At 29.1% G+C, this 57,671-nt stretch carries 43 protein-coding genes, 1 tRNA gene and 2 pseudogenes (2 of these 46 running past the window's edge); 4 read left to right on the top strand and 42 right to left on the bottom strand.

Annotated elements, in window-relative coordinates; all coding sequences use genetic code 11:
* From DIC82_17735 to DIC82_17745, 3 genes are all read right to left on the bottom strand, one after another.
* Nucleotides 1-948: the 5' portion of a hypothetical protein gene (locus DIC82_17735; GenBank protein ID AWK52724.1), read on the bottom strand. It extends 54 nt beyond the left edge of the window; 948 of the gene's 1,002 nt are visible here — the first part of the coding sequence; the start codon lies at nt 946-948; the stop codon falls past the left edge of the window.
* Nucleotides 949-1,256: 308 nt separating this feature from the next.
* Nucleotides 1,257-2,243 carry an AmmeMemoRadiSam system radical SAM enzyme gene (gene amrS, locus DIC82_17740; GenBank protein AWK53125.1) on the bottom strand — a complete coding sequence of 329 codons (987 nt, stop codon included), beginning with the start codon at nt 2,241-2,243 and terminating at the stop codon, nt 1,257-1,259.
* A gap of 87 nt (nt 2,244-2,330) precedes the next feature.
* Nucleotides 2,331-3,728 carry an AMMECR1 domain-containing protein gene (locus tag DIC82_17745; protein ID AWK52725.1) on the bottom strand — a complete coding sequence of 466 codons (1,398 nt, stop codon included), beginning with the start codon at nt 3,726-3,728 and terminating at the stop codon, nt 2,331-2,333.
* A gap of 631 nt (nt 3,729-4,359) precedes the next feature.
* Here DIC82_17745 and DIC82_17750 point away from each other — a divergent pair.
* Nucleotides 4,360-6,363: a potassium transporter Kup gene (locus DIC82_17750; GenBank protein AWK52726.1), complete on the top strand. Its 2,004-nt coding sequence runs from the start codon at nt 4,360-4,362 to the stop codon at nt 6,361-6,363.
* Between the two features lie 170 nt (nt 6,364-6,533).
* Here the strand turns inward: DIC82_17750 and DIC82_17755 are convergent, their stop codons facing one another.
* The 6 genes from DIC82_17755 to lacA form a co-directional block, all read right to left on the bottom strand.
* Entirely contained in the window at nt 6,534-7,073 is a 540-nt protein-coding gene (locus DIC82_17755) for a nitroreductase (protein ID AWK52727.1), read from the bottom strand.
* Between the two features lie 166 nt (nt 7,074-7,239).
* The gene (locus DIC82_17760; protein ID AWK52728.1) at nt 7,240-9,765 is read right to left on the bottom strand and encodes a pyridine nucleotide-disulfide oxidoreductase; all 2,526 of its coding nucleotides are present in this window, start codon (nt 9,763-9,765) and stop codon (nt 7,240-7,242) included.
* A gap of 93 nt (nt 9,766-9,858) precedes the next feature.
* Nucleotides 9,859-11,145, bottom strand: coding sequence for a glycoside hydrolase (locus DIC82_17765; GenBank protein ID AWK52729.1), 1,287 nt, complete (start codon nt 11,143-11,145; stop codon nt 9,859-9,861).
* A 339-nt stretch (nt 11,146-11,484) separates the two neighbouring features.
* The gene (locus DIC82_17770) at nt 11,485-12,216 is read right to left on the bottom strand and encodes a sulfite exporter TauE/SafE family protein (GenBank protein ID AWK52730.1); all 732 of its coding nucleotides are present in this window, start codon (nt 12,214-12,216) and stop codon (nt 11,485-11,487) included.
* Between the two features lie 609 nt (nt 12,217-12,825).
* A complete protein-coding gene (locus DIC82_17775; protein AWK52731.1) occupies nt 12,826-15,888 on the bottom strand; it encodes a beta-galactosidase in 3,063 nt (1,020 codons plus the stop codon).
* Between the two features lie 64 nt (nt 15,889-15,952).
* Complete coding sequence (lacA, locus tag DIC82_17780) at nt 15,953-16,549, bottom strand: galactoside O-acetyltransferase (GenBank protein AWK52732.1); 597 nt, start codon at nt 16,547-16,549, stop codon at nt 15,953-15,955.
* A gap of 372 nt (nt 16,550-16,921) precedes the next feature.
* Here lacA and DIC82_17785 point away from each other — a divergent pair.
* A pseudogene (locus DIC82_17785) lies at nt 16,922-17,404 on the top strand (DNA-binding response regulator).
* Here the strand turns inward: DIC82_17785 and DIC82_17790 are convergent.
* The 16 genes and pseudogenes from DIC82_17790 to DIC82_17865 all read right to left on the bottom strand — a co-directional run bounded on the left by DIC82_17790 (nt 17,401) and on the right by DIC82_17865 (nt 32,493).
* Nucleotides 17,401-18,240: pseudogene (locus tag DIC82_17790) on the bottom strand (ABC transporter substrate-binding protein). The pseudogenes DIC82_17785 and DIC82_17790 overlap by 4 nt on opposite strands.
* Nucleotides 18,241-18,602: 362 nt before the next feature.
* Nucleotides 18,603-19,634 (bottom strand): LacI family transcriptional regulator, encoded by a 1,032-nt coding sequence (locus DIC82_17795; GenBank protein ID AWK52733.1) that lies wholly within the window; start codon nt 19,632-19,634, stop codon nt 18,603-18,605.
* Nucleotides 19,635-19,696: 62 nt separating this feature from the next.
* Complete coding sequence (locus DIC82_17800) at nt 19,697-20,332, bottom strand: hypothetical protein (GenBank protein ID AWK52734.1); 636 nt, start codon at nt 20,330-20,332, stop codon at nt 19,697-19,699.
* 265 nt (nt 20,333-20,597) lie between these two features.
* Nucleotides 20,598-21,197, bottom strand: a complete 600-nt coding sequence (locus tag DIC82_17805; protein AWK52735.1) for a maltose O-acetyltransferase — start codon at nt 21,195-21,197, stop codon at nt 20,598-20,600.
* 117 nt (nt 21,198-21,314) lie between these two features.
* The gene (gene cbiG / locus DIC82_17810; protein ID AWK52736.1) at nt 21,315-22,574 is read right to left on the bottom strand and encodes a cobalt-precorrin 5A hydrolase; all 1,260 of its coding nucleotides are present in this window, start codon (nt 22,572-22,574) and stop codon (nt 21,315-21,317) included.
* On the bottom strand, nt 22,574-23,332 hold the full coding sequence (gene cobM, locus DIC82_17815; protein ID AWK52737.1) for a precorrin-4 C(11)-methyltransferase: 759 nt from the start codon (nt 23,330-23,332) through the stop codon (nt 22,574-22,576). Before cobM ends, cbiG begins: the two co-directional genes overlap by 1 nt.
* 152 nt (nt 23,333-23,484) lie before the next feature.
* Nucleotides 23,485-24,150, bottom strand: coding sequence for a cobalt-factor II C(20)-methyltransferase (locus DIC82_17820; GenBank protein ID AWK52738.1), 666 nt, complete (start codon nt 24,148-24,150; stop codon nt 23,485-23,487).
* 50 nt (nt 24,151-24,200) lie between these two features.
* Nucleotides 24,201-24,773 (bottom strand): precorrin-6Y C5,15-methyltransferase (decarboxylating) subunit CbiT, encoded by a 573-nt coding sequence (gene cbiT, locus DIC82_17825; protein AWK52739.1) that lies wholly within the window; start codon nt 24,771-24,773, stop codon nt 24,201-24,203.
* A gap of 169 nt (nt 24,774-24,942) precedes the next feature.
* On the bottom strand, nt 24,943-25,551 hold the full coding sequence (gene cbiE / locus DIC82_17830; protein ID AWK52740.1) for a precorrin-6y C5,15-methyltransferase (decarboxylating) subunit CbiE: 609 nt from the start codon (nt 25,549-25,551) through the stop codon (nt 24,943-24,945).
* 89 nt (nt 25,552-25,640) lie between these two features.
* On the bottom strand, nt 25,641-26,819 hold the full coding sequence (cbiD, locus tag DIC82_17835) for a cobalamin biosynthesis protein CbiD (GenBank protein AWK52741.1): 1,179 nt from the start codon (nt 26,817-26,819) through the stop codon (nt 25,641-25,643).
* A 33-nt stretch (nt 26,820-26,852) separates the two neighbouring features.
* Nucleotides 26,853-27,722, bottom strand: a complete 870-nt coding sequence (locus tag DIC82_17840; GenBank protein AWK52742.1) for a DUF2225 domain-containing protein — start codon at nt 27,720-27,722, stop codon at nt 26,853-26,855.
* Nucleotides 27,723-27,916: 194 nt separating this feature from the next.
* Nucleotides 27,917-28,540 carry a precorrin-8X methylmutase gene (cbiC, locus tag DIC82_17845; protein ID AWK52743.1) on the bottom strand — a complete coding sequence of 208 codons (624 nt, stop codon included), beginning with the start codon at nt 28,538-28,540 and terminating at the stop codon, nt 27,917-27,919.
* A 117-nt stretch (nt 28,541-28,657) separates the two neighbouring features.
* A complete protein-coding gene (locus tag DIC82_17850) occupies nt 28,658-30,046 on the bottom strand; it encodes a cobyrinic acid a,c-diamide synthase (GenBank protein AWK52744.1) in 1,389 nt (462 codons plus the stop codon).
* Nucleotides 30,047-30,191: 145 nt separating this feature from the next.
* Nucleotides 30,192-31,016: a sirohydrochlorin cobaltochelatase gene (locus DIC82_17855; protein AWK52745.1), complete on the bottom strand. Its 825-nt coding sequence runs from the start codon at nt 31,014-31,016 to the stop codon at nt 30,192-30,194.
* 410 nt (nt 31,017-31,426) lie between these two features.
* Nucleotides 31,427-31,678, bottom strand: coding sequence for a holin (locus DIC82_17860; GenBank protein ID AWK52746.1), 252 nt, complete (start codon nt 31,676-31,678; stop codon nt 31,427-31,429).
* Between the two features lie 20 nt (nt 31,679-31,698).
* Complete coding sequence (locus DIC82_17865) at nt 31,699-32,493, bottom strand: glycoside hydrolase (protein AWK52747.1); 795 nt, start codon at nt 32,491-32,493, stop codon at nt 31,699-31,701.
* Nucleotides 32,494-32,744: 251 nt separating this feature from the next.
* On the opposite strand from DIC82_17865, the gene DIC82_17870 reads away from it, so the two are divergent.
* Nucleotides 32,745-33,119 (top strand): hypothetical protein, encoded by a 375-nt coding sequence (locus tag DIC82_17870; GenBank protein ID AWK52748.1) that lies wholly within the window; start codon nt 32,745-32,747, stop codon nt 33,117-33,119.
* A 532-nt stretch (nt 33,120-33,651) separates the two neighbouring features.
* Nucleotides 33,652-33,726: transfer RNA gene (locus DIC82_17875), tRNA-Glu, on the top strand.
* Nucleotides 33,727-34,387: 661 nt separating this feature from the next.
* Here DIC82_17875 and DIC82_17880 read toward each other — a convergent pair.
* The 17 genes from DIC82_17880 to DIC82_17960 all read right to left on the bottom strand — a co-directional run.
* Nucleotides 34,388-34,906, bottom strand: coding sequence for a hypothetical protein (locus DIC82_17880; GenBank protein AWK52749.1), 519 nt, complete (start codon nt 34,904-34,906; stop codon nt 34,388-34,390).
* Between the two features lie 427 nt (nt 34,907-35,333).
* Complete coding sequence (locus tag DIC82_17885; GenBank protein AWK52750.1) at nt 35,334-35,777, bottom strand: hypothetical protein; 444 nt, start codon at nt 35,775-35,777, stop codon at nt 35,334-35,336.
* A 21-nt stretch (nt 35,778-35,798) separates the two neighbouring features.
* Nucleotides 35,799-36,386, bottom strand: coding sequence for a hypothetical protein (locus tag DIC82_17890; GenBank protein AWK53126.1), 588 nt, complete (start codon nt 36,384-36,386; stop codon nt 35,799-35,801).
* Between the two features lie 56 nt (nt 36,387-36,442).
* Nucleotides 36,443-38,542 carry an ATP-binding protein gene (locus DIC82_17895; GenBank protein ID AWK53127.1) on the bottom strand — a complete coding sequence of 700 codons (2,100 nt, stop codon included), beginning with the start codon at nt 38,540-38,542 and terminating at the stop codon, nt 36,443-36,445.
* 1,281 nt (nt 38,543-39,823) lie between these two features.
* Nucleotides 39,824-41,848, bottom strand: coding sequence for a hypothetical protein (locus DIC82_17900; protein AWK52751.1), 2,025 nt, complete (start codon nt 41,846-41,848; stop codon nt 39,824-39,826).
* Nucleotides 41,849-41,881: 33 nt separating this feature from the next.
* Nucleotides 41,882-42,835 (bottom strand): WYL domain-containing protein, encoded by a 954-nt coding sequence (locus tag DIC82_17905; protein ID AWK52752.1) that lies wholly within the window; start codon nt 42,833-42,835, stop codon nt 41,882-41,884.
* A 1,016-nt stretch (nt 42,836-43,851) separates the two neighbouring features.
* Nucleotides 43,852-44,688 (bottom strand): hypothetical protein, encoded by an 837-nt coding sequence (locus DIC82_17910; protein ID AWK53128.1) that lies wholly within the window; start codon nt 44,686-44,688, stop codon nt 43,852-43,854.
* A 603-nt stretch (nt 44,689-45,291) separates the two neighbouring features.
* The gene (locus tag DIC82_17915) at nt 45,292-46,191 is read right to left on the bottom strand and encodes a 5'-nucleotidase (protein ID AWK52753.1); all 900 of its coding nucleotides are present in this window, start codon (nt 46,189-46,191) and stop codon (nt 45,292-45,294) included.
* A 60-nt stretch (nt 46,192-46,251) separates the two neighbouring features.
* Nucleotides 46,252-47,538: a DUF4041 domain-containing protein gene (locus tag DIC82_17920; GenBank protein AWK52754.1), complete on the bottom strand. Its 1,287-nt coding sequence runs from the start codon at nt 47,536-47,538 to the stop codon at nt 46,252-46,254.
* A gap of 152 nt (nt 47,539-47,690) precedes the next feature.
* Nucleotides 47,691-48,089, bottom strand: a complete 399-nt coding sequence (locus DIC82_17925) for a hypothetical protein (GenBank protein ID AWK52755.1) — start codon at nt 48,087-48,089, stop codon at nt 47,691-47,693.
* Nucleotides 48,090-48,105: 16 nt separating this feature from the next.
* A complete protein-coding gene (locus DIC82_17930; GenBank protein ID AWK52756.1) occupies nt 48,106-49,941 on the bottom strand; it encodes a hypothetical protein in 1,836 nt (611 codons plus the stop codon).
* Nucleotide 49,942: 1 nt separating this feature from the next.
* Nucleotides 49,943-51,754, bottom strand: coding sequence for a hypothetical protein (locus DIC82_17935; protein AWK52757.1), 1,812 nt, complete (start codon nt 51,752-51,754; stop codon nt 49,943-49,945).
* On the bottom strand, nt 51,738-52,862 hold the full coding sequence (locus DIC82_17940) for a hypothetical protein (GenBank protein ID AWK52758.1): 1,125 nt from the start codon (nt 52,860-52,862) through the stop codon (nt 51,738-51,740). Before DIC82_17940 ends, DIC82_17935 begins: the two co-directional genes overlap by 17 nt.
* A gap of 379 nt (nt 52,863-53,241) precedes the next feature.
* A complete protein-coding gene (locus DIC82_17945) occupies nt 53,242-54,003 on the bottom strand; it encodes a hypothetical protein (GenBank protein AWK52759.1) in 762 nt (253 codons plus the stop codon).
* A 125-nt stretch (nt 54,004-54,128) separates the two neighbouring features.
* Nucleotides 54,129-55,709 carry a hypothetical protein gene (locus DIC82_17950; GenBank protein AWK52760.1) on the bottom strand — a complete coding sequence of 527 codons (1,581 nt, stop codon included), beginning with the start codon at nt 55,707-55,709 and terminating at the stop codon, nt 54,129-54,131.
* Between the two features lie 54 nt (nt 55,710-55,763).
* Nucleotides 55,764-56,618, bottom strand: a complete 855-nt coding sequence (locus DIC82_17955; protein AWK52761.1) for a hypothetical protein — start codon at nt 56,616-56,618, stop codon at nt 55,764-55,766.
* A gap of 101 nt (nt 56,619-56,719) precedes the next feature.
* A protein-coding gene (locus tag DIC82_17960; protein ID AWK52762.1) for a hypothetical protein crosses the window boundary here: on the bottom strand, nt 56,720-57,671 show its 3' portion. Its footprint extends 11 nt past the window's final position; the window shows 952 of its 963 coding nt (coding positions 12-963); its start codon lies beyond the right edge, outside the window; its stop codon occupies nt 56,720-56,722.

Raw genomic sequence — 57,671 nt, forward strand, 5'->3', positions numbered from 1 at the left:
TGTAATTCCTATAGTTAATGCCCCTATTATAAATGATTCAATTACAGAATTGTAAATCCCACTTGATTTAAAAACATATGATATCTTCGTACAAAATATTGGTTCATGTAATAAAAATATGTAGAATGAATACTTACCTAAATATTGTAACATTCTATTTTCTTTTACTCTTACAGCAAAAAAATAATATGCAATTACAGATATAGGCCATAATACAAATCTCCTTAAAGGTCCATTCAGTTCATTTACTGGATTCAATGTTATTATTAAGACCAATATTAAATATGTAACTATTATTTTAATATCCCACTTTTTAAATTTGCTTTTTATGTCATACTTGTGAAAAGTTAAACCCATATAAAAAAATAAATAATAATATATATAATCAAATGGATGACTAGCTAGTAATTCACTATACCAAGACAATGAGTATTGAGTAATTACTATTCCTGCAATAAATATTAGTTTGATTTTTTCACTTTTAATTAATCTATGTATTATCGGATATGTTAATGCTATTAAAAGATACATAGGTACATACCATAATTGATATGCTATATTATAACCTATGAATATTCTAAAAAAACTTATGGCTGAATTTCTAATATTTAAACTTTCTAGATTAAATATTATGTCTTTAATAAAAAATATCATACTTATAATTAAAAATGGCTTAATAACTTTATTGGTTCTACTTATTGCATATTCTTTGTATGGTTTATTTATATTATTTAAAGCATATTTATAACCAGCTATAAATATAAACATAGGTACTGCTCCATGAATAAGGTTATCTACTAACCTAGTTGCAAAATCCACTTCTTCAAATGACGTCTTCTTTAACACACTTAATAGATAATATGATGTAGCATGAATAAGAACTACAAATATAATAGCTAGTCCACTAAAACTTTGCAACTCTGAAATCCAATTTTTATTTTTTTTCATAAGCGCCTTAATTCTCCTTTGAATTTAATTATTAAGTATATTATAGCCTTTTTCCCATTTTAATACAATTTTTTAGAATATATAATAAAGCAGGAGTTTAATTTAATGCCTCCTGCAAACTTTAACTTATTCTATTAGTTCAGCGGAGTCTTCTTGCTTGTATTCGAAAATAAGTAGCCTCCTAATTATTCCTTTATAGGCGTAATGATATTGGTTGTGATTAATAAGTTCGTCGTTGTGTTTTGCATTTTTTATCTGCTGAAAGATTTTGGTCGTGCTTCGCGCTTTTTTTATAGGTGCTTATATTTTTAAAGGTGTATATTTATCTCTTCACCACATTTTTTACATTTGTTTTCCTTAATAAGTACTTGTGTATTATATCCATTTCTTTTAATAAGTAATTCATTACACTTTGGGCAATAGGTATTATTATCTACCCCTTCTACATTTCCTACATATACATATTTTAAATACTTCTTTGCTTCATTTTGAGCTTCAGTTATCTTTTCTATTTGGGTTGCAGCATTCTCCATCTTATATCTAGGAAAATATCTACTTAAGTGAAGAGGTATATTTACATTAATACTAGCTATAAACTTAGCTATTTCTCTTACTTCTTCTAGAGAATCATTTTCATCACTAACAAGCAGTGTTGTTAGTTCTATATGGCAATGCTTATTAGCTATTTTTATGGTTTCTAAAACTGGTTCTAATTTTGCACCACAAATTTTATTATAATATCTATTTGTATATCCCTTTAAATCAATATTCATAGCATCAACATAAGGAAGAAGCTTTAAAAGTGGTTCTTCATTAATATAACCATTAGTCACTACTACTACACTTGTATCAGGATTATTTTCTTTTATATCTTTAGCTGCATCATAAATATACTCATACCACATAAGAGGTTCATTATAAGTAAAAGCAACTCCTGCATTGTTCTCTATTGATGGGATTATTTCAATCAACTTTTCTATACTCATATATTGTGTTTCTGGTCTGCCTTGAGATATTTCATAGTTTTGACAAAAGCTACAAGTCATATTACAGCCAAAGCTGCCAATTGATAAAATGTCCTTTGATGGTTTAAAGTGATATAAGGGTTTCTTTTCTATAGGGTCAACTCCCATTGAAGTAATTTCTCCATAATTTATAGCAACAGGTAAATTAGACTTTAATGTTCTAACTCTACATATTCCAAATTTCCCTTCATCTAATATGCAATTATGAGGACATACCCAGCATCTAATATTGTCTTTTAGTTCTTCATAAAATGGTATTTTTGCATCTATAATGCTCACCTCCTTTTAATATCTAGTACATGCTCAAATACACCTATGAATATTCATAACATACTATTTTATATTGCATATAATGTATTAATCTTCCTTATATCTTATAACTTCAAATCTTTCTATGTCATAGTCTTCGTCAAAATCTATATTAGCCTTATCACAAGCAATACTTAATTGTTCCTCTACAGTATCTACGCCTTCAAGATCTGGTAACAACAATCCACGTCTTCCATTGCACAATACAATAACTCCATATTTTTTAGGATTTAGTTCTTCCTTTTTGCATTGTACTGAATCCATAAGCACATCTACAGATATATCAATATCCTCCATTTCATTTTCCATCACTGCCGGAAATCTTGGATCATGAATTGCTGCTTCTATGGAATTTCTTATTATCTCTTCTCCTACAGAATTAGTTGTAGGTATTATTGTTCCTATGCAGCCTCTAAGATGACCAAATTTTTTTAAAGATACAAAAACACCATGTCTTTCAACTAAAAGTTCACTAGGTAAATTAGATATTTCTTTTCCGTATCTAAAATAATGATTTAAATTTGCTCTAGCAAGCTTTACATATGGATTATTGCTATTTAATTTTTTCTTGAATTGGTCTTCTTTATATTTTATTAAGGAATCTAAATTACTTTTATTTTCTTCTTGTTTTTTAAGCTTCATTACTCCATAACCTACTCCAAAAGGTCCTTCATAAGATAAAAGTTCTCCCTTTACCTCATTGCCTTCCATAACTCCAAGAAGTATATAAACAGAATTTAATCCACATTGTCCTGCTTCTTCAATCATAGTTTTATTCATATTAAAAACTTTAAGAACATTGCCCTCTTCAAGATTTTTTAAAAGTTCATGGTCAAATTTTTCTCCATATGGTGAATAAGAATATGATTCTTCATCTTTAAGTTTATGAGACAAGTCTCCACTAGCTATTATTACAGCTTTTCTATTTAATTCTTCTGCTACTTTTTTTACTTGCATACCAAATTTATATAAGTTTATATCACCTATCATAGAATAAGTAATATGAACTAACTTATAGTCATTATAATATTGGTTAACAAAATATAAGGGAATCATTGTACCATGATCTAATTCATAGGTAACATTATAGTTATCTAAAAAATCTGAATTCACAAGAACTGAAGGTATTCCTTCTAAATGACAAACTGTTCCTAACTTAATATTAAACTGCCTATCTATGGGAATGTTCATCTTTATATTAGTGCATCTAAATTGGCTTAAATCCCCAGAGATTATCTCTTCGTTTGATATAGCTATAGCATCAGAAAACATTGCTGCATGTGGAGTTATAATTATTATTGTATCCGGCTTAATATCGGCTATTTCTCTTCCTATTTCATTACACGCCAAACTTGTTGCTTCTATTTTTTTCTCTTCACCTTTGCCTATGTCTGGAATAATAATTGGTGGATGTGGCATTAAATAATATCCTAATATATTTTCCATTACTACACCTCTTAATCAACTTATTCTATATCTCTAGATTTCTCATTATCTTTAACTTTTTCTAAATAATCTTTTTGATTCACTATATTTTGTTCAAAGTCTTCTATTGCATGTTTAGTAAAATTACCTACCCTCATTAGATTACGAAATTTATTTCCATTACCTTTTATACTCATCACAAAATCCTCCTCAAATTATAATATTTAATATAAATATCAAAAAAAACACCAAATCAAATATGCTTAATTATAGTATCTCAAATCAAGTTATATTTTATTAGTATTAAGAGATATTTTTAAAATAACAAATCAAATATACATTACTATCTCAAGAGAATTGCTACTTCTAATTCTCTATATTTCTTAAACATGTTGTAACTTATTAGCTTGTTTTGTAATTTATTGTTAATTGCTATTCAACTTTCAACTCTTTTTCTACATTTTTATTACTAATTAATTAGTTTTAATATATAATATACAACAGCGCTATTATGTAATATAATCATTCTATTGTTTAAAAATAATTTGATTTATTTTAAATGATATTAACATAGATATTATTTTAAGAATAAACAAATACTAATATAAACAAATACTAATATAAATATATTTAATGTAAAGGAAGACTAATTATGAAATCTATTAATAAGCAAAATGCTTGTACTAAAATGTCCTTAGGAGGAATCTTAGTGACACTAGGGATAGTTTATGGAGATATCGGAACTTCACCACTTTATGTAATGAAATCAATTATAATGGGTAATGGTGGTTTAGCAAACATATCTGAAAATTTTGTCCTTGGATCATTATCCCTAGTTTTTTGGACGATTACAATTTTAACAACAATAAAATATGTTCTTATCACTTTAAGGGCAGATAATAAAGGTGAAGGCGGAATTTTTTCTCTTTTTGCTTTAGTTCGCCGTCGTGGAAAGTGGCTTATTATTCCAGCTATGATTGGTGGATCTGCATTACTTGCTGATGGAATGTTAACACCTGCTGTAACTGTAACTTCAGCAATTGAAGGATTAGAGATAATTCCACGTTTTAATGTTATTTTGGGAAGCAATCAAAATATTATTATTACAATTGTAATATCAATAATAACTATTCTTTTTTTTATTCAACATTTTGGAACTGATTTTATTGGAAAAGTGTTTGGTCCTGTTATGCTTTTATGGTTTTGTTCATTAGCAGTCTTTGGAATTATTAATATTTCTCATGATTGGACATTACTTCGTGCACTTTCTCCACACTATGCAATTAATATTCTTTTTAGTAGTGAAAATAAATTAGGATTCTTTATTCTTGGAGGTGTATTTTTATCATCAACAGGTGCTGAAGCTCTTTACTCAGACCTTGGTCATGTTGGTAAAAAGAATATTTATGCCTCTTGGCCTTTTGTTAAGATATGTTTATTGTTAAATTATTTTGGTCAAGGAGCTTGGATATTGGCAGCTAAAAAAAATCCTATGTTTTTAAATGAAAAAGACTTAAATCCTTTTTTCCAAATGATTCCGCACAACTTTTTGATTTTTGCTATAATACTTTCAACAGCTGCTGCAATTATTGCTTCTCAAGCCTTGATTTCAGGATCATTTACACTTGTTTCTGAAGCAATTAAATTGAATTTATTTCCTAGATTGCATACTGTGTATCCATCTAGTTCCAAAGGACAGCTCTATATACCGACAGTAAATAGCATTTTATGGATTGCTTGTATTGGAATTGTTCTTTACTTCAGAAATTCTGCACATATGGAAGCAGCCTATGGACTAGCAATTACAGTTACTATGTTAATGACAACTATTCTCTTATTTAACTATTTATTGAAGAAGAAAGTTCCATTTGTTATTTCTTTAAGTATGCTTATTTTCTTTTCTATTTTTGAATTTTGCTTCTTTATTGCAAGCATTGTTAAATTTATGCATGGAGGCTTTGTAGCTGTCTTGATTGCTTTAGCAATTTTTATTATTATGTATATTTGGATCAACGGTTACTATATTAAAATGCGTTTATTGGAAAATGTTCCAATTTCAAATTATAAGGACCAACTAAATAACTTACGTCTAGATAATGATCGACCTAAATATACAACAAATCTTGTATGTTTAACCACTTGTCGAGAACCTGAACAAATTGAAAGAAAAATAATGTACTCTATCTTAGATAAAAGACCTAAGAAAGCAGATGTTTATTGGTTCGTTAATATTGTTGTTACTGATGAACCTTATCAAGCGGAATATACAATAGACACTTTGGGAACATTCTACATTGTAAAAGTTCAATTAAAGCTTGGATTCCGAGTAGATCAAAAATTAAATGTTTTTTTACGTCAAATTTCAACTGAGTTAGTTGAAAGTGGAGACATAAAAGTTCAATATAGAAGCTATACCACAATGCCTGACCGAAAAGTTGGTGATTTTCGTTTTATTTTAATTCAAGAACAACTTTCACATGAATCAGAATTAACTCTTTGGGAATCATTTATACTTAAATCTAAATTATTTATAAAAAAGTTTACTGTTTCTCCATCAAGATGGTTTGGACTTGATACTAGTGATGTTGATATTGAAAATGTCCCACTATTTCTAGGCGAAAATTGTCATACCACTTTAAAAAGAATTTCAAAATAGCTTAGTTTTTCCGTGGACTTCTCATTAAAAATCACTGTTCACTGAACTGTTGTATTTGAATTTTGATTTTGATATATTTGAATTAAAAGGGGTATTCTTCATAATGAAGAATACCCCTTTTAGTCATTGTAAAAAGCTTCTATTGCTTATTGAGTAAATTATTTATTTTTTTACCATTGTTCATAATGCACTATATCTTCAAGTTTTTTTCTTGGACGAGGCTTTGGATCTTCATCTGCATATCCTATAGTCAAAACACAAAGTACATATTTATCATTTGGTACATTTAATACTGGTCTAATTTCAGCTTGAGTAAACCACGCAACCCAGCAAGTACCTAACCCCAATTCAGTAGCTGTAAGTGACATATGTTCCACTGCAATAGCAGTATCCCTAATTACTTGTTTTATTTCTTCTTCTTTGCTATTTTCATTTATACAAATTTCTATATTTTCATCTATTCTTGAGCGTACATCTGCCACACATGCAATGTGTACAGGTGCAGTAGACATCCATTTTTGATTATGTGATACCTTTGATACCCTCTCTCTGTTTCCCTTAGATTTTATCACGATAAATTGCCATGGTTGTGTATTACTCCCTGATGGTGCAAGTCTACCACTTTCAAGTATTTGCGCTAATTTTTCTTCTTCAACTTCCTTATTAATATATTTTCTTATACTTCTTCGTTTTTCAATTGCTTTAATCATAATATTTTTCCTCCAATATATATAATTATAATTAATTTTCGTTTTTCAAAATTCTCATAAATTATTATATAAATGGGATTAGCTTTTCATATACAATTAAAAAATAAGGCTAGAAAATGATTAAAAACTTTCTAGCCTTATTTTTAATGTTTCTTATCAGTTTCTACTAAAACATTTGTTTAAATAATTTATTTTCTTTTACATCTTGTGTCACTTTAACAATATCACTAGTATCGCCAATTAATATAGCACCACATAGACGATTGTTTGCAAAATAGTATTTTGTATATGTCCTTTTAACTGGATCTTTAAATTCTACTGTTTTATATTGAACATTAGGCTTCTTTCCATTATCTCCAATTGAGTATAATGAAGTATTCATACCATTAAATGTTAAAGCGGCATCTACAGTTTCATAAATTAATGAATCCCCTGTTGCATTGGCTCCAGCTACTTTACCCATTTCTATACTTTGTGGCCAAATACCATAATTTATTCCATTATATTCTGCACAATCTCCACATGCATAAATATCTGAAATATTAGTTTCCATTTTTTCATTTACAATAATAGCTCTATTAGCATTAATTCCTGCTTCTTTTGCTATTTTAGAATTAGCAGAAATTCCACAAGATATAATAACAAGATCTGCTTTAATAACTTCGCTTTCATTAATTCTTACACCAGTAACTGAATCTGTGCCTTCTATTTCATCAATCTTAGAATTTAATCTTACATCAATTCCTTCACCTTTAATTATTTCTTCTAAGAATTTTCCGCCTTCAGTATCTAACTGACGTCCCATTAATTTATCCTCAATTTCTAATACAGTAACTTTACATTTTGCTTTGCTTAATTCCCATGCAGCTTCAAGCCCAAGAACTCCACCACCAATTACAACAGCATTTTTTACTTTTGGTAGTAATTGAATAACTTTGTCAGTATCAGAAATACGACGAATTGCTATAACTTCTTCTTTATCAACACCTAAAATCGGAGGAACAAAACATTCAGAACCTAAAGCATAAATACATTTATCATATTTAAGCTTAATTCCATCTTCGAAAATAACTTCTTTCTCTTTTACATCAATCTTAATTACTTCTCTATCAAGTACATTTGTTATATTCTTTTCTTTGTACCAAGCTTCATCATGAATTGCAATTTGATTTGAATTAAACTTAGCTATCATTGACTTTGTTAACATTGGACGATTGTATCCTAGTATACTCTCATTTGAAGCCAAAACTATAGCGCAAGTTTCATTTCTTTCTCTTATAGCTGTTGCTGCACTTATACCTGCTGCACCATTTCCAAGAATTAAATAAATTTCATTTGTATTTTTCTTATATTCATTTTCATCAACTTCAACTGTTATAAAGTTTTCTTTACCTACACCACAAACCGGACAAATTTCAAGGCTAGAATCAAATATTTCTCCACAAACTAAGCATTTAACTAATGTTCTCTTAGCTGATTTTTTCTTTGGATTTTCTTTGTTTTGTAGAATGCATCCAAAATTATAACCGTAGTCATAAGCTTCGCTTAAATCACTATCACTTGGTTTAAATTTAATACGTAACCCATCGACAACTTTCATATTAAGTTGTTTTAATCTTTCTATAATATGAGGAACTCCTTCTCCGCTCCATCCATAGCTTCCAAAAGCACTAGCAAGTTTTCCTCCATGAGTTTTTGCAAAAATTGATATAGTCAAATCCCAAATTGGTTCTAATGCTTCACCAACGATTGTAGGCGTACCAAAAAGAATCCCATCTGCATATCCTAATTCTTCTAAAACCTTACTTTTATCTACTTCTAATAAATCATAATCTCTTACATCTATATCTCCACTAGATTTAATTCCTTTAGCTATTTCACCTGCCAATTCTTTTGTATAACCATAAGCGCTTACATATGGTATAATTACTGTTTTTCTTGGATTTGGATTAACTACTTTACACCATTTAGCATTAAGTTCTTTAATTTCTTCTATTCTACAATCAATAACTGGACCATGTCCTGTACAAATCATATCAATATCTAAATCTTTAATTCTATTTAATGCTTTTACCATAAATGGCTTAAATGGTCCAATAATATTATCAAAATAATATTTCTTAGCTCTTAAATAACCTTCGTTATCTGTAACCTTACTTAATAAAACTTCATCAAAACTATAATGTGATCCAAAAGAGTCGCAAGTAAGCAAAGTTTTATCTTCTTCTATATATGTATACATTGTATCAGGCCAATGTAAATTTGGAAGAGACATAAAACGTAAAGTTTTATCACCTAAATCTAAAGTGTCATTTTCTTTTACTGCTATACTATAAAAATCATGATTTACGATATTCTTTAAAAATCCTATAGCCACTCCAGTTCCAACAATTTTAATATTGGGATTTATTTCAATAAGCTTTTCTATACTACCTGCATGATCTGGTTCTGTATGATTTACTACAATATAATCAATTTCACTTATATTAACAAGTTTATTTAATGTTTCTAAATAATCATCAAAAAATTTAGCTTTTGCTGTTTCAAATAATACTGTCTTTTCACTTGTTTTCAGTATATAAGAATTATATGAAGTCCCAAATTCCGTTTCCATAACAATATCAAATACTTTTAACTCCGGGTCTAATACTCCTGTCCAGTAAAAATTCTTTTTCAATTCCAACGCATTCATCTAATAATTCTCCTTTTCATAATATATGTAAAAATTATATCTCTTTTGCTAGAGACAAGCAAAATTCTTTTAAAAACTTATTTAAATTTAATACTACATTATTCTTCTTGCTGCATAAAAATCATATACTGGTCCTACTTTAATTACATCTCCTGTTTGTGGTGCATGAATCATTTGTCCATTTCCAACATATATACCAACATGACCTGTATGTGGAAATACTAAATCTCCTGGCTTAAGTTGATCTTGACTAACTGACTGTCCCTCATTTATTTGAGTGTATGTTGTCCTTGATATATCTATTCCTGCAGCATGTTCATACACATATTGCGTAAATCCTGAGCAATCAAAACTATCTGTGCCTGTTGCCCCCCATACATAAGGTTTTCCTAATTGTGCATATGCTTCATTTAGGATTGCTTGAGCATTTCCTGATGATGGCGCAGCTACCGATGAATTTGTTTTTTTGTTGCTTGATTTTGTATTTGCTGCTGCTACCTTTGTTTGTGCTTCTTTTTCACGTTTTATAGCTTCTTTTTCCTCTGATACTTTCTTTTGATTTGCTACTACTTTTGCTTTTTCTACTTTTTCATTAATTTCATTTGTAACAATTGGGCTCTTAATTTGATTATTTCTAATACTTATTAATTGATTAATTGCTCCTTGAATTTCTGAAGATGAACTATTAGTATTATCTATAACATCAAATTGAGTCTTTACAGCTTCTCTTTCCAATTGTGATAAATATTCTGAATCAAATTTACTTTTTTCTACCTTAGCCTGATTTGCTAAAACTACTTGATCTTTCTTCTTTTTATCTAATTCAGTTAAAGTGTCTTTTACTTCTTTATTTAGTTTATCTATTTCAGCTTTCTTATCTTGTAAAGACTTTATTTTACTATTTAATTCCCCTTTTTTATTCTCAATATTCTCTATGGATAATTTATCTTTTCCCACAATTTTAGTTACTGCTTCTACTCTGGAAAAAAGTTCACTCGTGGATTCTGCTTCAAGTACAAAATTTATATAATTGAATTCTAAATCTCCGGATGTATACATTGCTTTAACCCTTTGTCCTAATGCCAAATCTAACTCATTAATTTCTTTTTTACACTGTTCGATGTCTTTTTTAGTATTTTCAACTATCTTATTAATGTTTTCTATTTCTCTTTTATTTTTATCTACAGTTAATTGAAGTGGTTCTATTTGTGTATCCAAATCATAAATCTTTTTTTCAATATCTCTTATTTTGTTTTCAATTTCTGCATACTTCTGTCTTGAATCATTTAACTGTGTTTCATTAGGAGCCGCTAGTACTGGCATTGAAGTACATATCATTATTATAATTGCTAACATAGTAGCTAAAACTTTATTTTTCATATGTGTTTGGTTTTTTAAAACCCTGTCCCCCTTTATTATTCCCTGTTATTATATTATTATAGCATTTTTAGTAGTTACCAACAATCCGTATATATGCTGAAATATTACATTTTTCTGATTTATATCTATATATATATGACTTTTTTCACAGCATTCTTTGCCTAATCAAAAATGTCTTAAAGAAAGCCAATTTATTACTTTAGTAAAAAAACAGTAAATTTAAAGCTGCAACCTCTTAAATAGACATGGCTTAAAAATCTAGTATATTATCACTTAGTGTAGTGATTTTTTAGTTAATAAAAAGGAGCTGTTGCAAAGATAAATTTTTCAAAAAAGATGTTAGTTAAAAAAACTTTTCAACAACAAAACAGTCCCACTTATTATAAGTAAATAAATAATTACTTTTTTCACAGTCTCTTCTTTCATCTTTGAATCAACCTTAATTCCTATTATCATCCCTAAAAAAACTGCTGGTGAAAGAAATAAAGTTAAAATAAATATTTCTTTATTTAATATCCCAGTGAACAAGTACAAAAAAAATCTAAATATATTATCTACTAAAAAAACACAACAGATATTTGCACGAAATTCACTTTTATTATCAGTAGTTCTGCTAATATATGCAACTAAAAGAGCACCAATTCCATAAAGTCCTGCTAAAACACCTGAAATTACTCCTATTAGTACCATAAAAATCGGGTTATTCTTCTGGCTTTCATTTTTATTAGGCTTTCTTGTCCACATTTCCAATGCCATTCCAACTACTACTACTCCTAATATAGATTTTAATATCCTATCATTACCTACCTTTAGCAAAAATGTACCAGGGATAATTCCAGCTAGCAACATAAGCGATAAAGGAATAACAACTTTAAGAGAAATGTTTTTTCGTTCTCTCCAAACTATATAAGTATTTGTTGGAATACCAAAAATAAGGTCCACAGGTGTAGTTAGCCTATTTGACACTACAAAAGAAAATAACGAACCCATAACAAGTGTATTACCAAATCCAGTTATGCCCTTTATAAAATATGCTAACAAAGTCGAAATAAAAAGAAATATATTTTGCATTATTTACCTCCATCAAAGTCCTAGCTACTATTGCTCAATAATTTACTCTGTGCATAATTCAAAGAAACTATAACTTAATAAGTATGCTTATTATCCCAATACCACCTGACCCTGCTAAAGTTATTTCAACTGGCAACGAGGCCCTTAGTGTATCTTTATGATAATTTCTAATATCATATATTTTCTCTTTTACTGAGCTTGGTAAATCAAGAACTATATATGAATCATGTTGAAAGTCCATTTAATAATCCTCCATTTTGCACGCTTTGCTCTTATTTACTATTATACAGTAATTATAACATATATTTCTACAAAATCCCCAAGGGACTCTCCGTAATACTTATTTTCTAAACATTAGATTGAAATTCAATATTATTCCCAAGTATAATTTAATTCATCTATCGCCATACTTAGTATTTGTTTATCTTTTGATGTAACTATATTTCTTATTCTACCTTTTCTTTAACCATGATATCAACACCCTTTCTAATAAATGCTATCATAGTTATTTTTCCTATGCCTTTCCTTAATGCAAAAAATAAAGGATACAGGATTAACTCCCATACCCTTAACAAACTCATGCTATTAATATATATATTTTTTTGATATCTATATATTAGAAATCATAAAACTATATTCTAAATCCTTCCTAGAATCTATGCAGAATTCTGATAATACTGTTGCTCCCCAACTATCATTTCCACCAACGCCCATTTGTTTACCAACGATATTGACATTTGTGAAATTAATAGGTGGTAAATCTTCTTGATGAAGAGCATTTTCAAGTTCCATATTAGTATATGGTAAAACACTAAATTCAAATGGTGATTTCTCATAAGCAAACTTAAGTCCGTCTCCATTTTTATTTTGAACAGTTACCCACCTAGTTCCAGTTCTGTTACCACATTCTTGTGGCACTAAGTACTTAGATAGGTTATCTACTGGTGTACTTTTATAAACACCTAGTCTGGCACCTTCTGAGCGGTCAACATAATTTTCATCAGGTCCCATTCCATACCACTCAAAAGAATTAAATTCTGCTAAAAGCCTAAAATTCATACCTAGTACTGGTAATTCTGGCAATCCTTCTACTCCTTTATACAAAACATTAACTTTTATTATTCCGTCTTCAGTAACTTCATAAGTTACCTTAACATTCGTAGATGGAATTGTTGGTAATTCATAAGTGTATTTTAATATGATTTTATTTTCATGTTCTTTCATTGAAAAATCCATATATTTTTGGCACATTGTAGCACTAAGCCACTGAGAACATCTAAACTCATGTTTATTTCCTCTATCATTATCCGTAGTTGCTCTCCAATAGAAGGTCTTTGGAGTTCTTGTTATGAATTCTTTTTTTGCATATCTTAGAGATACAATTCCGCCTTCCGATTTAGAAAATATAACTTTAAAATCTTTTCCATGAACACCTATGTTTACATCACCATGAACAACTTTTATCTTAGAATTAGAGTTATTTTTGATAGGCTCTTTTCTTTCAAAAACCGTTTGTCCAAAAGCTACTTCGTATCCTTTATTTGCCCAAGCAGTATCTTCTGACAATATCAATGAAACTGTAAAGACAAGTTCTTCTGAGCAACTATAATCTCCAACTGGTAATTTTACATACTTTTCTTCTCCAGCCCCTACAGACACTTTTATTTTGCCTTCATCTAATAACTTTCCTTCTTTTTCAACTTTATAATATAAATCATAAACTTCCGTATTCGCAAAAAGATTTTTATTGTTAATATTAACACCATTCTTATCTGGAGTTAATTTTATATTTTGATATAAATATTTAACTTCCCTAGCTTTAGGTGATGCAATTCGATTTGCATAAACCAGACCATTTCCTGAAAAATTATAATCAGATGGGCGATCAGTAAAATCTCCTCCATAAGATAAAACCTCTTTCCCATTTGGTGTTTTTCTATAAAGAGCTTGATCTCCATAATCCCAAATAAATCCACCTTGATACATTAAATATTTATCTTCAAGTTCTGTATATTTCATCATTCCACCACAAGAATTCCCCATAGCATGCATATATTCACAACTAATATAAGGTTTCTTTGGATCATTACTTAAATATTCTTCTATGTCCACTGGTTTAGCATACATTCTGCTTTCCATATCGCTTGTTTTTTCATATTCTCTATTCCAAAATACACCTTCATAATGAACCAAGCGAGAAGAATCCTTTCTTCTAAAATATTCTGACATTTGAAATATATCTTCTCCAGCATAAGATTCATTACCACATGACCAAATAAGAACAGATGGGTGATTTTTATCACGCTCTAGCATTGAAGTTGCACGGTCTATTACTACCTCTTGCCATTCTGGAAGACTACCAGGTATATTCCATGATGGTTCACATTGTCCCATCTTTTGCCAAGACCCATGACTTTCTAAATTAGTTTCATCTATTAAATAAATACCATATTCATCACAAAGCCTATACCATAAGCTTTGGTTTGGATAATGTGAAGTTCTTACAGCATTAATATTATGTTGTTTTAAGAACTTAATATCCCAAAGCATGTCTTCTTTGGTAATTGAGCGCCCACGTCTTGCACTAAATTCGTGACGATTTACTCCTTTAAATACTATTCTTTTTCCATTAAGACACATAATTTTATCTTTCATTTCAAAGCATCTAAAACCAACCTTTTGTGATACTATCTCAATTAAAGTATCATCTTCCTTTTTTACTAAAACATAAAGAGTGTACAAATTTGGTTCTTCTGCACTCCATAACTTAACATCTTTAACATCAAAAAATAATGTTAACTCATTAGCAAATGAAATTTCACTTGTTTGCACACTTTTATTTTCACTTTCAAATCCTAAGTATGCTTTTGCAACTTTATTCCCTACTGAATCTTCTAAGTAACCTTCTATTTTTGTATTTTCATTTCCTGTCATTTTAAGATCCACCTTAAGTTCTGCATTTGTAAAATCATGTGCTAAATCTGTTTTTACAAAAAGATCGCTTACATGAGTTTCGGGGATTGCATATAAATAAACATCTCTAAATATTCCTGAAAATCTCCAAAAATCTTGATCTTCAATCCAACTTGCACTACTTCTCTTATAGACCTCTACCGCAAGTTTATTTTCTCCTTCTTTTAAATACTCTGTAATATCAAATTCTGATGGAGTAAAAGTATCCTCACTATATCCTACAAATTCTCCATTAACCCATACATAAAATGCTGTTTCAACACCTTGGAATGAAAGAAATGTTTTCTTATTTTTTAACTCGTCTTTTACACGAAAAAATGTTACATAACTTCCAACTGGATTATAAGTTTTTGAAATGTGAGGTGGTCTTAGTTCGTCATGACCTTCCCAAGGATACATAGTGTTAATATATTGACATTTATCATATTCTTGCAATTGAATGTGGCCTGGTACTTCAATATAATCAAATTCACTTACGTCAAAATCTTCTTTATAAAAATCTTTAAGTCTTAATGATGAATTTTCGCTATAAGAAAATTTCCATCTTCCATTTAAATTTTGCTTAAGAATCATTTCATCCTCTAATTTAACATGTTCCATTTTTTCATAAAACCAATGATCTGAATGTGCATCTATTCTATTTATTTTAAAAATTTCCGGATTTTCTAGCCAATCCAATGTTGGTTTAATATCTTTCATTTTCTTCCCTCACCTTCACTTATATCTCTTTAGCATAAACTAAACTGAATAATTTCAATAAAAATTATTCAATTCTTCTATTTTTATAATAATATTCTTTATCGCGTTCATTTATTTTCCTTAATACTCGGCATGGATTTCCTACAGCCACTACATTTTCAGGAATATCATGAGTAACAACACTTCCAGCACCTATAACTGAATTATCTCCTATGGTAATGCCCGGTAAAATTACTGCATTGGAACCTATCCACACATCGTTACCAATTCTTACCGGAATTGAAAACTGAGTACCTGGTCTTCGAAGATCTGAGTCAACTGGATGCCCTGTAGGGGTTATTGTCACATTAGGTGCTATCATTACATTCTCACCTATATAAACATCAATATCATCTACAATTACAAGATTAAAATTAGCATAAAAATTGTTTCCAATATGCACATTTATACCATATGCCATGTGTACTGGTGCTTCAATCCAAATATGTTCACCCATATCACCCAATAACTTTTTTAGTAAATTTTTTCTTTTTTCTTCTTCACTTGGACGTGTATTGTTATAATCATATAATAATTCTTTACACCTTTTACGTTCCTCTTCAAGCCCCTCTCCCACATCTATATACAACATGCCATTTTTCATTTTCTCTCTAATTGTCATAATAACCTCCATAATTAATAATATTTATTTCAATTCATTGTTTCACATTTTATAAATAATCTTTACTTTGCTATTTGATACAGTTGTGTACTTTATATAATTTTATTTGTGTAATCTATTACATGTTGCATTGAAGTTGCCCATAAACCTTCAATATATTTCAATTAACTTATATTTACATGCTACTAAAATTTTACTAAAAAATCAATATTCTTTAGTAATTTTTTAGTAAAGCTGCCTTCCCCTTATAATTGAAAATACTTCCTTTATGTTATATAATTAACATTAAATAATATAAATATAAATATAAATATAATTATTAGAAATTAGATAAATTTTATTATAGATAATTTAGAATTGAGGTGCTAATCATTGAGTGAATATTGTAAAATCCTGGTCGTTGATGATGAATTTATTATGCGTCAAGGAATTAAACATATGATTGATTGGGAACAAGAAGGCTTTCAAGTTATCGGACAAGCTTCAAATGGTCAAGAAGCTATTGAAATTATCAAAGATAATCCCCCAAACATTATTATTTCAGATATTGTAATGCCGCAAATGGACGGTATTGAATTAGCTAAATTCGTTCAAGAAAAATATCCTCAAATTCAAATTATCATTTTAAGCAGCTATAGCGATTTTGAATATGTAAAATCCTCATTTCAACACGGTGCTATTGATTACATTTTAAAACCTTCATTGAATCCAACAGAATTGGTTAAAACATTGAAAAAGGCTTCAAGTAAAGTACAAAACCTTACTTTACATTCTAACATTAATATCAATGCAAATAATATATTAAGTAGACTTATTCTTGGCTTTGATACTAACATTGATTTTGACTATTTAGAAGAAGAAAGCCAACAACCATTTGGTACAGTTGCAACATCACCTTTTTGGAATGCTCCTATGAATGAATCCCATCCAGATACTTGTTTTGTAATACCTGCGTCAACAAATTGTTTATATATGTTAATAGCATCTCTTAATCCTTGATTATCTGCAATACTTACTGTTTTACCGTCTTCTTTTACATACCATGAGCCAGTTGATTGCATCATAATTCTAAGTTGATTTAAATCACTTGGATCAATAGTAAGCATTGCTTTTCCAGTCTTTTCTTTTACAGCTTTGCCTATTTCTATATATTTTTCCCAAGTAAGATTTTTCATATCTTCTTTTTTATATCCAGCCGCTTCAATATAGTCTGTTCTATAAAATAATGCTGCTACACCACTATCAAATGGTACTCCGTATAATTTTTCGCCTTGCATCATTGAATTTAATTTAAAATCCATAAATTTAATTTTATCTATCTTATCAGTTAAATCTTTAATTTCACCAGGATAAGATTGTAAGTAGTTTTGAATTTTGTAATCTTCAATTAATACAACATTAGGAAGTCCATCATATGTCCCTGATGAAAGACCTGTATTCAATTTTTGTACTACATCATCTTGTGCCATACTTACAACATTAACAGTCACATCTTGGTGATCTTTTAGATATCTTTCCTTAGCCATATTTGCAGCCTTAATATTAAATGTATCATCCCAAGCCCAAATAGTAATTGTTTTGTCATCTGCTTTATTTGTTGATTTAGAAGCGTCGCCTGATGAACCACATCCTACAATTCCCAAAGTCATCATAGCAGTTACAGCAATAGAAATAATTTTTTTAAACTTCATAATACTTCCCCCTTAAAATTAATGTTTCAAATGTAATGAATTACTTTTTAATTTCTGTATATGTTTACATTTTAGCATTTCTAGTATGATAAACGTTATTATAATATTGGCTAGAATTGGTAATAATTTTATATTCAGTGAAATCTAATTTGTTATTTTTTTTGATTTTTGTACTTTTTTAATATTTTAAATCTCTTGGCTTTAAATATATTTTCCTAAAACAAAAAAGTTTACCAAAACTTTATTATTTTTAGTAAACTTCTTTATTATATTAAAGTTCTTGGTTACACTTAGTAAGTTCTTAGTTATGCTTAATAAGTTCTTAATTGTGCTTCGCACTCTTTTTAGCAGTGCGCATCTTTTCAGCAGTGCGTGCTCTTTTCATATGTGCTTATTTTTTTGCAGCTTTCTCTTTCTTTAAATTCAGTTGGTATTATAACTTTTTTATTATATTCCCTGTTTCCATTTATATTTTCAAGTAATAAATCAACAGCTGCACTTCCTAAATACTCACTTGGTATCCTTATGGTAGTTAATGATGGAATCATATATTTAGCACTCGGTTGGTCATTAAAACCAACAATACTAACATCCATTGGCACTGATAGTCCTGCCTCTGAGATTGCCTTATATGCTCCAACTGCCATCGTATCATTCCCAACAAAAAATGCTGTTATCTTATTTTTAGATTTTAATGCTTCTGCTGTAAGATCATATCCCGCTTTGAACGTAAATTTTTCTCCTTGATATATGTATTCAGGATTATATATGCCTTTTCTCTCCATAAATTCTTTATACTTAATATCTCTTTCATCAATATATATATTTTCATAAGATAAGTCTTCTAGTCTCTTGCCTCCAATAAAACCTATTTTTCTATGACCAAGTTCATATAAATAGTTTAATATTTTAGTTGTAGATTTTCCTATGTCCGCCATTACAGAATCGAATCTATTTTCATCTGGGGAAAAATCTACAAATACTATATTTTCATTTGCACTTGCTAATTTTTCTATAGTACTAGACGCAAATCTTCCAATTGCAATTATTCCATTGACATTTTTAATATCATCAACATCACTATTTTCACTTAATTTCACTAAATTAAAGTTGTTTTCATTACATTTTTTTTCAGCTGCTAATCTTATTGATAAATAATATGGATCTCCTAACTCTTCCTCATAATTATACCAATAAACAATCCCTATATCTTTGGCTCTTTTATTTTTAGATTTTTTAGTTTTTGATGATATATATTCAAGTTCATCTGCAATTTTCAATATTTTTTCTCTTGTAATATGACTAACATTTAATGTTTCATCAAAATTCAAAACTCTAGAAACTGTTGATATAGAAACTTCTGCAAGAGATGCTATTTCTTTTATAGTCGCCAACCGAAATTCCTCCTTATTTATAAGCTTTAATCTTATTGAAAATAAATAATCAGTATTATATACTATCCGATATAATTACAAAGAAATGCATATTCCTTAATCAACTGTTTTCCATACCACTCTGTTTTTATCACGCTAATATAACCATCTATCACTTTCTTTACTTGATTTTCTTTTGTTAATTGCCCTACTAAAGACATTCCAGCAAATAATATCATCCCAGCTATAGAAATATTTTTTATTATTTGGGGCATCATTGTAAATATACATAAAGATACCAAGCCAAAAATTACTAATCCCATTGAAACATACGTTATATAATCTATGTAATTCTTAGTTTTAATTATCTTCTCCATTAATTTATCAACTGTATTTACATCTTTAAAAAACAATTCTAATTTATCTTTATATAATTCCAAAAATTTAGATAATATATATTCATAAGCCCCAGCATTGTTCATTTCTGAAATCCTCATACACATTACTAACGTATATTCATATTCACCTATACTGTTATATACATATTCATTTTTCTTTTCTAGGCTAGGAATTTTGATCATTAATTCCTTGTCTAAATCAATAGTTAATTCATAATTATCATTTACAAAATTAGTAAAGTTATCTTTAATAACTTCCAATGATTTTACAATTAATTTATTATTCTCATATTTATTATTTAACATTTCTAAAATCGTCATAAGCTTTCTTCTCCTATAAACAAATATAGATAACCAGCCCAAAAGGTTTACTTATTCATTGGTATAAAGCTTGATTTTACCTACATATTTTCCGAGGAATAAGTAAAGTTTACTTCGTGGTTATCTATATTGTTTATCCAAAATGTATTTTTTACTAATATCTATATTTCTTTGTTTCTATTTTGGTACTCTATTACAATTTTTTTAAATATGAATATTTTATAATTCATTTCCTTAAGAAACAAATTATAAAATAAATTTAATCCTATGATTCAAATTCTAAATTTCTAAAATAATATTTTTTATCATCATCATTAATTTCACGAAGAACTCTACAAGGATTTCCGACTGCTATAGTATTTGCTGGAATATCCTTAGTAACTACACTTCCAGAACCTATAACACAATTATTCCCTATTGTAACTCCAGGATTTATAACAGTATCTGCTCCAACCCATACATTATTTCCTATTGTAATAGGAAAAGCATATTCATATTCTGCATTGCGCAGTTCATAGTGTATTGGATGTCCAGCCGTATAAATGCCTACATTAGGTGCAAATAGCACATTGTTTCCAATAGTTACTTTAGCACAATCTAAAATTATGCAATTATAATTTGAATAAAAATTTTCACCTATTTCGATGTTATATCCATAATCGCAACGGAATGGAGGCTCTATAAAAAAGTTCTTACTTGTTTTCCCAAATAATTCTTTTATAATATTATTTCTTTTATCTATTTTACTTGGGCGCAAAGCATTAAAATCAAAAATTAAGTCTTTTGCATATTGGCGTTCATTTAAGAGCTCATCTCCAAAAGACTTATAAGGCTTTCCATTTAACATTTTTTCTTTTTCATTCATTTTTATATCCTCCTCCTATTAGCTTATTTATATATCGAATCAAAATATAAACTAATTATTATTCTTTAAATTTTTTAGTTCAAATCTCATAACCCGTACCTATTATAACATATTTTGTCAATGTGTGTTATTTGTATTTCTTAATACTCCAATAGCCAAAGTCATACCCTCATTCTTTACCTTACTTACAATAACTTCTGCTCCTGCAAGATCTACGCAAGGTTCACAAACTCCTGTTATTCCAAGAGTTTTTAGTACAAATTCACTTTTTTCATATTTATCTTGAACACTCTTTATTTCTTCTCTTTCAAAAGTTATAAATGGACAATTAATTTTTTCTGCTAATTTAATAATTCCATCTTCATTTGCTTTTACATCCACAGAAACTATAGCTGCTACTGCTCTTATATCTAGATTATATTTTATTAAGCTAATATTAATAAAATTATACAGTTTTTCATGGGTAGTACCTCTTCTACAGCCTATTCCTAAAACTAAATCTTTTTTTATAAGTTTTAATATTTTAGAATAATTTAAATCCACCTGTGTAACACTGTCCCCTAAATCATTATTTAAATTATGAGTTATCCAAATGCAATCTTCTCTTATTTTATCTGTTTTTTCATATCCCTTGCTAATTTTAATCATATTATAATCATCTTTTATTCCAACTATTTTTCCATCTACCAAAAGTGAAGATATATACTTTGCTTTTTTTAAATCTTCAATGATTAAACCATTATCTTTTGCAATAACATCAGGTGCAATTATTCCTAAATTATCAGTTGCTGTAGTTATAATAGGCTGAACATTTAGAATTTGCGCTACCTTAAGTGTAAGTTCATTGCCCCCACCTAAATGTCCACTTAAAATATTTATTGCATATTTAGATAATAAATCAACTACTACAACTCCTGGATCTTTATTTTTGCCTTCTAAAAATGGTGCAATTGCTCTTACTGCAATTCCAGTTGAAGATATAAATATAACTCCTTTTGAAATTTTCATCACTTCTTTTGTAATGTCATTTAATTTAAAATTTTCCTCATATTTATGAGTATTAATTTTAAAATTTTCATAAGAATTTTCTCCATGCAATGCTACATTCACAACTTCACTATTCTTATAGCTTTTATTGAATTTATCATCATTTTCATTTAATCCTTTATAGCTTTCCTTTATATAAAGTTCAGCATTTAAGTGTTTTTGAAGTTTTAAAGCTATTTCTTTTCCTTTAGGTGATGGACAAACTATGCTTATGGTATTTTTAGAATATCTATAAGCTATAGCGTTATTTCTTTCATTATAAATTATTCTATCATCTATTTCTTTATTCTTATAATTAACATCTTCACTCAAAGGATTGGCTTTCTCCATTATTTTGTATCCTCAGCATCCCTAAACATGTGAGAAAAATTCTTATCATATAATAAACTCTTTTCAAAGTCACTATCAATAAAATCTCCAACTAATATTTGAGCACACTTAAGTATATTGCTCTCCTTAACTTTTTCTGCTATATCATCTAAATGTCCCATTATTATTCTTTGGTCACTCCATGTAGCTCTTTCAACTACTGCTATAGCAACATTTTTTTTGTATCCTTTTCTTAACTTTTCAACAACCTTATCAATCATAGAAATTGATAAAAATATTGCCATTGATGCTCCAATAGATGCTAAAGCTTCAAGATCTTCATTTTCTGGGACAGGAGTTCTTCCTTCAACCCTTGTTAGAATAATAGTTTGAGATACTCCTGGCAAAGTAAATTCTCTATTAATTGCTGCTGCTGCCCCTGTAAATGAGCTAACTCCAGGTACAACTTCATAAGGTATACTAACTCTATCAAGCTCCACCATTTGCTCTCTTATAGCTCCATAAATTGATGGATCTCCTGTATGTAATCTTACAACTAGTTTACCCATTTGCTCTTCCATCGTCATAATTTCCATTACATCTTCTAATGTCATATTTGCAGAATTATAAATTTGTACGTCATGTCTGCAATATTCCAAATGTTCCTTAGAAACTAAAGATCCCGCATATACTACAACATCTGCTCTTTCTAATAAATCTCTCCCTTTAACTGTTATTAAATCAACAGATCCAGGACCTGCTCCTATAAAATAAATCATATTTTACACTCCTTCTTATTCAATTAATAATTAGCAATGTACAATTAACAATTGCAGTTGAAATTGCTCTGAAATTTCTTTAAATATATTTTAATTTCAAAAATCTCGTAGAGATTTTCTCCTCAATTGTTCATTGTTAATTGTTAACTGTATTAATCTCTGCTTGCAATAATTAAAGACATATAATCTCTAAGTTTTAATATTTCTTCTCTCTCTGTTAAAACTGTTTCGCCTTCTCTTCCAACTCTGCTTGCATAAACATAATCAAAACCTTTTTCTTCTAAAACATCAAGGACTTCTTCTTCTCGTTTATATAACTTCATTACTACAATGAATTTTTCATCAGTTATTTCTTTTACCTTAGTTGCTGGCATAACTACTAATCTTTCATCTCCAACTACTAAAGTTCTATTAACTAAACTTGCAGCTGCACAAAATGATGTTATTCCTGGAATTGTTTGTACTTCAAATCCACAATCTCTAACATGCTTTAACATATGACTATATGTACTATAAACATAAGGATCACCTATTGTTAAAAATGCAACATCTTTTCCTTCTCTAAGTCTTGCTTCTATGAATTCATAAGCTTCTAATGCTTTTATAACTCTATCCTTTTTTCCCATTGGAAAATGCTTTACTATTACTTCTGTACCTGGCTTTATATATTCTCTAGCAGTCTCAAGTGCAATACTTTCTCCATCTAGAGTTGCACATGGTGTTACTATAACTTGGCATTTTTCTATTGTTCTTACCGCCTTAACTGTTAAAAGCTCTGCATCCCCAGGGCCTACCCCTATTCCGTATAATGTTGCCATTTTTTAAATTCCTCTCTTCCTATGTGATTAACAAGCTACCGACTAATATTTTAACCCCTAATACACTGAATTATATATATGGGATTATTTGCTATCATCATCAACGTATTTTCACGATTTTTACTTATATTAATTAAAGAAACTTCAAATTTATAATTTAAAGTTTTAATAACTTCAATTGCTTTACATGCATTATCTATAGTAATGAAATTCATTACTATTGTTCCATTTTCAATTATAATAGCGTTGACTTTAAGTAATATTTCTTCTAACTGACCACTACTCCCACCGATAAATACCGAATCAAATTTTAGACCTTGTGATATTAAATTATCCAATACCTTACTTGCTTCTTTTTTTATTATTTTCACATTATTACATTCAAATTTCCGAACATTACTTTCAGTAACTTCATAAGCCTCATCATCTTTTTCTATTGCTAGCACCTTGCCATGTTTTGCTATCTTAGCTGCTTGAACTGTAATACTTCCTGTTCCACTTCCCACATCCAAAACTAAAGAGTCATCTTTCAAATTCATCTTCACAATTGAAAGTGCTCTTACATCTTCCTTTGTCATAGGGCATTTTCCTCTAATAAATTCTTCGTCTTTTATAAAAACCATAAAAGTTAACCTCCTTATTTATTTCTCTATTCAAACTTACCTAACAACCAAATGCATTAGCTTCATAAAAAAAGCGATTTGTGTTACTCTCTTAATCAGCCACCGCATGTGAGTCGAGTGCCCTTTATAAATAACAAAATCTACTGGCATACTGACTTATCACTTTTTCCTACACCTTATTAACTACAAATATACTTAATGTACTACAATTTGTAGTTAGAAATTCTTCTGGACTTCCTTCACTTATAATTTCATCTTCATAGGATAAATTTTCTCCAATCATAACTTTACATTTAATTTCAGCTTCATGAAGAATTTTACATAACATAGCAGGATTATTTTCTTTATCAGTAAGCCAAATACTTAATTTATTATTATTAATCTTCTCTAAAAATTCTTCGCTTCTCCCATGAAGGCTACCTAAATATGCATTATTCCAGGGCAATTTAATCTTACAAGTTAAATATTGAAATGAGCTAATTCCAGGTATTACTTCAAGTTCTAAAGCAGTTTTACTTTTTATATAATTAGTTATTCCGTAAAAAGTTGGATCTCCAGATGCGACAATTGAAATATCATTATCTTTATTTTCCTCATAACATATAAATTGATCAATATCACTTAGCTTATTTATATAAACCTTTTTATTATCAATAAAATCTAATGAGTCTATTGCTCTTCTAAATCCTATTATAACATTTACTTTCTTCATGATTTCTAAAGCCTTAGGCATAATATAATCTTTATGTCCAGGTCCAAGCCCTACAATATAAATCATTTTGCATCCTCCTGTGAATTACCAATTATCAGTTGTTAATGTTCATTTTCCAATTTTAGCACTATTCCCTTTCAATTCTAACTACCTTTTTAAATTCCATCTGATTTCCAAAGCAGATTAGGTTTTGATGCTCCATAATACATGACTGCTTGAACTTCTAATTCCTCATAAACATATTCACTAATTCGTGCAACAATCTTCTTTCCAATATTCTCATAAAGCTTAGAATATCCTGCTCCAAGCATCGTAACTGCACCTTCGCACGTCTTTTCCCTTAGAACTTTTTCAACAAGCGAAATGTCATATCCAAGAAGTGCAAGCTCCAATCCAAGAACTTCAAGCCTTACTCCAGTTACTCTACTATGAGTATTAAAACAACCATAAGCTATTTTGCTCATCTTACCTATGTGTCCAACTAGCACAATTGATTTAACTTTATATGAAACACAAGTTTCTAATGCAAATCCTATAAAATTTGAACATATAACAATTTCATCTTCCTTAAATCCAAGCTCCTTACAATAATTATCGCCTAAACTTCCAAAAGTTAAAATTAATCTTTCATTATTTAAAGCTTTTTGATTAATTTCTAATTTTATAGATGCCTTAAGGGATTCTTCTGACATTGGATAAACAATTCCTGTTGTCCCAAGTATTGAAATTCCGCCTTCAATTCCAAGCCTTGGATTAAAAGTTTTTTTAGCAATTTCTATTCCTTGTGGTACTGAAATTGTCACTTCAACTCTTTCTCCATTAGGTAAAACCTTCATTACCTCTTCTATTATCATTTTTCTTGGAACTGGATTAATAGCAGGCTCTCCCTTAGGTACAAAAAGTCCGTCCTTAGTAACAGTACCAACACCGAGTCCCCCTTTAAGTACCACTCTATTCCCATCTTCAAATTCATATTGTGAATTGTCCATTGTGCATTGATCATTGAGCATTGAGCATTTGGTATCGTTAATTACGCATTGTGTGTTGTTAATTGCTCTAACTCTTGCCTTTATTTCAATCCCTCTTGTACTATCTGGATCATCTCCACTATCTTTTAAAATAGTACATTCAACATAATCATCAAAATTTACTATAGAGGCTATAGGCATTGTTATATTAATTCCTTTTGGAGATGCTATTCCTATTTCACTTAATGTTTCTGCTTCATTAAAAAGAACCATAGCCGCAGCCTTTGCAGCACCAGCACTACAAGAACCAGTAGTATATCCACATCTTAACCTTTTCCCACCAGTTTCAATATACATCTTAAACATTATATTCACCTTCAAGTTTATTAATTTTTAGCTTTATTTAAATAACTTTGAAAATAATCCAACTTTTTTCTTATCTTCAATAACCTCTTCAACATTATTATCTTCATTCTTATTTAATGTTTCTTTTATTAAATCTCTTTGGTTTGTTGCCAAATCTTTTGTCTTTCTGTCCGCACCTTGAGACGTTATTACATCACCAAAATATCTTAGCGCTTCATCATATTTACCACAGCGTCTGTTTAATTCACCTATTAAATACATTATTGTAAAACTATCCATACCATATATAGGGGGTTGTTCATTTAAATAAGCATCTTTAAATCCCACCAAAGCATGTTCTCTGAACATTTGTTCATTTTTTGTATCTCCAAAATCTCTATATAGCCATGAAATCTTCAAGCAATTCATAGCCTTTTTACTGGATTTCGAGCCAATGACTGAATAATTAAGTAATGATAGCTTATATCTTTCTATTGCTATATTAATATCATATATTGCAGGATATTTTCTTCCACGCCATTTTGGAGTAATGTTTTTCTGTATACTTTCTATCTCAAATTTCCTTAACTTATGAAAATCAGACTTCATGGAAGCATAACCACACACATTGCATATCCATACATCATAAAAATATGGATTTATAATATCATATTTTATATAAAAATCACTTTCTCGAGCTTTCATTCTATAACCACTTGTTTTCACTGCATTTGCCAAAAAATTATTCTCGCACACTGGACAAATCACTTTTTTATCATACAAGAGCATCTCTTCTTTTATTTCTGAACTTTCTTCGTGCTTTTTGTCTTTATTATCTTCACTTTTTTTATATATTTCAATATTGCTTATATCTTTAAATCCTAAGTATTCTAAGCCTGAAAAAATATTTTTATCTCCTCCCATACTTGTTATATCTCCTTTCTGTTCCTCGAAAACTCAATTCATTTGGTAATGATTCTTTTGGTATGTCTCCATTATTTATTCTTTCTTGTATATAATCTAAATTGAGATTATATACAAGAAAGTGCCTCTACATATACTAAATGTATTGTTGTACCAGTCGATTGTAGCATTTACATTTTATGTATTTTCCTAAATTATCTCGAAGCTACCATATACATAAGCGCATTAACTATTGATGCCGCAACAGTGCTTCCACCTTTTCTTCCCTTGACTCTTATATAAGGAATATTAAGTTCATCCATGTTTTCTTTACTTTCTGCTGCTCCAACAAAACCTACTGGTACTGCTATTATTAACTTTGGATTTGCTCTTCCTTCTTTTATTAATTCCTTTAGTCTGAAAAGTGCAGTTGGTGCATTTCCAAAAACAAAGATATCTACATTATCATTGCAAGCTTTTTCTACTGCTGCCATACTTCTAGTTATGCTCTTCTCTTTAGCTTCTTTATGTACAACTTCCTCATTGACATAGCAAATAACATTACTGTTAGTTTTAGCCAAAGCCATTTTATTAATTCCATTTAAAGCCATATTAGTATCTGTATAAATCTTAGCACCTTTGCTGAAAATATTCTTTGCAGTTTCTATTGCAGTCTTGCTTATTTCCACTAAATCTTTATATTCAAAATCAGCAGTAGTATGAATAGTCCTCTTAACTATTAGTAATTCTTCTTCTGTAAATGAATGAGATCCCATTTCATGTCCAATAATTTCAAAACTTCTTTTTTCAATCCCCATAGGGTCTTTTAAATAGTTCATATTATCACCATCTTTTTCTTTATATTTTTCTTTATTTCAAAAATGTATTGAATTAATCTAATCTTTGTATAAAACACATCAAAAAATAAGAATCAAGCCCACTAATATATCTTAAAGTTATTTCACATTAACTAAAGCTTTCAAAAATTCTATATTTCCAAGGAAATTTATATGAGCATATCCTGCTAATGTATTATTCTTAAAATATCCACACTTCCACTTTATAATTTTTCCATTATATTGAGTTTTCTCTACTTCATATACATTTTTTTCATTCAAATTTACTTCCGACTTGTGAAATTCATGAGCATTTATTTTAAAGTTTTCTTCTATTCCAAGTTTTTCATCAAAGCATTTTTTATCAATTTTTACTTTGCAATAGCCAAACCTTTGTAGCTTGTTTGTCATTACACTTTCTCCATCAAAAAAATTAACCATTTGTGCCCCATCTATTGACTTGGTCAAATACATAAGCCCACCACATTCTGCATAACATCTTAATCCATTATTTAAAGCTTCCTTTATGCTATTTCTCATAGAATAATTATCTTCTAATTCTTTCTTAAATACTTCTGGATATCCCCCACCTATATATAGAAAATCTAAATTTTTCGGTAAAATTTTATCCTTAATTGGACTAAAATAAATTATTTCTCCAAGTCCCTCTAAAATCTCTAAATTTTCTTTATAATAAAAACTAAATGCCTTATCTAAAGCAACACCAATTCTAATATTTTTATTTCTAAACTTAATTATTTCACACTTAAATTTTGATTCATCATGTTTTTTTTGAAATTTATTTTTAACTTCTACTTTAGATTCACAACTTATTTCAAACTCTTGCATTTCATTTATAATTTCGTCTAAATCAACATATTCTTCAATTAATTTTCCACATATATCTAGTTTTTCTTCAAGATTAAGTATTTCCATGCTTTGTACAAGACCTAAATGCCTACTGCTCAAACTTATTTTTTCTTCTTTAGGAATGTATCCAAATACTTTAGTTTCGCAGTTTTCTTCTATAGCATACTTTAATAAATCATAATATTTTTCACTGATAGAGTTTAATACGACTCCTACAATATTTGCATTTCTATAATTTTTGAACCCATTAATTTCAGCACATATACTTGCACTTTGGCCCCGTGGAGACAATACTAATATAATTGGCATATTTCCTAAAAGCTTTGAAACCTCATATGTTGACCCTTTTTCAGATACTCCGATTCCATCATACAAGCCCATTACCCCTTCAATTATTCCAACATTTCCACTACCTTTAAGATAATTTTTTATCACGCCCTCTTCGCCCATTAAAAATGTATCAAGATTTCTCGAAGCTTTTTTTGTTACTTCGGTGTGAAATGCTGGGTCTATATAATCTGGTCCAACCTTATATCCTTGAACATCTAAATTTCTATTTTTAAGTGCTTTCATAAGTCCCAAAGTAAAAGTAGTTTTTCCACCACCACTACTATTTGAAGCTATAATTATAGATTTCATGAAATACCTCTTTTCCAATGCACAATTTATAATTCACAATGTACAATTAAGGCACAAATCTTGCGGAGATTTGAAAAATACATTTTAGAAATTGCTATGCAATTTTATCCTTAATTGTGCATTGTCAACTGTGCATTGTGAATTGTTATCTTAGTTTCTTAGTTCTTCCTGAATTTGTATATCTATTTTCAATTGAATCATAAATTCTATTAATATAAAGTTCATCGAATTTATCTATCTCACCTAGTCCGTGCATATGTAAAGTGACTTCAATTCCTTCTTTTTGCAATATGCTCTTTAAAGAATCTTCCTCATCTGATGCCATATCATTTTTCACATGATCTCCTGCAACAAGTAATAATGGAACAAGTTTTGTCTTTTTTATTCCTTTATCTTTTATTTTCTTTAATACATTTTTAACTGTAGGATATCCTTCTAATGTTGCCACAAACACATTTTCATAATCCTCATCAATTAAAACAGTTTGAAGCATTCCATAAACTGCATTTGAAGGATGTTCTGTTCCATGCCCAAATAATATTACGCTTTCTTCTCCTGTTAATACATCTTTAATGCTATCTATAAACAAAGAATAATCCTCTGGAAGTCCGTTCATTCCTTGATAAAAGAATATAGGTCTTCCAAGTTTAATAACTTTAAAATCATCCTTTTTATGTTCTACAACACCTTTTATATAATCAAATTCTTCGCCTGGAATTATATGTAATGGTTGAACTATAACTTCTTCAAATCCTTTAGCTTTCAAATCTTGCAAAGCTTCTTCTGGTGTTAATATACTTAACTTATTTCTTTCATTTAATTTTTTTATTATACTATGAGCAGTAAATGCTCTAAACACTTCATAATCCTTGAACTCATCCTTGATTCTATTTTCAATTTTCTCTATTGAATTTTTCAGTGCTTCTAAATGACTAGTTCCAAAACTAACTACTAAAATAGCTTTTTTCATTTAATTTCCTCCTAAATAATGGTCCAAAAAAATCCTCATTTCCCATTTTTAGGCAAAGAGGATATATATAACAAATAAAGAGTGTAAAATTTGTCTATAATATAAAACCCCATGTAGAAGTTTCACTTTACTTCGAACTACACTCTACCATTTGAGTCATTACTTTCTTTCATATGCCTTCCAAGAACCAAAAAAACATTTCTTATTATCTATAAATTATAAATGACTATGATACTTTATTCAACATAAAAGAGGCTTATTACTTACAATATTTATTTATCAGCAATAAACCTACATAATTTTAATCTTATATTTAAGGCACATTTAATAAAATATCAAATCAATATTCTAATATATTTTAACTGATATCTTGCATCCCCTAGACGAAGTTGCCACTTAATTTCACATTTTCATTCCTTATTAATGTTTTGCTTCACTAATTGGTTAGTATAAACTGTAGTTCCTGTTACCAATACACCTTGTATTACTGATTCTGCACTAACACCCATTATTCCAACTGCACCTAAAATTCCTGCAGCTAATAGTATAATAGGAATATATTTATCATTTATTTTCTCTGTACTTTTTATAATCATGCCTAATATATATAAAACTGGAATTAAAATTAAAGCGTTTTGTGTTATATATTGTGCGACTTCCATATCTTTCCCTCCTTATTTTTTTAATTTTCTATACTATAAAACCAACTTCCTAATTTATTTTTAAGCTCTAAACATTTACTCATAGGCAGCATTTGAGTTTCAATCCAAACCCCTTTAGAATTGCCTCTAACATAACATTTAACTTCACCAAAGTAGCTTAATACATATTCTAAATCAATACCCTCAAAGCTTCTATTTCCTTTATATCCATTTGGCAAATAGTTAGTAACTACATATCCCTTCTTTTCACTTATCAAAATTCCATCAAAGAAATTGTTTAAATCTACATTTCCACTTATGCCCTTTACAGAACCACTATCTGTATATTGATGTCCAACATAATCTTTTCCCCATACTTTAGTTTCCATAGGAGTTTTCACTCCATAATGAGCTATCCATAATGGATATTTAGCTATTCTACTATCCAAATTATCATTTGCAAAATAACCACCTGTATAAATGCACAATGGTAACTCATTCAATTCTTCAAATTTTTTAATAAATCTCAGTGTATAATCAATTACATCAAAGTTATTTACTTCTACATCCAAACATGGTTTTAAACTGTTTTGTTTATCCTTTATCTTAATATGGAAGTTTTCTGCTTGAGTTTCTGGAGCGCTTGTCCCTACTAAGAAATGATAGAACCCAATTTTTAATCCTGCATTTAATGCACCATTATAGTTAGCTGACAACTTAACATCCGTATAGGTTGTACCTTCAGTAGCTTTAATATAAACTAATTCAATTCCATCATTTTTTACAGCCGTAAAATCTATACTTCCATTATGATTGCTAATATCTATTCCTTTCATTAGCTCTCCTCCTTATATATAATATATATTTCCTTTTATTATGTTATATGATTTATATTAAGTTTTTGCGTATAAATGTTATATAAATTATTAATATTATAATAATATCTATTTTATTAAATTTTAATTTACAATTCCCATTATTTCAGTATAATTTAAATATAAGACATCCTAAAATTCCAATCATATCTTTTACTTCAGATGTCTAAATAAAAAATATTAATATAACAAATTTTAAAGGCGGTGCAATTATGTCAGCATATATGATTACATATTTTATAAGCGATACTAGTGGTCACGATCACGAACACGGTGAATCTTGTGGCTGTGGCGGAGATCATTCACATTCTCATGAACATGAAAATTGTGGATGTAATGAAGATCACGCACATTCTCATGAACCTATACACAGTGTTGCTAATTTAGTTGGAAAAATAAAATCTTTGGGTCCTTGGGCTCAATTTCTACCTGAAGGATTTTTTGTTAAAACAGATTCATCTGCAGATGAAATATTCACTGAAGTTAGCTCTGTAGCTAACAAAGGAGATATTATCTTTGTAACAAAAATAGATTCAAAATCTTCAGCATGTGCAAATCCAGCTGTTTTAGATTGGCTTGCAAAATAGATTATACTTATTCATATAACCCAAAATAAAGGATACTCTGTTGAGAGAATCCATATTTAATAAACTTTTATTTAAAGAGATATATGATAAAAATAGAGCTGTGTCAATATAGTTGACACAGCTCTATTTTTTTATTTTATATAACAAAATATATTTTATTTTTATAATTAATATAATAAATAATATCCATTAAAATTTAAACTGTCTAGCAGTTAAATCTTAATGGATATCCCACAAAATATTAAAAGGAGTCGTAATTTTGTATGACCTATTAATCATACTAGAGGAGCGATGAGTATATTTAGTAATATACACCTCTTTTTAAAATTACTAACTATCTTATATTTTAACATACTTCCATCGAAAAACAAGTGTATTTTTTTAATATTTAGAAAATTATGATTAATTGAATAAATTAGCAAATTTAGTTAATATTATTATTCCTAATGATGTAATTAGTATCTTATTCTCATATTCAATAAAAAAATATTGACATTATAGCTAAATAAGAGTAAAATCATATTTGTTACACGGCCCCTTGGTCAAGCGGTTAAGACGCCACCCTCTCACGGTGAAATCAGGAGTTCGATTCTCCTAGGGGTCACCATTATAGAAAACATCAGTGTTTAGGATAACAAAAACACTGATGTTTTTCTTATTTTCCCACACTTTTCCCACACTAGTTTTGGATAGGCTTTGAGAACACTTATTTATAACTATCTGTCAGTATTCTATACCATTCATTATTTTAGCTTATATTTACTTTTTAATAAACTATAAGAAAAGCGAGAGTGATCAGATCTAAACATAGTAACACTTATAGAACTTTGTAATTATTTAATAATTAATTCATATCCTCTCAATATTTTCCTTTTATATTATCAATAATATAATCTCATTTTATATATTATTTTTTTCATTAACAACTAATATGTACCTAATCCAATTGTAATAATTAATTTTTAATACAATAGAAGAAAACTTTTTTAATATATATTTGAAAATATTTCTACAATAAAATAGTGGCCCTAGAAAAAATAAAAATAAATATAAACGACTTTGTAATAAAAAATAATATAAAAATCCTAAAGTAGAAATTTATTTAAAATATTTTTTCTACTTTAGGCTAAAATTCTTAATATTTTTATATCTATCGAATTACGTAACTTGTACCTATCAATTATTAGATTTTCTAAGTACTTTCACAATTTAGGCATGCTTGCTATTAACTCATAATCAATTTTTAAAAATAAATCTAATTCTAAGTTTTATTCTAATACATCAAACCCATAACTCCTATCAATTATCCTACTATCATAACTAAATCTACATAAAAACAATGCCATATAAATATCCCCTGAAGCTCCAATAATATTAAGAAAAAATATCATTCCCCCTATAAATACTGGTAGCAATAAAGATAATATTGATATCACTATTAAAGGTCCCAATAAAACAATAAGAAATTGTAGTCTTGTTATTTTTTTCCCTGAAACCTCCATTGTATAAGCATAAATACCCTTGAATCCATATTTAACTTTACCTCCAAATAATTTATAAGCTATCCCATGAACTCCCTCATGTACTATAGAAATTGGTACCATTAAAACCATTATATAAATACAAAAGTTCACTATTAAATTATTTGTTGGATAATAAATAATATTTTGATAGAATAAATAAGATAAAATCTCATCAAATATCGGATTCATAATAAATACTAAAATTACTGATATAAGAATACAAATTACATGGCTCTTCCATGTTAATTTAAAAGACATGTTCATCACCTCAATTAAGAAGTATTGACATATCCTTTTTATTTTAAACAATAATATTAATCATAACTATTTAGTAGATTTCTTGAATATAATTACCCATTATATAAATAATTAGAAGTTTACGAATATGTGATTTTAAATTCACTACAACTTTTAGATACATATTCTTCATCAATAATTTGAACATACTGATCTGAAAAAGATATAGGAAGATTAAATATATCTTCCTCACTGATTTCTTTATTTAGTTCAATTAGCACGTTATTGATATATTTTACCGTAATGGATGGCTCTATAGGATAAAATAAATCTCAAATGCCGTTGGTCATTCATGGGAACACATCAACAGAATTTTCCCCATATCGGTCGTTTGCGGAAACATATCAACATATTGCAAAGAATCCAGCACGAAAAAACGCACTGGATTCATATATCACAGGAATAAATCTTGGCTTCCCACTGAAATTTCAGGTACCAACTTCACTGCAATACCACGCTCTTCATCCCAAATACAATCCAAGAGCATAATTGTAGTGCCATCCTGTTTAAACAACAAAGTCTTCGGAGTAACTATCTGAGCAAATTCATTAACTGTATTAACCGACCTTGCTCCCATCCAATAAACTGCCAGTTCTTGAAGATTCTCATTTATATATTCCTTTAGCTTTTCCCCAATTGTGTTTACCATAGCACTTTCATTATCACAAAAATTGGAATAACTCTTCTGCTGTTCTTGTGTAATCGGCTTTCCAGAATACGCTTTTGCTGCAACCGTTATATTCCATTCTTTTCCAAATATCATTAATTTCTGTTGTTTATACCATCTATGCTTATATGTCATGTTACCAAAAATATCATCTTTACAAGTTTCTTCCATATTATAAACACTCCCTTTCCACTATGCTTCTTTGTTCTGAGATTTGTATTCTGAAACTCCACCAGAATGAGAAATGTTACCATGCACTTCAGTTGGGACTTTTTGCATTGTTTTACAGTCTCTGCATTCATGCCATGTGTACTTATTTTCATCGCGCCATTTTGCAACTTCTTCGGGTGTGCATCCTCTTTGTTCAGCCAATTTTTCATCAGCTTGGTCAAAATTCGCATCCCTATCATCAGTGAAATCTTCGATTTCAACCTGGCCTTTTACTACTTCTGAAAAATCTGGTGCACCATCTTTGAATGGAATTGATTCAAAACCATATTGTTTCATAATTTCTCCCCATGTCTTGTGTTCTGGATTTGTACCATTTCTGTCACCCGGTATAACTTCAGGATTAGGCTTCCAATCTGAATTTCCAGGTTCGTCCGACCATTCACCACCATTTCTTGGAAGTAGATGAGTCCGTTCTGAATTTCTGAATTCCGCATTTACATCTGAACTCTTTTGTTCCTGTATTCCAGACCGAAATATATTATTCAAAAAATCTCTGCTTTCTTGAGGTGTTATTGAGCTTTCTGGCTGAATTTTTCTGTAATCTGCCATTTCAGGCTTTTGTTCAAGAAACTCAGGCATCTCTATTGCTCTACCAATTTCAGACATCAAATAACACCTCCTTTTGCTCGATACATCTCCGTAAACCTACACAAAAGTGCATTGTAGCTTGAATCTCTATCGGCTTTTTCAAATATAATAAGTGCCATAAGTAAATCCATTTGTTGCTTACTATATCCACTCACCGACGGGTTTAGCTTTTCAATTACAGCGTTTGCCCATTCTTTCACTTCACTAAAATTGACAGATGCTCGAATAGCATCTTCTGCTTGGACAAATTCATATATTAGCTTACGTAACGAGGTAATTGCTTCATCTACATCTACAGATATATAGTCAATAAACTCACATTTTACTACTGCATCCAATTTAGATTTTAATACCAACTCTTTAAATTTTTGAATGTCAACTCTATCACCTTTACGATATAGTTCTTTATTCATGATACACTCTAGAAGAGATTTGCTTACCATTGCTGTATCCACATTTGCATTACCTGAAATTTGGTGGTCACAGCTTTCAGGACTACTATCTTTTGGCTCAAACTTATCAACCTTACATAAAACCGCCTCAAGCCACTCGCTCTGCTTAATTGCTGCCACACCATTGTCAAGTTTTGCAAGTTCAACAATTTGTTCATCGTTCAGACCAGCAGCTCGTCCAACAAGCTCACGGTCAGAATAATCAGGCAATCTTAATATAATCTTAGTATTGGTATTACGAATCACGGACATATCGAGCAATCCAGGAGACTGATCGGCAATAATAAATCCTTCACCATAGGTACGCATTTCTGCAATCGAATTTGCCAACATTTCTACAGATTTTCCCAACAGATTACTCCCCTCGCTAGTCTGTTCTGTTGATGTTCTTCTCAATAAATTATGTGCTTCTTCTAACACCGTTATATGATGCAATTTTTGATTTGGTGCAAAAGCATTCATACGATGTTCTTGAAGTTTCAAAACCAAAAGCCCCATGATAAGTGATTTTGTTTCAATTGAACCAATCCGACTCAAATCAACAATAACATTAGTATCAAACAGTGCTGTAGCTGAGATTTCATCAGGCGTAAAGATAAGTCCATTAATACCATTGGTGAGCGATTTCAATCTTGTAACAAGAGAACCTGTATAGTCACCCTTATTATCTTGAGAATATTCACTCTCATCAAGTACTTTCCTAATTTGCTTATAAACATCTGAGAAAGTCGGGAAAATTCGATTATCATATTTATTTTCAGATGTTTCCACATTCCATCCAGCTACTTCATATGCACGCTGAATGGAATCTTTTAGAATTGCTGGCATAGCGGCATACATCGGCCAGCAAACATTGAAAATTTCGACTAATCTATCCAAATGTTCAAGCACATGAACATTTTCCGGAAAACTAAATGGATTAATTCGTAGCATATCTGTCCCTGCAATTTTACGGTTTGTTCCATATACAGTCACATCTGCTCGGCTACCAAATACCTTTTTATCCTTGTATTCGCCCTTGGCCGGCTCAACAACAAGAAAATGAACCTCTTGCTCATCCAGTTTACTAAGCATCTGATAAATTGTGTTTGATTTACCAGAACCGGTAGAACCAGTTATAAATGTATGCGCTGTAAGGCCTGCCACATTCATTTCCACAGTCGACTTATTTTCAATTTGTCCCATATTATAAATTTTCCCAATTTCAATCTTTCTTTTATCATCTGATGTAAAAGAACTTTTGTCAGTTACATTTCTTCCAAACTCAGCATGTTCAATAACAGGAAGTCCATATACAGATTTCGTCGGTAGACCAAGGTGCAATGGAAGTTCTAATCCACTCACACTAGTACCCGGAGTATAAGTTATAAAATCCTTTGCATCATTAACCGTATCTGAAATGGGCATTGCAAAAATTGGGTGTACAAATCTTTTTAGATATTGTTTCATTGCAATTATTTTTTCCGGCTCATCAATACCACTCCACGAGTTAATAGCTCCACTTTCAACAGAAGACCCCTCACCAACCATCAGTGCTCGATAAGTATTAGCCGCTAAAAGGCTGCTTTCTTGTTTTCCAGACAGGAAATATGCTCCACAGCTATAAGAACCATAATCTTCACCCTCTTGAATACGTTTTAGCTGTTCTTCAATACGCTTGAGCATTTCATCTATAGGTTTATTGATGTTTTCAATTTGAAGTGTTTTTCCAGTACCTTTTGTTTCGGTAGTACCTTTTGTTTCGGTCTCACTAGTTGAATCTGTTTCAGTATGCAAAGTGGTATCTGACGTGGTTCTTGCATAGCCAGCATTAAGTCCGCCATTAATACCCAATGTTTTACCAATAGTGTTTGCAATTGTATCAGCAGTGGAATGTGAAGTAGAGCCTCCTTGCATTGCTCCACCAACAACAGATGCAATTCCGTTTGCAGCCAACAAAGCTCCACCTACAACTGGATTAGCAGCAACTACAATCTTCCCAACAAGTCCAAATACTCCAGCCATTCCCGAAATTGATTGTCCAGCTCTTGAAACACCAGTAGGTTTCGTGCTTGCATCACCTTCTGTGTGTGAAATTGTGTTGCTATTGGACTGCGATGAATTTATGCCAATATTCATACCAACATTAACTGTATGAGCTTGTGTATGACTAGTACCATCAGTTACAGCTTTGGATACACCTTTGCTAAGACTTTGCATAACAGCTTCACTTTCATTCTCATTATATGACCATGTACTCTTATTAAATGATGATAACGTACTATACAAATTCTCATAGCCATTTCGGATTGCAACCTGCTCATACGTTGCAATTGGTTCAGCAATAAAAATCGCTGTATAAGTATTACCATGCATTGCATCGATAAATCGCTCTAACCCTTGAATAAATATCTTGTTCTCAGTTTTAGATTTATCTCTAGCTGATGCCACACAAGAGACAGATGAAATATGCTTTGTTTGGTCACCGAAGATTTCATTTACCAATTTAGGCATATCTTCTTTAGATGGTATATCCTGAAATTTTGTTCCAGGAAAATTACTCCTAATTCCATTTTTCAGAGTTCTAAATGAAGTTCCTAACTGGGTTCTGGCTTCAGTACCCTCACCACCATTGCGAACACCAATATAAATTCTAGCTGGAGCATCTATTTTTTTAACATCGACCATTACTACAAGATTACATCCCAATGACATACTCGCATGATAAACAGTTGACAGTTTCTGAAAAATATCCTCGCCCTTTTTACAAGTTAATTCATCCAATTGAAAAAAGCGAAGACAATTCTCTGCATCCTCATCTAATAATACTGGAGTTGGCGATACCAATGGGTACTGCCCAAGTTCTGGAAGATATCTCTTGTACACCGTATGTTGAGCCAACGCAATTGCTTTTTCAAGTTCGTTGTAGTTTCGAATATCAAGATTTTCACTCATTTGAACACATCCTTATTTATACTTCTTAAGACTATCATATTGTTTATTACATTCCTTATTGCCCAATCCAGCGCCTCTCTTATAATAATATTCCATTTCCTCACCAGCATCTGTTTTCAGATACTTCTTATACTTTTTGCTATTAGCTACTGAAGTCCCCAAAATGGCGGCAGGAATCGTAAAAATATTAGTGACTGGAATCAAAATTGACACTGCCAGCATTGCCGCAGATCTTCCCAATATCTTAGGGTCAACTTGCGCCTCATAAGTTGATGCTATCTTGTAGCAAGCATCCCCTATAAGCCCTTTATTTAGCATATCCTCATTATCAGCAGCTTTTTTATACCAATGAAAAGCCTCATCAACATTCTGAGCAACACCCTTACCATTTTCATAGAAACTTGCAACATTACATTGAGCTTTGACATAGCCTTTATCGGCAGCCCTTCTGTATAGTTCCAATGCATCTTTATAATTTACATCAACACCTTTACCTATCTGATAACAACCACCTAATCCATTTAAAGCTTTAACATGTCCTTCATCTGATGCTTTTTTATACCACTTAACGGTCTTTTTATAATCTACATCAACTCCAAAGCCATGATAATAGCATCGACCTATGTGAAAAACTGCATCTAAATTGTTTTTCTTCGCCGCTTCAGAATACCAATAAAATGCTTCTCCATAGTCTATATCTGTACCAGTTCCACTACAATAACAATCAGCAAGTTTTACTTGAAATACATCTTCTCCTTGTTCCGCTGCCTTCTGATACCATTTTACAGCCTCCACATAATTGCAATCCACATGCTCTCCTTTATAATAAAAATCCCCAATTTTTCCCTGAGATTGCAAATCACCTTGTTCTGCTGCTGCTTTATACCAAAAGACTGCTTTCTCAAAGTTTTGCTGAACACCCATTCCTACTTCAAAGTAGTATGCTGTTTTTGTTTGTGCCATAACCATGCCCTGTTCTGCAGCCTTTAAGTACCAATTAAATGCTTCTTTTACATTGGCTATAATTCCCATTCCATCTTCATAGCATCTCGCTAATGAGTACTGTGCATCACAATTCCCCTGTATTCCTGCCTGCAAATAACTTTCTACTGCTTTTTTTAGATCTTTAGTTGTTCCATAACCAGAAAAATAGCAATCACCTAAACGATTAATTGATTCAATCTCATTTTGCTTAGCGGCTTGCTGATACCATATAAATGCTAGCTTGCTATTTTCTGTACTCTTATGTGAATAAATATTGCCTAGTTCAAGTTGCGATTCTGAATCACCTTGCTCAGCAGCTTTTGTGAACCATTCAATAGCTTTAGTAATATTTTGAGTAATCATTATTCCGTTCTGATAATAGCCGGCAAGAATAATTTGTGCAAGGACGTAATTATTCTCCGCTGCTTTTTTCAACCATTCAAGAGCCTCTAAAGGCTGATTATTTACCCCATCTCCCTGAACAAATATCTGGTATAATTTATATTGTGCAAGAGCATGTCCTTGATTAGCAGCTTTTTCATAGTACTCAACAGCATTAACAATTGCTGTTTTTACATCTACATTAACACCATTATCAACACCTTTATATCTTTTAAAATAATAATTACCAACTATAAACTCAGATTCAGCTGACTTTCCAAAATCAGCTGCATTGATATAACACTGAAATGCCTTTGAATGAAAACCTCGGTGTTCTGCCTTTATAGCTTCATCCATATTTAACTTAGCAATTTCTTCTTGTGACATACCATCTGCTGTCGTTGAAAAACCAAATTTTCCTATGTATTCTTCAAAAACTTGCTTTTTCTCTTTTGGCCCTTGAAATTCAAAATTCAATATAGCTCTGTCATCATCCACAATTTTCTGAATCTCTACAATCAAACCTTCCCAACCATCACGCCCGTTTGATTCATAAAACCAGTCACGTATAGGTTTGTTCTGAATTGCAGAGACATCCTTAATCTTAATTCCATCTACAGAGATTGATTCTAAATCATCTGTATATATGATGACCACTCTCACATCAGCCATAATTATCCTCCATTTCTTTAATAAAAATTTATATTATTCTATCTTTTTGATGTACGTCCCTTGACTTCTCAGCCACATATCAATTCCTTTTCCAAAAACTTCAGCACAAATAGTATAAACCCCATCTTCTTCAGAAATAATTTGTGCCGTTGGAAGTTTATCAAGTATAGCATCAATATCTGTTCCAGAATAGTTGAACTTTACTTTTTGTAGCTTACCACCATACATGAATTGAATCCGCTTTCTAAATTCCCCCTCCTCAAATCTACTGCTGTAAGGAATATGAAATTTTTCACCTAACACCTTCAGTTTCTTTATACGATCAATACGATAAATGGTGGGGAAAGAGTCATTTATTACATCGAAATCTTTCCGCACCTCCTCATCATCAATGAATGCTGTGAGATAAAAGTAATATTCAGAAAACATAATAGCTACTGGTTTTACCTTCCTTCTTACAACAGCCTTATCCTTCATTCTAAAATAATAAACTTCTATATACTGACAATTGCGAATTGCTTGTCCTATCTCCCACATTTTATCAACAAACTGTGTTCTATGCTGTGGCTCAACATAATGAAACGCTTCGTTGCTGATAAGGTCTGTCACCAATTTCTGATTACTCTTGGGAATACAACAAGAGATAAGTTTATTAAGCAGCTCTATCATTTCTTTTTTGGTGAATGCCCGACTATCCAACAGAATTTTGCACAAAGCTAAAACCTCACTGTTAGTCAGTTTTAACTTATATATCTGTTCCAGGCGATACCCCTTATCAATGCGGTCGTAAATCACTGTGTTTATATAGCCAGTGTTTTCTGAATCAAGTTCCAGAAAGTTTCTAATATCATCAATATCTCTTTGGATGCTCCGTTCGTTAACACTATAATTCTGTGCTTCTTCTGCTTTATTTACTATATCCCCATTCATGAGTTTTGTATATATTCTAAGAACCCTTTCAATTTTATAATTTTTTATATCGTTCATAGACACCTCCTCGTCAACACTCTGCCTTACTTCTAATATTTATTATACAGTGTGAGAAGGACACTTCCTGTCACTCTGATGAATTTTTATATTACTTTTCATCATCCTCCTCGTTTGTTCTCCAATTTTTATATTGCCTGTTATAACTCGTCTATCTTCTGGCTTTTTTCATCCTTTGGTATTGCTAGATCACGTCCAAATTTAACTACTCCTTCAATTTTTCCCTTAGAACATAAAATCTGCACTCTCCTTGGTGTTATACCCATTTTCAGCAATATCTTTAATTGTTATGTGTCAATTATATTTTTCAAGACATTCCCTATCTCTGTTTACTTAAAATATTGAAGTAACCACCACATCATCTAAACTATGGCTCTCACGAGATTGTAAAACTACATTGGCAATTCTACTATCCGGATTAATCATCTTAACTGCATACAACAGACCAACATACCATTCATACCAGTATGGAGTTCCGTCTCCAGCCGAATAATTATCCATGTAATCAATCCCCCTCTTTTTCAAACTAATTATTTAATACTAATACTTTTTCCAAATAATTCTTTATTTTACTACTGACTACTATTTCTAATTTTCTAACTTAATTTCATCAAATTTTTCATAAATAATTTCAACTTCCCATTTTAGACATTATGAGTAACTCAAAACTCTACTTTCTTATTTTCTTTTCAAAGTATAATAAGAATAGCCTATCTATTTCCTCATAAATAGTCTATTCTCATTATACCGCAAATTTTTCAAATTATCCTTTATTTTTCCTATAATATTTACATTATTTTTACATAATATTATTATTTACTTCTAGGATAATTATATTCAAATCTTATAAAGCACCCAACTACACCCTCAAAATCATACTTCAATTCAAAGCAAAGATTTTCAGCAAGCTTCCAATCCTTGTTGCTAATGTCAACCAAACAAGTCTAGTTAATATAATTAAATAAAGCAACATACAAAGAATTCATCCCTGTATGTTGCTTTTTTATTATAATTATTTATTTAGAACATTTATCGCATGGATCTGTTTTCCCACATTCTTCAATTGTTCCACTATTGATTACCTTACTTCTTGAAAGTGTGGAACAATTTTTATCATAGTGATAAGATTTTCCGCTTGGTGTCCAATATACTGTTCTTTCAGAATCATTATTGCTATCAGTAGTAACATTTGTATTATTATTTACGTTGGTATTACTATTATTTACTTTGGTATCACTATTGTATACTCCTGTATTAACATTGTATTCATCTGGATTTATATTATCAAATTCATCATGTATTACATTACCCTTTATAGTATAAGTATAACTATAGTGGTTTGGTATCTGTGTAGTTGTATTAGGATAAGTTATTATAGCTGTAAAATCTACACATCCTCCAGCTTTTCTTATAGTATCTTCCATATAAGCTTGATCACCAGATCTATTTAATGTGCTATTTTGTGGTGTAATATTATAAGCATTTGAAACTCCACCTAATGAATCTGCTATAGCATGTCCTTCATCTAATGAAGCACTTTCAACTCCTGGCACTTTAGCCTCATCATCATAATATCTTCCTTTAGAATTTACTGCTTCTGTTGAATCATCTTGTAAAACAATTTTTTTTGCAGTTACTTTTACTAATTGTCCATATTGATTAGTGTAAGCATAATATTCTCTGTTACCAAAACCTATATCTACCTTAACATTAGCCTTTCTTGTACCTGATAAATCCCCACCGTATACTTCTATTAATTGATTTGATTCTAACGAATCTGCTGTATTATTTGTAGTTATCCATTGGCCACTAGAAGATAATGCACATCCATCTATAGTTGTATTGAAAGCCATATAACCACTTGAATAGAAATAATACCATTTCCCCTCTATTTCTCTCCATCCTGTAGCATATGAAGTTCCTTCGGTATACCACCATCCACTTGTATTCTGTCTCCATTCTGCATTTGCTTTAATAGAATTAGTTGAAAAGATTGTTAATCCTAGTAAACAACTAGCAATCACCTTTTTGATTGTTTTATTTTTCATAATTATATCCATTCCTTTCTTGAGGCACAAAATGGTATGAAAGCATTTCTTTCAACCTTATACTCCCCCTATTTTTTTGCGTACTTTATACTATCATTATTCATTATAGATTATATCTAGATAATACTATATATCTTATTATTTTACAATAATTACATAAAACACTACTATATAAATTATATATCATTGATTATGTAAATCAACATTTAAAGAATTGGAAAATTATAAAAATACTTTGTTTTGTTAATAAATAAATCAGTATATCTATATTACAAAAGTATTACTAAACACCAACATAAATGCTGCAACAAAGATTATCAGCAAGCTTCCAATCTTTGTAAGGTAACAGGCACCTTACACAAACTGGAACAGTTTTTGTTGCTTTACTTAAGTGCATAGTAATATAATTTATTTATCCATACTTGAATTTGATTTATATAGTACACGACCCGATGGAATTAATTCTGATGCCGGACCAACATGTGTATCTTGATCATCAAAAAATATATGTGCATTAAAAGCCTTAAGTATTTGATCCTTTGCAACTCCACCTAGAAAAAACGCCTCGTCTACTATACATCCCCATTGTCTAAGGGTTAAAATAACACGTTTATGTGCAGGACTATTTCTTGCTGTTACGATAGCTATTCTCAATAATGAACTATCCTTATCTTTAATCTTTGATAATGTTTTTAGTAATTTCCCAAATGGTCCTTCTGGCAATACTTTTTCTGCATTATTCTTTTCATTATCTAAGAAAGCTTCCAACCCTTTCTCTTGGTATATTTTCTCTGACTCTTCTGAGAATACAACTGCATCCGCATCAAAAGCTATACGTATTTCATTCTCTGTAGGTTTAAATTCATACGGAATATTATAAATTAATGCAGCTGCAAATCCATTATCAATAGCTTGTTGAACATCATGCTCATTTTTAGATAAAAATAAATCAACCTCAAATGCTCCTAAATACCGCGCTATATCTTCTCCTCCAGTAAATGCTGCTCTAACTATATTTAAATTATAATGTTTTATACTATTAAAAACTCTTAATCCAGTCTCCGGACTATTTCTTGACATTACAATTACCTCTACTATTGGCTCATCAAACTTATTATTTAAATTAAGTAGAGCTTCTATAAGTGGAAAAGCTGTTCCTCTTTCTAAAATCTGTTCTTCATTTTCCACTTGGTATTTAGAATACTGTTCAAGACCATCAATATTGTACATTTGATTTTCCTTTTCTAAATCAAAAATTGCTCTTGAAGATATTGCTATTACTAGCTTATCCTTCAAATTATATGACATCTATTTTACCCCCTATTTATATCATTCTTAAGAAAATTGTTTTATCCTCTTGTTAAAATATTAAAATGCTTCCTTAATTTTAAGTGATTCTCTAAATTGCTCTGCTTCTGCAGTTTTCTTAAATTCTACCGTCTTATCAAAATTTGCTTTAACAACTTCTTCAATTTCTTCTAAAGTAACATTGAAAAATTCTCTTCTTTGATTTATCATATTTACTTTTTTCTTTTCAAAAGCTTTATGTAATGAATTTTCAAATGCCGGTGCATCTTCTGAGAAAATCATTGCATGTAAATCAAAATTAAACGGAACTGAAGCATCACCTAACTCATCAATTCTATCTTGAGGTTCTAGCCTACGAGTCATTCCTATTTTATAAACATTCTCGCCAAAAGCACCTATATTAGATATTATATATACATATCCTGCTTTTTGATTAGATTGTCTATAATCAATATCCTTTAATTTTACAATTGCCTCTCCAATTTTATTTTCAATTTCTATTTTTTTATCTAATAAGGCTTTCTTTTTATCTTCACTTATATTATCATTTTCCAATTGTAATATTATTGATTCTAAAGCATTTGTAAAATGTTTAAAATCCTTATCAATATTTTTTCTTGCTTCTTCAAGTTCTTTTTTTAATTTAGCTTGTTCTCTTAGTTCTTCCCGAATAAGTTTTTGCTCTTCTTTCTCTTCTTCCTTTTTAACTTGATATTCATAGGCTAGATTTAATTCTTCCAACTTTAAATTTAAAAACGATTTAGTTAAACTTATTCTACTTATTTCATTTATCTTATTTAAGCTGTCACAGGACTTTTCTATTCTTTTCCTCATACTTTCAATATTATTAAATTTAACTTTATCTATTACAATTTCACATTCATTATTAAATGTTCTAAGTATCTGTTTTATATTATCATTAGTCATTTTTTTCCCTTTTGCCTTACTGCCTTCAACTTCCCATCCATCAAAAAAATTCACTGCAGTTTTATTCTTTATTAATACCTTTTGCTTTTCTCTAATCTCATCTAACTTTATTTTATATTCATCAGAATTTGCAAAATCATATAGTGGCTTATATAAACCAAATTCTTGCATTAATATTTCTTCATCTAATACAATTAAACTTTTTTGTTTTTCATTTATCTCCTTATTAATTGTATTTATGTCTCCCTGTAATTCCATTAGAGTTTTTTCTAAATTAGATTTTTTTTCTTCTAACTCCTCTATATAATCTAAAATACTTTTAGCCTTAATTTGTTCTGGAGTTAGTAGCGTATTTAATTTTTCTATCTCTATCTTTAATTCTTGATTTTCCTTAGCTTTAAATATGTCCATTAATCCCATAATATTCTTCTCCTTTATTTATTAATCTGAATTATGAATTCAAATTAAGTATTTTTTTATTTCCACCAAACTTTCATCTTTCAGAAATCTTGTATAAAAAATGTGCTCCTATAAATATATAGTAGCACATTTTTATACATTTTCTTCATTGTTTAATATTTTTCCCCAAACAATCTCTCAAGTCTCTCCTTCAGCATATCTGCTTCCCTTTTCTTATTTTCATATTTAACTTTCCAAAGTTCATCCTTATTATATTCTTTCAATTTTATTCTTAAAAACTCAACTTCTTTATTAAGTTCATCTATAAGAATATCCTTATTATCTTTTACTTCACTTACATCAAGATCTCCACTTCTGCAAAGCTCAATCCTATTTCTAATCTCTTCATTATTATATACAAAAGATTTTGAAACTCCTGCTTTCTTATAAACACTATAAAAAGTAATTTTATCATTATTTCTAATCATGCTATTAATTATTTCTAGAACATACTCTTTTTTCTCTTCAGATTTTCTCTTAGTTAACTCTACGATCTTTTTACTTTTCTCCATAATCATTACTCCTAGATTATTCTCTTTTATGAATTAGTTTTTCTATATCCTTTTTTAATACTTTGTTTATTTCAAGCATTCTTTTAAATCCATTTTCTTCTGAATTAGCTATGTTGCTATTAATTATATCTATGTATTTTTCAAAATTTTCAATGTCATTATCACAAAAAGCAAACATTGAGCACTCATAGCATTTATTAATACATTCACATGGTTTCTCATTTATCCGTTTAGTGCAAATCCCATTAATTAAATTAATATTATTAACTGGATCTATAACATAATCTCCATTTAGACTTCCTATAATATCATTTTGTTCCTTCAGTACCTCTTCCATCTCCATTGCAACTGTAGCATCTCTTAAGTCTATATAGTTCATTATTGATTTAATCTTTTGATGGCCTAACATCATTCTTATCATATTAGGATCCATTCCTGTATTCACATATCTTGTAGCCACAGTATGCCTAAAATGATGTAATTTAAATCTATAAAGCTTTCCTGTATCATCTCTTATATCATTCTTTAGAGCTAGCTTATTTATATGATAAGAAATAGTTTCTTGCCCAATTGGTCTTTCTCCATCCCTAGTAAACATATATTTGGTTTTATTAAATTTTTCTAATACCTCTTTTTCTTGTAACAAAAGAATATCAGCAATTTCCTCATTTATTGGAATCCTATTAAATTTATCTGTTTTAGATTGGAAATATTCTAAAAAATAATCTCCATCCAAATCTTTTTTTACTGCTCCAATTTTTAATCTACATAATTCATTAGATCTCATTCCTATGTTTTGTAAAACTAGAACCATTCTGGCCATATCACTATCTAAATCTTTTAAATTCTCATTCAATTTTTGTATAACTTCACTACTTATTGGCTTAGGTAGTTGAGTAACTTTTTTCCCATAATCATTTTTACTAATTAACTTCTTATTTGGAGCATATTTAAATCCGTACATCAATGATAAATTTAAAAAAACTCTAATAACTCCCTTTCTTTGGCCTTTAGTTGTATGAACCATATCTAAAGTTTCAATGTAGCCTAATAATTCCAAAACTATTTCTCTAGTCAGCTTATCTAGACTATCAATTTTAGGATATCTTTCATACAGGAATTTAGACAACAAATTTATTCCTTTTAAATCATCTATTATAGTAGAATATTTTTGGGACTTTAGTCTTTCATACTCATATTTTTTAGCAACTTCTTTTATTTTATCTTGGTATATTCTTTTAAAACTAATTATATATCTTGGTCTTGCACTATTAAATCCATTAACATTAATATCAAGGTTTCTAATATTCCATACATCCTTTTCATTTTCTTTTAGCTTATGTTGAGTTGCCGCTTTATTAATTTCAAATACTCTTTGAATTAAATTAGATGTTTTATTTCTTTCATTGTATTTAGTAATACCCATATTCCCATTAATTCTTTTTACATTAGCTCTTGTTTCAATTCCTAACTTAATCAAGAATTTCTCGTAATTTTCTAAAATAGCTTCTGGCTCAAGATTTAAAATGCTAATATTCTTATATTCATTTTGGTTAAAATACTTACTTAGATTATCAACCATAAACTTATCATGGAAAATACAATGTAATTTTGTAATTTTATACTCTATTAAATATGCACAAGCATTTTTTATTTCCTCTCTTATAATTAAATTATTACATAATGTAAAATCAATACTTTTAGCACCTACTATTTTATTTTTTTGCCCCTGTGTTAGTACCTTATAATATTTATGCTCATCTAATTTCCAAATATCTTTTTTATAATACTCATCCTCTTCAAGCCATATAAGATGTTCATTGGTTTTTAAAATTTTTTCTACTTGCTTCATTCTAACCCTCCTCTAGAGAAGAAATGATTTTCTGTAAATTCTTTTTTATTCCCATATTAATTTCCAATTGCTCTTTTAAATTTTTTTCTTTAAAAATCTCAATCAATACTTCAGTTCTAATCAATTGATTTTTCAATATATTTAAATGATTCTTAGTAGTCTTAAAATGATCACACATTAAACATTTATTAGCATAAGGACAATCCCCTAATGACACTGGTAAAGAACAAAAGCCATTGGGTAGTGCTTGAGCTTTAAGATTATTCTTTAACCACTGAACTTCATATACTTGTTGCTTTTCTTCTCTGCTATCAAATAATGTAGTTGTTTTATTTCCCAATAAATCAATAAATTGTCCATACTTTTTTTGTTTTCTAGAATCACTAAGTTGTGTATAAACAAGGCTCATCTCTGGACTATTATGATGAAGAAGTTTTTGAATAACAGTAAATGGAACATCTTTTTCTATTAAATTAGTTGCAAATGTATGCCTATATTCATGAGCTCTAAACATATACACACTTCCATCTAAATTTCTTATATCTAAATTAGTTATTATTTTATTCATACTTTCCTTATATGTATTTGATATTGTAGGTAATCCATCCTTTCTTGGAAACAAGTATATTTGATCTTCACCATATTCCTGAATCACATTTTTTTGGTGTTCAATCAAAAAATAGTACAAGTTTTTTGGAATTGGATTTACTACTTCTTTCTTCATTTTCTGCTGATAAAATCTTATATAATACTTGTTTTCATCTTTTTGTACACTTCCAACCTTCAAAATACAAACTTCACTTATTCTCATACCACAACAATACAATAGTAAAAACATAGCCATATATTGCGGTGGAAATTTATCCGTATTTCTTAATATTTCTTCTATTACCTTTGGTTCTACAATCTTACCTTTCATTTTAAAAGAAGTATCTATAATATCATATTCTATATATACATGATTACAATTTATAAATCCATCTTCTACTCCAAATTCAAATAAACCGTATAAAGAAAATAAATCTCTATTATATGTTTGATTTATAATCTCTGAATTTAGTAATTTTTCTTTATATTTTTCTATATCTTCTCTTTTAATATCACTTAAATTCTTTTCAGCTAAAAACTTTAAGAATCTTTTTATGCAACTACATTTTCCATAAATGAACGATATTGAGGTCTCTGTATTTAGTAGAAGATATTTTATATATTTTTTTAAATATATTTTATTACTGATATTTGATATATCATAAAAATTAATTGATTTGTAACTCTCACTTAAATTTATTCTATGTTGAGACACATTAAAATCGTTTATATACCAAATATCTGGATTTCTATTATAAACTTCATTGTATTTATCTATAAAATACTTTTTTATCTTACTTGGAAATCTTGCAGCTACATTCCTATATGTGTGTTCCTTATGAATTATGCTTTTATATACCGTATTAACATTATTATTGCATAAAAATTCTACATAGTTATTTTGAACTGCCTCACTTAAATTCTCCAATGAACTAATATTCTCACAGCTAATTTCTAAATATTTAATAAACCACTTAATACTTTGCAAATATTGCTCTCTAAAACTAGAAAACCCACCTTTGAAATTCACCATAACATTAAATATATAATATTTTAATTCTTTCTTAATATAATCATTTTTTATATTAGAAAAATCAATATATCTGTATGATGTCTTACTATTTAAATTGAGTCCTTTTATATTATTTAATCCACAATCAAACAAATCCCATAAGTCATTATTCCAATATCCCACAAGATTGTATATTTTATTTATCGGTATCATCTACCCAATCCCCTTTTAACTTTTCTTCAAATTCTTTAAACTTTTCTTTTTTATACTTATCTGATAGATGCACATATGTATTTATTGTTGTTTGTATCTGCCTATGCCTAAGTCTTTCCTTTACATCAATTGGATCCCATCCCCCAATTTCTATTAGTTCAGTTGCGTGAGAATGTCTTAATTTATGAGGTGTAACTTTAATGTTACATTCCTGGCTTAATCTATAAAACAACTTTTGAATTGTTATTGGTTTAATAGCTTTTCCTTTGTTCTCACCTTTAAGATTTATAAATATATATTCATTTTTATTTTCTATATATTCATAAGCCAAATATTCGCAATATAGTTGCACTACATACTTAGGAATTATTATTTCGCCCTCAGACTTATTTTTAACACTAACTAAATTTTCTGCATTCTCCCTAGATACCACTTTGATTTTATTATCCCAAATAATAAAATCACTTTTCCTAAGTCCAAGAGCTTCCCCTAACCTCAAACCACTTTCAAACAGTAATGAAAGTAATAATTTATCTCTTACGTACTTACATTTATTAACTAAGATTTTAAATTCATCTCTTGTTATTGTTTCAATCTTCTTATCATTGTCTTTTATTCTTAAAATTGAGGTCGCATATGATTTTCTTCTAGTCCCCATCTCATATAAAAATCCTTTAAATGATGAAAATCCTCCATCTTTATATACATTTAAAGATCTTACATCTCCTGTTCTATAAAGATATTCATAAAAAGATAGAATTGCACTAAGTATTGTATTTATTGTAGAGGCTGTTCTTCTCTCTGGCCTTTCAGAATACTGAGTATATAAAACTTTTCCCTCAAGCTTACTAAGCCAAGTCACAAAACCTGCTAATATATCTAGTTCTTTATTTTCCTCAACTATAGAATCATATGTCATTTGTATTTCATCTAAATACTCAAAATACAATTTCAAATGATATGCATAATTTTTTAGTGTATTTAAAGATAATCTTTTACTATCTAAGTATTTTAGATAACTCCTTACTGTCTCTACGATTTCATAGTTATTATCAAGAAGAAGATAACGTGTTTTATTGTCTTTTGTTATTATTTTTTGAACATACATTACATCACCTGTGCTTATAATATATTTTTAGGTATTTTAAGTTTTTCATATGTATACATTATAGAGTTTTAATTTGGATTTATCAAGGTTTATAAAATCTATAATTTTACATATATAAAAATAGCCCTTCAAAAACTGAAGGACTACCTTTCTATTTATTAAATTATTCTTCTTCATCCTCATAAGAATCAGGATTTAAACATCTTTTTACATGTATATCATAACATCTTGGACATAATTCCTTAAAACATTCTGGGCATCTTTCTATATCATCTGTGTGTACTAATCTATCGCAATACTCACATGGTATCATAATATATTCCTCCTGTATTAAACACATATTTTTTCATTTTCTTTAGCAATATACGATATAGTACGTTTAATAATATATAGGTTGACTAACTTCAAAAAATACTGGATTAATTGCTAAACAATTAAGTACTTGATCAATTTCACTATTAAATTTTGAAATAATATATTGATTCTCTAATACAAATTCTGATTGAGGATTTAGTTTGTTACTATAATATTTTGTAAGTTCTATTATTGCATATTTTAATATTCTTAAATTAATTGTTATCATTTTTTTAGTCTCAAATTCATTGTTTTTCTCTACTGTTCTTCCAAAAATACCTGAATGAGCTGCTTCACTATATTCCTTATATAATTCTTTAAGATCTTCATGGAAATAATTCAATATTCCATTTCTTTTAGCAATTATATTTTTTGTTTCAAAAGATATAAATGCATCATTCAATCCATGTTTTGACATAAATGCTGAATATATTTGTCTTTCTTCTAAAGTCAAATCAATTCCACAGCCAACTTTTATTACTTGAAAATATGCATCGTCTCTTGTTATATTTATTAAGTCTAAAAATGCTTCTATGCTTGATCTTATGTTTACCTTTAGTTGACTATATCCAAAAACATATCCCTCTATAATTTGTGAAAGAGTCATTATATTAACTTGAAATTTTTCAACTATTGTATAAAACAAGCTATATTGTACTTCTTCAAATATATTTTGACCATATGAACCTATTAATTTATTGCTTATATATTGTACACTATTACAGTATCCATTTCTTCCATCTAAACACCATAATTCGCTTATTAAACTCATATCTATTTTTTTCATATTTTCTCCTCACTTCATCTTTTTTTAGTTGTTGTAGCGCTATCTCCAACTTGATTTAATTATAATTAATTTTATTTAAAAAAAGAAACGGAATATTTCTTTCCGTTTCTTCTTACAAAATATATTTATATATTATTTTTTCTATATAACTTCATCATATTGCTCACCTCTTTTTGATCTATTTCAAGTTTTTTAAGTTTTCTTTCAAAATCAATTTCATCTTGTTTTTTATTAATTACATTAATTGTGTTGTGTGCAGCATATCTATATTCTAATGTATTAGTAAAAGTAATATTATAATTAGTTTTATTAATAATTTTTGAATTAACTTTAATATTATCTAATTCATTTTTTAATTTACTTAATATAGGCTCAATTTCATCCAATGCATCTATTATTTCTTCGCCTTTATTTATATATAAACTTAAAAACTCTTTATTATCTATTAAATTACCTATTGTAAGTTTTAATGCAATTTGAAGCAATAATCGATAAAAATGAAAAAATTCTTGTATTATCACACTAATTAAATTATAGTCATATTCATTTTCAAAAAAATATGTTAGCGTATCAAATATCTTATTATTTGCAAAAGTCATAGGATTTATAGCTGCAATAAAATAAAGTGTATTTCCCATAAAATTGTCTATTATATTTTTATTATGATTAATTCTTTGTATCATTTGTTGTTGAATTTCTTTTTTTATACTTTTATCATTGTTAACTAATTCTCTTATAAGATTATATATACTTTTCTTGTATAAGTTCCCTTTTATCTTAAGTAATTTATTTATAATTAATGGATTAAATTCTTTTTCAATAATGTAAAAAGATATATTTTTATGTTTTTCGTTTTCATCACAGATTTCTGTTATTTTCTTCATTAGTTTATAATATGATGAAGATTCTCTTTCACCACTAAAATTTATCTTTTCAAATTGCCTATTAAAAAAATAATTCAAGATATTTTTCCCATCAGAATACATACTTTTATCATTAAAATAATAAGATAAATTCATGTCTCCGGAATAATACTTTCCAATCGCATAATAAAGATAAACTTGAAAATTAGGTATTATATACATATTATTATTAAATTCATTCTTAATTTCATATCTACTTTTAACCATATCATCAAAATGAGTTATTTTTTCCCAAAATGAACTAAATACCATATTTTCTCTTGTTTCACTAATAAACATGTTACTAAACCTATTTAAATATGGATATAAATTATTAGTCTTAGTATCATATTTCTCATCGCTTCGTATCTTTTTTTTATCAATAATATCAGAAGGTTTTGGTTCACTTTTAGGGATAATTTTTTCTACTATATCATCAATATTTATATACTTCGTTTTATCGTTCCTCTCTAATTTGTACTTTTCATTTGCATAAATTTCAAAAGTTATACTTTCAATTATATCTTTTTTAGTTAAACCTGTATAATATAATAATTTTTGAGAAAAGGCTTCTCTATTTTTACTTATTTTTCTTGGATTGTAAATTTTATTCAACTCGTCACAGATTTGCGCTATTTTTTTTAATTGATTGATTTTTTCCTTTTCCTCAAAATAGTTATACTTATATCTATGCTTAATATCTTTTAATTGATTTGATCTTTCATATAAATTAAAATAGCTTGTATCAATTAATGAATCATATATCCAATTCAACTCTCTCTCAAGCTCTTTATATGTATCCATCTCTACACCTCATATTCTCTAGAAATCTTAAATATATAGTTCTTCTATACAACTTCATTTTGCTGTTTCAATATAATTTCTTACTTGATCAGGAGTATATGCTGGTCTCTTACTATGTAAAATCATATGGCAATTAGGGCATACTGGTAGTAAATCATCAATTGGATTAACTATATACTCTTCACCTATCTCTGATAATTCAATTATATGATGAATATGAATTTTATTCTTGAATTCTTCACCATAAGCATCTGAAAATTCAAAGCCACAAATTTCACATTTAATTTTACCGTTATTTATTTTTTTGTAATGCTCTATACAAGCCTCTCTTGCTTCTTTGCTACGTTCATATGCATTTACTGTGACCTGCTTCTTTGCGCCCTCAGGAATACATTTATCGTCTTCAATTTCTTCTGGTAATATTGTATTATCTGAATACTCAAAATTCTTTACTTTACTGTTGATTAGATCTATTACTTTTTTTAAATGTATTAAATCAGTTATTCTTGTACTTTGATTGAAATTCTTAAATGTATTATCAATATTAAAATATTCAGCTGCAGTTATTGGTTCTTCAAAAATTTGTATACTACTAACATCAAATATATAATATCCCTTACTTATATCTTTTTCTGAATACACAATTGGCTTTTCATATTTTATATTTTCTAAAAATCTAGCACTTGCAATAAGTTTTGCATCATACTGAAAAAGTACTAAACTTCCCTCTTTACAAGTCATCTTATTTGATCTATATCCATATTTTCCATTTCTATTTGGCATTGTTTTAGATAAAAATTCTATTGCTTCTTTATACGTCTTAAATTCTTCCTTGCTATCCATAGGCAAAAATCTTATCTCTGATATACTTTTATTATTTGTATCATAATAATTGTTTTTTGACTCCATCTAATCTCAACCTTTCTTATACATTTTATACCTAATATACTGTAAATACCTATTTATTTAATGTTAAATATAATATCAAAAGTAAAAAATAAAAGTTCTTATTAAACTATTTTTGTATACTCTTCAGTTTTACCATCTCTATAATCTATTTCAGCTTTATCTATATTAATAATTGCTTTTGTTTTATGAATTAACCTATGATGGTTTGGACACAATATCAAAATATTTTCAGGTTCATTGTTCTGTGTTAAGGAAAATATTTTGATATGATGTGCTTCTGCAATAGATACTTCATGGTCATTACCTGCTTCACATATCTGGCACTTTCCTTTTGCTCTAACTTTCATATCATCAATTAACTTTTTATTATATTTTCTTACGTTTACACACTTTTTAACAACCTCAACAGAAGCTGATGAATCAAGTGATTTTATATATTCTATAAATTGTTTCTTACTCATATTAAGTATAGAACTCTCTAATTCTACTTCGCCTAATTTAGAAATTTCATTTCTTACATTATCTGCTATAACATTTACTGGACTATTACATAATATTGAAATAGATTTATCAATCGATCCATATTTCTCTTCAGTTTTTCTAATTAGTCCAGAATTAACATTTGTAAATCCTTGGGGTTTATAATTATCTTCATATCCAAAAAATTCATTGTAGTTTGCTATTGAAACATCAACATATTGAAGATATCCAAACACATTAATATATTCCCATGTAGTTCCTTTCTTTGATATTCCCCAAACTGCTTCTGCTAAATTTGTGTTATGTATTTTATATACTATCTGGCCATAACAGATAAACTTCTTTTGAGAATACCCTATTATTCTATCTCCAATCTCAACTCTTCCCCATCTTGATTCATTACTTGGACCTGGTTCTGCTCCCCACATATGACATCCATCCAACAGACCTAATGACTTTAAATCGTCTTTTTCCCTATCTGTTAAATATTCTGTATATTTATTAAGTTGTATTTTATTATATATAGTTTTTTTTAAATTTTCCTGCGAAATTTTATCACTACCAGTAAAACAA

This window comes from Clostridium beijerinckii, assembly GCA_003129525.1.
GTDB lineage: Bacteria > Bacillota > Clostridia > Clostridiales > Clostridiaceae > Clostridium > Clostridium beijerinckii_D.

Bases quoted from the DNA above. Each gene is read 5' to 3' on its own strand.
- DIC82_17900 (AWK52751.1), bottom strand. From the start codon at position 41,848: ATGGCTGATGTGAGAGTGGTCATCATATATACAGATGATTTAGAATCA.
- DIC82_17755 (AWK52727.1), bottom strand. From the start codon at position 7,073: ATGATTAAAGCAATTGAAAAACGAAGAAGTATAAGAAAATATATTAAT.
- DIC82_17940 (AWK52758.1), bottom strand. From the start codon at position 52,862: ATGTATGTTCAAAAAATAATAACAAAAGACAATAAAACACGTTATCTT.
- DIC82_17820 (AWK52738.1), bottom strand. From the start codon at position 24,150: ATGGCAACATTATACGGAATAGGGGTAGGCCCTGGGGATGCAGAGCTT.
- DIC82_17885 (AWK52750.1), bottom strand. From the start codon at position 35,777: ATGGAAGAAACTTGTAAAGATGATATTTTTGGTAACATGACATATAAG.
- cbiT (AWK52739.1), bottom strand. From the start codon at position 24,773: ATGGTTTTTATAAAAGACGAAGAATTTATTAGAGGAAAATGCCCTATG.
- DIC82_17765 (AWK52729.1), bottom strand. From the start codon at position 11,145: ATGAAAAATAAAGTTTTAGCTACTATGTTAGCAATTATAATAATGATA.
- DIC82_17895 (AWK53127.1), bottom strand. From the start codon at position 38,542: ATGCTCAAGCGTATTGAAGAACAGCTAAAACGTATTCAAGAGGGTGAA.
- DIC82_17890 (AWK53126.1), bottom strand. From the start codon at position 36,386: ATGGCAGATTACAGAAAAATTCAGCCAGAAAGCTCAATAACACCTCAA.
- DIC82_17750 (AWK52726.1), top strand. From the start codon at position 4,360: ATGAAATCTATTAATAAGCAAAATGCTTGTACTAAAATGTCCTTAGGA.
- DIC82_17925 (AWK52755.1), bottom strand. From the start codon at position 48,089: ATGGAGAAAAGTAAAAAGATCGTAGAGTTAACTAAGAGAAAATCTGAA.
- DIC82_17805 (AWK52735.1), bottom strand. From the start codon at position 21,197: ATGAATGAAAAAGAAAAAATGTTAAATGGAAAGCCTTATAAGTCTTTT.
- cbiD (AWK52741.1), bottom strand. From the start codon at position 26,819: ATGTTTAAGATGTATATTGAAACTGGTGGGAAAAGGTTAAGATGTGGA.
- DIC82_17950 (AWK52760.1), bottom strand. From the start codon at position 55,709: ATGGATACATATAAAGAGCTTGAGAGAGAGTTGAATTGGATATATGAT.
- cbiG (AWK52736.1), bottom strand. From the start codon at position 22,574: ATGGAGAAAGCCAATCCTTTGAGTGAAGATGTTAATTATAAGAATAAA.
- DIC82_17850 (AWK52744.1), bottom strand. From the start codon at position 30,046: ATGAAATCTATAATTATAGCTTCAAATAGTAGTGGTGGTGGAAAAACT.
- cbiC (AWK52743.1), bottom strand. From the start codon at position 28,540: ATGAACTATTTAAAAGACCCTATGGGGATTGAAAAAAGAAGTTTTGAA.
- DIC82_17840 (AWK52742.1), bottom strand. From the start codon at position 27,722: ATGGGAGGAGATAAAAATATTTTTTCAGGCTTAGAATACTTAGGATTT.
- DIC82_17860 (AWK52746.1), bottom strand. From the start codon at position 31,678: ATGGAAGTCGCACAATATATAACACAAAACGCTTTAATTTTAATTCCA.
- DIC82_17870 (AWK52748.1), top strand. From the start codon at position 32,745: ATGTCAGCATATATGATTACATATTTTATAAGCGATACTAGTGGTCAC.
- DIC82_17880 (AWK52749.1), bottom strand. From the start codon at position 34,906: ATGAACATGTCTTTTAAATTAACATGGAAGAGCCATGTAATTTGTATT.
- DIC82_17915 (AWK52753.1), bottom strand. From the start codon at position 46,191: ATGTCATATAATTTGAAGGATAAGCTAGTAATAGCAATATCTTCAAGA.
- DIC82_17920 (AWK52754.1), bottom strand. From the start codon at position 47,538: ATGGGATTAATGGACATATTTAAAGCTAAGGAAAATCAAGAATTAAAG.
- DIC82_17775 (AWK52731.1), bottom strand. From the start codon at position 15,888: ATGAAAGATATTAAACCAACATTGGATTGGCTAGAAAATCCGGAAATT.
- DIC82_17760 (AWK52728.1), bottom strand. From the start codon at position 9,765: ATGAATGCGTTGGAATTGAAAAAGAATTTTTACTGGACAGGAGTATTA.
- DIC82_17905 (AWK52752.1), bottom strand. From the start codon at position 42,835: ATGAACGATATAAAAAATTATAAAATTGAAAGGGTTCTTAGAATATAT.
- DIC82_17800 (AWK52734.1), bottom strand. From the start codon at position 20,332: ATGACGATTTTAGAAATGTTAAATAATAAATATGAGAATAATAAATTA.
- DIC82_17865 (AWK52747.1), bottom strand. From the start codon at position 32,493: ATGAAAGGAATAGATATTAGCAATCATAATGGAAGTATAGATTTTACG.
- DIC82_17955 (AWK52761.1), bottom strand. From the start codon at position 56,618: ATGGAGTCAAAAAACAATTATTATGATACAAATAATAAAAGTATATCA.
- DIC82_17930 (AWK52756.1), bottom strand. From the start codon at position 49,941: ATGAAGCAAGTAGAAAAAATTTTAAAAACCAATGAACATCTTATATGG.
- DIC82_17945 (AWK52759.1), bottom strand. From the start codon at position 54,003: ATGAAAAAAATAGATATGAGTTTAATAAGCGAATTATGGTGTTTAGAT.
- DIC82_17770 (AWK52730.1), bottom strand. From the start codon at position 12,216: ATGCAAAATATATTTCTTTTTATTTCGACTTTGTTAGCATATTTTATA.
- cbiE (AWK52740.1), bottom strand. From the start codon at position 25,551: ATGATTTATATTGTAGGGCTTGGACCTGGACATAAAGATTATATTATG.
- lacA (AWK52732.1), bottom strand. From the start codon at position 16,549: ATGACAATTAGAGAGAAAATGAAAAATGGCATGTTGTATATAGATGTG.
- cobM (AWK52737.1), bottom strand. From the start codon at position 23,332: ATGATTTATTTTATAGGAGCAGGTCCTGGATCTGTTGATTTAATAACA.
- DIC82_17935 (AWK52757.1), bottom strand. From the start codon at position 51,754: ATGATACCGATAAATAAAATATACAATCTTGTGGGATATTGGAATAAT.
- DIC82_17910 (AWK53128.1), bottom strand. From the start codon at position 44,688: ATGGCTTTCAATACAACTATAGATGGATGTGCATTATCTTCTAGTGGC.
- DIC82_17855 (AWK52745.1), bottom strand. From the start codon at position 31,016: ATGAAAAAAGCTATTTTAGTAGTTAGTTTTGGAACTAGTCATTTAGAA.
- DIC82_17745 (AWK52725.1), bottom strand. From the start codon at position 3,728: ATGGAAAATATATTAGGATATTATTTAATGCCACATCCACCAATTATT.